The organism is Bacillus cereus group sp. BfR-BA-01381 (assembly GCF_022663555.1).
Lineage (GTDB): Bacteria > Bacillota > Bacilli > Bacillales > Bacillaceae_G > Bacillus_A > Bacillus_A pacificus.
Genome location: NZ_JAKUFR010000028.1, coordinates 1 through 56,125 on the forward strand (window position 1 = coordinate 1; position 56,125 = coordinate 56,125).

Here is a 56,125-nt window from a genome sequence, read left to right on the forward strand (position 1 = left end):
GATCACGTCTACAACGACTGTCATCACAATCTCTGTGTCTGCATCTGCCGAACATTAAATCATCCCAAAATCTATCACAATCTCGAAAATTATTATTCCATCCCATAAATATGATTACCTCCTCTATAAATAGAATTCATTATATTCTATGAATAAAAGGGGAAATAGCTTGTTTACTAGCCTATGTTTTGTGTTTTAAACTAATAATATTCCTATTTATTCTTCAAATTGCTAGTCTACCTCCTTATCTTTCCTTAACAACAAACAAGACGCCCACCAGATCACAAGCAACGCCTACGATAATTGATATTGTTTTAATCATTATCATCATTCCTATCTCCTAAATGAAACTAAATCAATGGTTGTTATATTTATTCTTTTTCTTTATTGATTAACTGAGTAATTTCATATACACCGTTTATCAAATATTCCATATGTCTTCACCCCTTGAATAATTTTTAAATAAAAATACATACTATTTTCAAGCCGCCGTATCCACGGCTAATACTTCTTTCTTTTGTTACAGCAGAAGTAGATAGGTTCTTCACTTATCTGCTTTCTGTGTATATTTTTTTAAATATCGAAAATAATACCAACAAGCTGTTTGAACTAGCAGCTTCACTCTTCTCGCAATGGGAATGCAATTTATCACAATTAGCTAACTCATTCGACTCACTGGCAGACAACCAAAATCGTTGTCTGCTTTTTGTATGAGATTTTTTCGTTTTACATATACTACTTTTGAACCTGTAGACCAATACGAGCCATTTTGGTGCTTGGGATTTCCCTTCCTGGGGATAAGTATTTTTACTTATCCCTTTTTTGTATAGACACGTACATTTAGGGTAAAACTAATTACAAGCAGATTTTCTGTTTATTCGTAGTTTTAACCAAGAATACTTTTCTCCTACTAAAGGACGGCAGGTACGACTGCTAGTCCTCTTTTTCTTATATCGCATACTCTCCCTTCTGGTAGCTTCGAACCACGTTCCCCTCATCATTGTAGTAAGCAATTTCCCAATAAGGATGGCAATTATGCTTCTCAATTTCCCCATCGAATAAAACGAATAGATTAGTTTTCCAGTTTCCAACGATCGTACCCCACATGCCAGCTACGTTCACTCGCATACCCATGTATGCAAAATGTAGGTTGCGATAATTCTGCATTTTCTTAAACGCTTGTTCTGCGCTATACATTCGCTTGCTATCAAAAATCCTTCGTTCTCGCACGTTACAAACTTCATGAATTCAGCCATCGGCATTATTAGAAACTTTGTTCTGAATTTTTGCCAATACAGGAATCTTGCCTTTCCTTCATTTTCCGCTACCACATATTCTTCATTCGGCCATTGTTCGAAAATGGTAGTGAGTTTGAATTTATAAAGGACCACTAGCCTTTCACCTCCCCCTTAATGAGCAATCAAATTACGGAACAGTTTTTCATTTCTTGTGTCTAGTGCGTAATCGATGAGTTAGTATTTTATTGACTTGTCAATTTCATCGTGATCTTCCCCATCAATATACGTTTCAAGTGAACACTCATCATCTTCATTTGAGCTGTATAAAATCGGCAAATCATGACGATACCGCTAATCAATGATTTGATAGTAATAGGAGGATATTGATTTTGAAGGAAGAACTTTATCTATTAATCGTTCCCTCTCTCATATCACAAAAAAACTTCATAAACCTAAAACATCTATAGGAAATAGATTGCTGGGTTTGCCTGACATTACTTTAATGGCATTAAATGACCATCTGCAAAAAATTTCTGAGGAAAAAGAGCGATATGGTTGAAGGCTATAACAACTACGGTTTGGTTTGTCCGCCATATAACGGTAACCCATGTAATTTCAGAAGTTTGACATAGCTCATGAAAAAGCTTATAAAGAAAAGTGAGGTTCCTAATATTCGTTACTAGGATTTAAGGTGTACATCCAAAATCACAAATGAATGATCAGGACATAGAAGCAGTCGAAGATATTGCATAAAAATACTAGCATATCCGATTGACATTGAGAGGAGTCAAAAACATGAAAGAAATCAAATCAGAACAGGAATTCAAAGACATCATCGCAAGCGAGGAGCCAGTAGTTGTTAAGTTCTTTACTACATGGTGTCCAGATTGTGTACGTATGGACAACTTTATTGGAGATGTGATGGAAGAGTTCAATAAGTTTGAATGGTATTCTATTAATAAAGATGAGTTCCCAAGTATCGCTGAAGAGTATCAAGTAATGGGTATTCCAAGTTTACTTGTATATCAAAATGGCGAGAAGCTAGGCCACTTACATAGTGCTAATGCAAAAACTGAAGAGCAAGTTACTGAGTTTTTAGAAGCATACTAAGATGAAAACCCTCTGAAAAATATTTTCTAGAGGGTTTTTATTTTTTAAAAATCAGCTGTCAGAATTGAACATATTTGAACTCCCTTCTCCTCCCTTAAAAAATCGCGTTCATATCCTAACTTTGCACTTTACAACATATTTTTCCTTCACGAAACTTTGTTATCCCCTTCTTAAAAAGCTAAAAAAAGTCAACAATGTTTGTATAGACCCACACGACTTTCATTTGATACTCTAATTATAGAAAGAAATTCCTTGTAGAAAGGTGAGTGATTAAAATGGATACTCTTTCTCATAAAGAAGCTGATAAAGGTGCAATTGTCAGCATTATGGCCTACATATTTTTATCCTCTATGAAAATCATCATCAGTTATATTACCCTCTCTAGCGCATTACGTGCTGACGGTTTAAATAACTTAACGGATATCGGTGCTTCTTTAGCTATATTAATTGGTCTAAAAATCTCTCGGAAACCTCGTGATCCAGATCATCCTTATGGGCATTCGCGTGCAGAACAAATTGCATCACTTGTTGCTTCTTTTATTATGGCAACGGTCGGATTAGAAGTTGTTATTAGTGCCATTCAATCTTTTTTAAATCCGAAACAAGCTGCACCTAATGTACTTGCTGCATGGGTAGCTTTATTTTCTGCTGTCGTTATGTACTGTGTGTATTTATATACGAAAAAGATTGCAGCACGAACAAGAAGTAAATCATTAGAAGCAGCTGCAAAGGATAATTTATCAGATGCCCTCGTAAGTATTGGTACAGTAGTAGGTATTGTCGGTTCGCAGTTCCAAATGCCTATTTTAGATCCTATTGCTGCTTTAATTGTCGGTCTTATTATTTGTAAAACTGCATGGGAGATTTTCGTAGAAGCTTCTCATATGTTAACGGATGGAATCGATCCAGATAAGATGGAAGAATACGCTGATGCGATTGAACATATTGGTGGCGTAGAAAACATCGTAGATATTCGCGCTCGTATGTACGGGAATCAAACGTACGTTGATATTACAATCGAGGTAGATGCTCGTATGGATGTTGGAGAAAGTCACTGTATTACTGACAACATCGAGGCAATGCTTCGGAAAAAATTTGGCATTTATCATGCGCACATTCATGTTGAACCAATGGAAAAAGAACCTATTATGACATAGGTTCTTTTTTAATGAACGTTTTATGAAATATAACACATAAAACGAGCCAGCTACCGCCAGCTGCCCATCCTGCTAATATGTCAGATGGATAGTGAACGCCAAGATATATTCGGCTAACTGAAATAGATAATACAACAAAGCTCGCTATAAAAATAATCAACAATTTTTTATGCAACGTAATACGTTCTTCTGTAATCGTGACGTATGCAATAAATCCTAAAAAAGCAGTAGCATTCATCGTATGACCGCTCGGAAAACTATATCCAGTTGCAGTAACAAGCTGTGTTACATCAGGTCTTGCTCGCTCGTACCATAGTTTAAGCATACTGTTTAAATAACGAGATCCATAATAATTAATTGTTAGAAGTAATGCACTAAGCAACTTTTTTCTAACGAGAAAATACATTACAAGAATAATGAGTAACGGAAAATATATTCTTTTGGAACCGATAAACGACACCCAAGTAAAGTAGGCTGTCAAATAATCGTTTCGAAAACTTTGAATAAAATGTGCGACTATATTGTCAAATTTCTCAATACAAGCGGTATGATACGAAAGTGATAATACGACAAAACAAATGAGTAGCGTAAAACTTAACAAGTATAAATGTCGATATCGTTTCACATACATAACCTCACTATGCAAAAAAATGGAGCGGTTGTTTTAGTTTTCCTCTCCATTTCTTTTTTATGCATAGTTTATTAAAAAATATAATTGTTAATTATTTCTTTCATCGTTGGAATGTCTTCATTCGTTACTGTAAAGCGAATCACTTTCTCATCAAGATCAAGTGCTTCTGCAAATAAACCTGCTAATCCGCGAGATTTTCTGTCTACTTCCATAATAATCTCTAGGCGATCGTAAGCACTTGGTAAAATTAATAATTCTAGTTCATCTAATTTCCCATAATACTCTCCGGAAACAGGAACAAACTCAAATTCTTGTGCAAATGGAACTTGCTTACGTAATCGATACGGTAATTCTTCACATTCTATATGACGCGCTTTAAAACCTAATTGATTCACACTCTCTAACAGACTATTTAATAGCGCATTTGGCAACACTTGAATGTAATCACGATCACTTGGATCTATACTACGTTTAATATCAAGGCCTGTGTGAACCCACACTGTTTTCATTCCAAGAGTAAGCGGTGTTTCAAGCGGCATTTTAAATGAAAATGGAATTTCTCTTTTTTCATTCGGCTCAACAGAAAAAGGTTCTGTTAAACGAACTCGCTCTAAATCATATGTTGTTGTTACTTTTTTATCATCTACTTCTCGTACATACGATGTTGATAGCGTTAAGTAAATGCTTTCAATTTGTTGGCTAACGGAACCTCCAGTTATATGAACCTTTCCGTATATCTCTTCACCAACAATATACTCATCTTTTTCAAGAACTGTATCTACTTTTGCATTACCGATACCAACGCTTGCTAAAAACTTTTGAAACATGGATCCTCCATCCTTTCTAAAGCAAAAGCTACATCTTTTTTTAAATCTTGTACATTCTCATAGTACGGCGTTTTTATTTGTAACATACGCATCAACATTTCACGGTTGTAATTTTCCAATGTTAATTCGTCATACCATGGCTTTTCATGTTTTTCATTAGATTCATAGCCTGCATATAATAAAAATAATGAGAAATGACCAAGCGCATAAAAATCGCTACGAAAGTGAACTTCTCGCATCAAAGCTTGTTCACCCTCATAAGTTGTAGCTCGTTCATCCCCCTCACCTTTCAATTTCGCCAATCCAAAATCAATAATACTAATTTCGTTTTCTTTCATTAATATGTTTGGAATGCGTAAATCTCGGTGAATAATACCTTTACTATGAAAAACTGATACAATTTCTAATATTTCATATAAAATTTTAAAAACTTCACGTTCTGTATATACATGCCCATCCGAGAAAATATAATCCTCGAAATTTTTACCAGGCATATATTCCATCACAAAAAAGCTTTTTTTCTCCCATACGAAATGATCATATAAACTAGGAATTGCATGATGGTTTAATGTTTGTAAAATCATTTTCTCATGCTCAAATGATTTTCTACCAGACTCATATCTTTGTTTACTTTGTCTTAATTGTTTTAAGACTTTATATCTATTTATTTGTAAATCATTAACGACATATGTAACCCCATAACTTCCCATTCCAATTACTGATTCAATTTTATAACGTTCTGCGACAATTGTGTTTTTTCGTAGTGGTCTATCTAATAAAGCTAGTATACGACGCCATTTCATTAGCTACTTGAAAAGAAGCTACGGCTTTTACGTTTTCTTTTATAATGATGATGCCCATAACCAGATGAACGTCGTTTATAATCGCTACTTGAATAAGAGCGACCTCTATGGCGATAATCACTACTAGAATACGAACGATATTTTTTCTTTCCTAATAAAGAATCAATAATTTTTTTGAACATCCCTTCACCTCTTGAGTAAAATTTTCTTTTAATTATACCAACTATTGCTGGCTACATTTGTGACAAGTTTGTAAAGAGTAAAAAACGACGAGTTAGGCCCGTCGTTACTTTCACTCATCCTCTTCATCAAAAACTTCATCAATCATACATTTCTCTAATAAGTACTCGAATGTAATATCTGCAAGATCTTCAATTTCTTCTCGTTTTGGGACGTATCCTCTTTCAATTAGTTGCTCATAAAAAAACTCCGCAATCTCTTCCGTATCAATTACGACTTCAATTTCCTTCATGAGCATCACTCCTTTATTTCTGTTTTATGAAAAAATCTCAAAATTATGTATATGAGATTAGAAAAATAGTTTTTCTTTTTTTATAGGTCATATCCTTTGGACGAGGTGCATACGATGGTAGTACAAGCTATTAAAAGGGGGAAATAATTATGGAATATCAATACGAGGTAACGCAAGAAGTAGGGCAAACAAAAGAAGAGTTCATGCATGAAGATCAATGGGCAGACTCTCTTATTAAATGGCTTTTTATTTTTTTAATAGTTGTAGGCATACCTTATACTGCATATGTTGTTGTTCAATTCATTCTCTCTTTCTAGTTAACTATTTTTTCTCTGTCAATTTAACTAAATAATTATGAACAACATCCATAACAATTTTGTATTCTTCATCTTTAAATGTATCAAATAACAATTGGTAATCGTTATAAATATCAAGTAATCCATCAATGATTTCTTGACGATTTGTCTTAACACTCACTTTTTTTGAGTTGTTAATTGACTTTAATTTTCCTAAATCTAATTTATTCATACCTGCTTTATCTTGTTTCATTTTCTTCAAAATTGCATTTGCCGTTTGAGCATTAGCAAGTAACGTTAAATCTGACTCATCCGCTTCTAACCATTCACCATCCGTAATTCGTGATAGTTCATATATTGTATCTTCCCATGCGTCATTTTTATATCTCCATACTTCTGTACGAAAACCAACAATTCGAAACACATCTTTATCGTATCCTGTTACTTGCACGAGATCACCAAATGTGAAATTATAGTTTAATTCAATCCACTCAGTTTCACCTTTTTTCATATCTTGCTCTGTAACGTGCTGCAATGTTTGCTCTACGTAAAACCCATCGTGATTATTGACTTCGTATACGTAAACTCCATCTAAAACCTTCATATTTGTGATTTTACCAACGGTTCCATATAGCGTAATCACGACTATGTCCCCTACGTTATATTTAGGTTGCTTTTTCCTTGCCATCTATATCTCTCCTTTTTTTGACGTCGTGATTTTGATAACAGTATATGCAACCTACATCAAAACGCTTATCACAGAAGCGTATATTCATAAATTTTTTCAATAAAAAATATCACCATATGAAAATTTATTTACAACGTAAAAAAAGCTAGCAAATAGACTAGCTTCTCGTCAAAAAAAAGTTCTTATAGTTTTATCTATCTTGTATGTATAAATCCCACGCTTCATCAAATATAGACATACTTGCTAGCATTCCACTTAATTCTAAGTATGAACTAATTTCATCGTAATCTTCAGATTGCTTTGGAAAGCTTAAATCATCATACATTGCCTCTGCTAAATTCGATATTTCATTACTAAATAAAGCTGCACGATGCTTCATCATATAGTGGTAAAATGTCTTTTTCAAAAATATTCCCTACCTTTCTAACTTGGGTACATTATACAAGGCAAAAAAGAAAAAAACCAGCATAAAAGCTGGTTAAAAGTCGAAATAATTTCTTTTTAATAAGCGTGGTCTTCCCATTAATTCTTCATATGTTAGTTGTTTTGGTAAATCTTTCGTATAAATTAAAAACAATTGATCTTCTATTTCTTTCACTGTTTGATCTGATTGATAGTCCATACCACATGAGGAACAAGAAATACATGGTGTCTCTTGGATTTCAATGGCTTTCGTACCATCTGGTAATTCCCAAAATACAGTATTTAAGCTTTCTTTTGCTTCTGTACTGTCACACCACATACAATTCATACTGCATCACCCTCAGTTTTTTTGTCGTTTTCTTCTAATTTAGCCATTTGTGCTTGATATTTTTTATCTTTCAATTGGTCGCGCTTATCACGTTTATCTTTTAATGATGCATGCGTTTCATTATCTTCATAGTCTTTACGACGGTTCATACGCTGTAAATCGTCTGGAACAAGGTTAAATTTCTTATCGCTCATAAGACCCGCGATACCAACATCTGAACGTTTTTCTTCGTAGTTTGGATAGATTTCTTTAAAGTATCCTTCTGCTCTTCCTGGAATGTAGCTTTCTGGCTCTGGATACGTTGTAATAACACCTTCAAAGTTACGAAGTACAACTTTATCTGCACTTTGCGAGATTAAATAGTTTGGCTGAAGCGCAATTTTACCGCCTCCTCCTGGTGCATCAACAACGAATGTTGGTACTGCATAACCAGACGTATGTCCGCGTAAACCTTCGATAATTTCAAGACCTTTAGAAACTGGTGCACGGAAATGACCAATGCCTTCAGATAAGTCACATTGATAAATGTAGTATGGACGTACACGGATTTTCACTAAGTCATGCATAAGTTTTTTCATAATTGGAACGCTGTCGTTAATACCAGCTAAAATTACTGCTTGGTTTCCGACTGGAACACCAGCATTTGCTAACATTTCACATGCTTTTTTCGATTCTTCAGTAATTTCAATAGATGTATTGAAATGTGTATTTAACCATACTGGATGATATTTTTTAATAATGTTACATAAGTTTTCTGTAATACGTTGTGGGAATACTACCGGTGCTCTCGTTCCGATTCGAATAATCTCAACATGCGGAATCTCTCGTAAATTTTTTAATACATATTCTAAAATTTTATCGTTAATAAGAAGACCATCACCACCAGAGATTAATACATCTCGTACTTGTGGTGTTTCACGAATGTAAGCAATTGCATCATCTAATTGTTTCTTCGGCACACCCATTCCAATTTGTCCACTAAAACGACGACGTGTACAGTAACGACAATACATAGAACATTGATTCGTTACTAAGAATAATACACGGTCAGGATAACGATGTGTTAACCCTGGAACTGGTGAGTCTTCATCTTCATGAAGCGGATCTTCTAAATCATATTTTGTTTTATATAACTCTTCCGAAATCGGTACAGATTGCATCCGAATCGGACAGCGTGGGTCATCAGGATTCATTAACCAAGCATAGTACGGTGTAATATTTAACGGGATCGTTTTCGTTGAAATTTTAACGCCCTCTTCTTCATCAGGTGTTAAGTTAATCACTTTCTTTAAGTCATCTAACGTTTTGATCGTATTCGTTAATTGCCAAACCCAATCATTCCATTGCTCTTCAGTAACATCTTTCCATAATTCGATATCCTTCCAGTGACGATTTGGTTTGTATACATCATGTAACATTGCTATTCCCCCTTTTTATACGCTCACCCTTTATATAAGCAATAGTTATGCCAACTTTACTTCATTGATAAGTAAATGTACGGAGAACCCTATTATATAAGCGCAAAAAATATTTTTAAGCACTGTATGAAATTCATACATACTATCATATTCATTACTTTTTATATATGTAAACGCTCTTTTATTGGTGCAAACACACAAAAACCGCCAATTATTCGGCGGTTTTGTCGTACTTACTCAGTTTATATTGAAGCGTCTGACGAGGGATACCTAACATTTTTGCAGCTTGTAATATATTCCCTTCCGTTTCAATTAACGCTTGATCTATTAATTCTTTTTCCGTTTGATGAAGTGCTTCTCTAAGAGGCAATATGCCCTTCTTCTTTGGAAAACTCTCTTTCCGAAATGTACGCGGTAAACAATTAGCTGTTAATGTATTCCCTTCTGTAATAATGACAGCATGTTCAATCGTATGTTTTAACTCCCGAACATTTCCAGGCCATTGGTAAGCTTGTAGTCTTTCCTTCGCTTCCTTATCCATTTGAAGTACACCTTTTTTATAACTTTTATTATATTCTTTCAAAAAATAAGACGCTAACAATAATACATCCTCCGTTCTTTCACGGAGCGGCGGAATATATAATGAAAAGACATTTAATCGATAGTATAAATCAGTGCGAATTTTATTCTCTTTTAAACATATTTCTGGTGGCTGATTCATTGCGGTAATAACGCGAACATCTACTTTTCTCGTCTTATTATCACCAATACGACGAATAACACCATCTTCTAATACACGTAGCATTTTCGCTTGTAAATCGAGTGGCATTGAATTCAGTTCATCTAAAAACAATGTCCCTCCATCTACAAGTTCAAATAATCCTGCTCGTTCAGTTGCCCCCGTATAACTACCTTTCGTCGTTCCAAACAATAAACTTTCTAATAGAGACTCTGGCAAAGCAGCACAGTTTTGTGCAATAAACGGCTTGTTCTTCCGCTTAGAAGCTTCATGAATCGCTTGTACAAATAACTCTTTCCCTGTTCCTGTTTCCCCATATATTAAAACATTCGCATCAGTTGGTGCTACTTTTTGTGCTAATTCTTTCGTCTGTTTAAACCGAGCATCATTCGTCACTATCGTCTCAAATGCAACATCCTTTTTAATCGCTTTTTTTCTAGATGACCGCTTTATTTTCGACTGCAAATCGACTATTGTATCCGTAAGCTTTTGTACTGTCGAATAATCCTTTGCAATTTCAACAGCTCCAGCAATATTTCCATCTATGAAAATAGGTAGCGTCGTATTTACTGTACAAATGTCTTCTCCATTTAAATTTTGATAATGCTGCACTTGATGAACGATTGGTTTTTTTGTATCTAATACTTTCATCAACGTACTTGTTTCCCTAGATAAAGAAGGGAACGCTTCTAACAAATGTTTACCTAACACTTTTTCAATTTTTGATCCATCGTGTTTTGCAGCTACAGTATTATAGAAAATTGTAATACCATTTTCATCTACTGCGTGTATAGCCTCATCAATACTGCCCAAAATCGCTTCAATGACTTCTTGTGTCGAAACTGCTAGCAATGTCATCCCCCCTCTTGCCGAAAATCCAGCAAATACTATGCCGAATTTCCGGCATACCTATGTGCGATTATAAGCATGACGATTCCGTTCTATTTTTATAACGTACTATTTAGACAAATCTTTTACCCATATATTCATATCTTCCAGCTTATCAAAAATGTAGCAATTGTTCGCCAATCTTCCTGTATACGTATAGCCTAACTGATGAAAGGCTGCATTCATTCCGAAAGAAAGCGATCGAGCAATTGTATAAGAACAGAAAATCGATTTTTCTTGAAGTTCTTCTTCTAACTTAATTAATAAACTTTTCATAAACCCATGTTTACGATATTCGGGTAAGGTCGCACAATTCGTTAATTCTGCATTTCCTTCTTTTATATTCATTTCTGCAGACGCTGTACTAATTATTTTCCCCTCGAATTCATACACATAGTAAATTGTATCGTCTTCTTTCATCGTTTGTTTTACATAACTCGCTTCGTTTAAAGGAGTCGGATACACTTCAAATACTTTTCCAAAGACAGCTGCTAATTCTTCGGCGTCCTCTTCTGTCGCTTTTCTTAATAGAAATTTTTCCGGAACTATTTTTTCCTTTACTTCTTTTGCTTTTACACCGCTTAAAATGGTATCTTCCTCAGCCCAATGAATACTATTTCGTCTTTCATCATTATTAAATTTCACGAAGAAGTATGCATCGTGACCTTGAAAATAATGTGGTAATGTTGCTTCTAATAAAAAACCGAAAGAGAGCCATGTTGAAACATGCTCTCCCTTTCCTTTAACAATACATTTAGTGAAAGAATGTTTCTCTGCTAATTCGTCAATTGTTTGGATGATTCTCTCAATATTTCCTGTGTAGTGGTCTACTCGAATACGTTTATTAAAATAGTCCAAAACGCCTTCTACTGTATAGCCATTCGTCTGTTTTCTAAAAGATTCATAGTATTTCATTTTTTCACCTCACACCAATCTAGTAATGTACATGCAATAATTTTTGCGGCAGCTATCATTTTATCAACTTCTATATATTCGTTTGGATAATGCGCTACTTTCGTTTCTCCTGGGCCAAATACTATCGTTGGTACACCTGCGATTTGTGTAAATAAACCTCCATCAGTCCCCCACGGTGATGCTTCAATAATCGGTTTGTTCCCTTCAATTTCAACAAAGTTATGTTCAAGCTTTGTAATTAACTCATGATTTTCTTCTAGTTCACCAGGAACCCATCTTGCTCCAAACCATTCGACTTCTACAGGATTTTCAACAAACCAATTGTCCACATCATTTAATTCAGCGATCCAATTCTCGAACTCTTCTTTTGCTGCCTCTATAGTCTCATTCGGCGCAATACCGCATCTTCCTTCTAAAATTAACGAATCAGGAACAGAACTTGGCCAGCTACCGCCTTCAATTTTCCCAATATTAATTGGAATTGGAATCGGGATTCCTTTAAATAATGGATCTGTAATTCGCTCATTTCTCTTCTCTTCCAGCTTTCTCAAATGCTCTACAACAAACATACTTTTTTCAATTGCACTTACTCCTTCATAACGCGTCCCACCGTGTGCTGCTTTCCCTTTCACATGTAGACGAAACCACATGGATCCTTGTTGTTTCGGGAAAAACTTCATATTTGTTGGCTCTGGAATAATGACACCATCCGCTTTATATCCTCGTAATATAGTTGCTAATGTTCCTGCTCCGCCGCTTTCTTCTTCTATTACACTTTGAAAATAAATATCTCCTTTTAATTCAATACGAGATTCAATAATTGCTTCCATCGCAAGCATTAATGCGACATTGCCGCCCTTCATATCTGTTGTTCCACGACCATATATACGATTTCCTATTTTCTCACCACTATAAGGATGATGGTCCCACTGATTCACATCTCCTTCTGGTACGACATCAATATGCCCATTTAATATCATAGATTTCCCGTCACCACTTCCTTTAAGGGTTGCCACAATGTTCGGGCTATCTGAAAAACTTGTACGCGGTGATACAAAATAAGGATGATCTTTCATTTTAGAAAATGATGGCTCCCATATATCAAGATCTAAACCTAGCTCACGTAATTTTTCAATCACAATTGCCTGCGCACCACTTTCATCACCAGATACGCTCTTTTCTTGAATTAATCGTTTTAAAAATTTTACGCTTTCTTCTTCATGACTCTCAATATAATCACAAACTTGTTTTTTTAATTGCTCCATATATTACATCTCCCCTCATTCAATTACTAGTAAGTTAGAGCCAATTTTAAAATCCGCTTCTGTATGTTGTTTTATATCTTCCACTGTGTATGGGCTCATCAATTCTTGTAAAATAAGTCCATCCTGCGTTACTTCCATTACTGCCATATCCGTAATAATTAAATCCACACATTTTTTTGAAGTTAATGGTAATGTACACTCCGAAACAATTTTTGCATTTCCGTATTTATCGACATGATTCATCACAACAACGACCCGCTTCGCTTTTTGAGCTAAATCCATTGCTCCTCCAATACCTGGAACGCGTTTCCCTGGAACAATCCAGTTTGCTAAATCACCATTCTCACTTACTTGTAATGAACCAAGAATCGTTATATCTAGTAAACCTTTTCGAATCATCCCAAACGCTGTGCAACTATCAAAATAACTTGCTCCTGTAATAAGAGAAGTTGGCAAACCTGCTGCGTTACATAAATTTTCGTCCTCATTTCCTTTACTTGGCGTAGGTCCCATACCTACAATTCCATTTTCTGCATGAAACATAACGTTTATATCGTCAGGCAAATGATTCGGTACAAGTGATGGTATACCAATTCCCAAATTTACAATCATACCATTTTGTATTTCTTTCGCTGCACGTCTAGCAATCTTATCTCTCACTTCTACGCCCATACCCATTTCCAATTCACTCCTTCCGACGGTACGATATAATTTACAAATACTCCTGGGACAACAATTTCTTCTGGATCTAAACTTCCAAGTGGAACAATTTCTTCTGCTTCTACAATCGTTATATCCCCGGCCATAGCTACGTGAGGGTTCATGTTACGAGCGCTCTTATCAAACACAAGGTTACCGAACGGATCCGCCTTTTTCGCGTATACAATCGCAACCTCAGCAGTTAATGCTGTTTCAACTAAATATGTTTTACCATTCATTTCAACAGTACGTTTTCCCTCTTCTACAACCGTATCAACACCTACATCAACTAATACGCCACCAAGTCCTACACCACCAGCGCGAATACGCTCTGCTAATGTTCCTTGAGGAGAAAACTCAATTTGTAACCTTCCTTCGTTTAGTTGTCTTCCTGCATTTGGATTTGATCCAATATGAGAAGTAATTAATGATTTTACTCTTTCATTCGTAACGAGACGACCGATTCCTACATCAGGAAATCCTGTATCATTTCCAATTAAATTTAAATTTGTAACTCCTTGTTCTAAAATCGCCTGTATTAAAGATGGAGGGGATCCAATCCCCCCAAATCCCCCAAACATTAATGTCATATCATCGTGGAATAAAGAAATTACTTCCTCTATCTCTTTTAATTTACTGAATGTATTCGTAATAGTTGTCATGCGATACTATGCCCTCCTTTTTGCATCATTTCTTCAACACTTTTTGCAAAAATTGAAAGTAATTCATCTAACTCGGAATATGTAGTTGTCATTGGCGGTGCTACAAGCAGTGCACTATCTTCTTTTCCTGCTTGCCCTGAAACAGCTTGGTATAAAAGAAGACCATTTTTAGCTGCAACCGAAATAAGTTCCGACGCTTTTGTAAACGGTTGCAATTCTACACCAATCAGCAACCCTTTTCCGCGCACATCAGCAATGATTGTCGATTGTTGCTGAACTTTCTGTAATCCTTTTATTAAATACTCTCCCTTTTCCGCTGTTTTTTCAGGTAGATTATGTTTCTCCATATATTCAATAACAGCTAGAGCTGTTGCTGCAGATAATGGATTTGCACTTAACGTATGCCCACTCATAACAGAACGCGACCCTCGTAAAATCGGCTCCATAACACGGTCACTTACAACCGTGGCTGCCATCGGTGTGTATCCAGCTCCTAAACCTTTACCAAGGGTCATAATATCTGGTTCTACACCCCAATGCTCCATCGCGAACCATGCGCCAGTACGACCAAGCCCAGTCATTACTTCATCAGCAATAAATAAAATATCGTAATGACTACAAATGTCTTTAATAACTTTATAATATTCTTTCGGCGGAACGACTGCACCTCCAGCTGCTCCAATAATCGGTTCAGCAATAAAAGCTGCAATATGTTCTGCTCCAATTCTTTCAATTGATCTTTCTAGTTCAGTCGCACAAGCAAGCTGACAAGTTGGATATACCTTTTGCACTGGACATCTAAAACAATATGGAGCTGGAATAGTTGGATAATCTTCTAAAATTGACACGAAACGTTGTCTACGCAGTGGATGCCCAGACATTGATAAGGCGCCCATCGTAATACCGTGATAACTCATCCATCGTGACAAAATTTTATGTTTCCCTTGAATACCTCGCTCTTGAAAATGTTGAATTGCAATTTTCATAGCTGTTTCATTTGCTTCCGTACCACTATTTACAAAAAAGCTCCAGTTCAAATCTCCTACACTTAAATCGCTTAATTTCTTAGCTAATTTTTCAGCTGGTTCACTCGTAAACTGTGATCTATAAACGAAAGCAATCTCCTCTGCTTGCTTTTTGATTACATCCGCAATCTCCTTTACGCCATGCCCAATACCTGCCGTAATTGCTCCTGACGAGCCATCAAAATATTTATTTCCGTTTTGATCATACAAATACACACCTTTTCCATGTGAAATCATTGGATACGGCTGACCAACAAGTGGTTTAATTAAGTAATCGCGCATAGCGCTCCCCCATTTCTCCAATTTGTATATATATATGAAGAAAATTGACGTTTCTTTCATAAAAAAGAACCCTCTGCGAAAGCAGTGAATTTATCAAAAAACTATTATAAAATATACAAATGAGTGCTAAATATCAATTTAAAAACAGAAAATTCAGAACTTAAATTAAAGACCAACCCTTATCTATACGCTCAAATAACCCTCCCTTATATAAAATTAACGCTTCACTAAATATTTTTCCAACATAATGTCAGCTTCTCTCAAATGCCGACATTGTGTAAACTTCGACGAAACTCCCTTTAAACTCCTTCCTGTTCTCCTACTTTATATTGCATATTTTTAAACAAATCTCGACAATTAATCCTACTAAATGCATAGCAATTATTTTTGTAGAACCCAATATTTCACATGCATTCTCCTCCATTTATACAATAAAGTGAAACTTTAATCAGTGGGGGTTTTCTTCATCCCCCACTGATTATCAGCCCTCACCAATCGGACTTTTATGGGCAGTTGCCCCCCCACCTAACTTCTTTGTTTTCGCTGAATCTTGAGATGGGGGTCTTACTGCCCATTAAAGTCGGATAAAAAAAGAACCGATTAACCACATTAATCAGTTCGGCACGACGCTCTTTTATCAGTTAATACCGTCACTTGCTAACGTAAATAGAAACAATAGTATTACAAAATCACAATTCATCCTACAGTATAAAGCACAAAACCGCCCATAACTCCATTCACAATTCCTTGCGGGATATCCCCATCCCAAGGTTTCATTCCTTTCCTTAATTTCAAACTACCTTTCCTTTATAATTTATGTAGGACAATTATTACTTTGTATGTGTATTTGCCCATAATTAAAAAAATCCCTAGTTTCCTAAGGGTTTCAGGACATGGTTTCGACATGTCACGTGTTATGCCCTCAAATTTTTCATTTCGAAATATACACTTCATCACCCAATATGGATGATATATCTTTGTATCCTCTAGAAAATTATAACTCTCGTTCACCTAAACTTAACTTATCCTTAAAAAATACTTATTATTAATTTCAACCTTTCTCCTTTAAAAAACAATTTTTTCGCATAACCTCATTCTTGCTAAGCATATAGTTTTAATGATGACAAAGGAGGAATGTTCATGTCTCAATCTGAAATCGAAAAATATGGACAAGAAGCTGCACGTTACGAACAGCTCGCTCGTTACTATCAATTTCATAATCCAAAAAAATATGTAGAACTATATATGAAATATTATGATGCGCTTACGAATCTTGTACAGGCATACGAAAAAAGAGATTCACAAGAAGCTGCTTTACCATCGCACATAAGATTTTTTCATTCAGCTTCAAATACACCTGCCGTTGACATTTTAGTAAATGGGCAAAAGGTAATTAAAAATATTTCATTTAAACAATTTAGTCCCTATTTAACATTAGTACAAGGTAAGTACCGAATAGATATTGTTCCTGTCGGAAATGAAACGCCCATCTTTTCAGCTTTAGTACCAATAATGGGAAATCACACTTATACTTTTGCTGCAATAAATAGTGATAATCATCTACAATTACAACCTATGCTTGATAATACTCATTTACCAGCAGGCCAGGCAAAAATACGCTTTGCGCACTTTTCTCCCGATACCTCTGTTGTAAATGTAAGTTTAAAAGGTGGCGATCATTTATTTGAAAATGTACTCTTTAAACAAATAACAGATTTTTTAGAAGTTAGCCCTGGTACAGCGGATATAGAAGTTTCACTCGCAGATAATCAAAGTGTCTTGCTAACTATACCGGATTTCAAAGTCGAACCGAACATTATTTATACAATTTCAATTTTAGGTTATTCAACGAAAGATCCTAAATTAGAAGCCGTTATACTTACGAATTAAAACAGTCTACACCATTGATTTGGTGTAGACTGTTTATTTTTGAAATGCAATTTGAAATTCTGTCCAATCATTATCTGAACGACACATGATGGACCCATTATGTTTTTCTACAATTTGTTTACATACAAATAACCCAATACCAGTTCCTAACTTTTTAGTAGTTACAAATGGTTCAAAAATCGTTTCTACATTTTCAGCTGGAATCATTGGCCCGTTATTTTTTATTACAATTCGAATCGATTGATCTTCTTCAAATACATCAATGATAATTTTTCGTTCTTCTTTCATTGATTCAAGAGCGTCAATTGAGTTCATTAATATATTTAAAAATACTTGTCTCACTTCACTCCGATAACCAGTAAGCGGAATTGGATATGGCAAATTCTTTTCAATAGAAACATTTGCATTGACCAAACTTGGATATAAGAACTGTATAATGTCTTGAAACAAATCATTTAGCCAAAACCGTTCAGATTCAGTCCACATTTCTTTTTTCGATACGAGTAAAAATTGCGAAATGCGAAAATTTAATTGGTCTAATTCATGAGAAATAATATCTAAATACGATAAACTAGGATGGTCTGCCTTTAATAATTTGACAAACCCCATAATGGAAGTAAGCGGATTACGAAATTCATGTACAAAACTAGCTGACATTTGCCCTAAAATCGTCAGCCTTTCTTTATGTGTTTCGTTAATATATTGCTGTTTCTCCTCTAAATTTCTTGATATAATTTCCGAGTATTTTAAAACAGTGTAATAAATTAATTTGTCAAAACAAGTATGTATTTGGGCCATAATTGGTTTCAATTCACGTGCACTAACATCTAATTCACACATCGCTTCGAAAAGCTCATTTCTTCCCACATTTGCATTATAAACAAAATCACCTATATTCGCATCTGCTCCTGCACGTTCAATAGCAATTTTCTCGCATAATGGCTGAAGATAATTTATATCTTTTTCTTCCATAGTAAGTTCAATAATAAACTCTAATAAATCCTCTCCATTTTGAACTGCTTCTAGTCTAAATGGATCTTTATCGGAAATTATCATTTTGTTTTTCCAGTTCTCAACGAATTGGTGCCTGTTGTTTTTCAAGTGCGAACAAAATACTTCTTTAATATCCTTATCGATTGGAAAAACCTCCATTCCTCCATTTCCATGCGACGAACACCCTTTATATTTTGAATATTAACACAAAAAACATGATTCGTTAATAGATTATTGTCACATTTTGTTAATATGTGTTGATAAAATTTTTATAACTTTATTAATTGTTTAGATTGTTACATTCCATTTTCCTTCCTTTCATTCAAATTTTTTATATTCGATGCGACTTTTTTTGCATCCTGCTTCATTCTTTCGTACAATAGAAAAGGAAAGGTGTGAAAAATATGGTAAATAAAAATGTGGAAGATTATCTCCAAGAAGGCATTTACGGCCAAAAGCAGAACAAACCAGAAGAACGTAATATGTATTTAACTACATTACGTGAGCGTGTAGAAATCGCTTTAACTATCGGTCAAGTAATGCAAAGTAATGTATATTCTGAAGTAGCTAGTAGTATGCGCTCTTCTCAATCATTACAAATATTCCTAAATGGTGGCATTGCTTACCCACATTTATCAAAATACATTAAATTAGCGAATGAAAAAAATGTTCCTTTTACAATTGTTCAAAATAAAGGTATAGAAACACCAATCGGTTTAGTATTATCTCATAGCACTGCTGTCGACAAAGAACAAATTTATGTAGAAGATGCTATTTTCAAACAAGAAATGAAGTAAAAGGTACACTTGATTAAATGAAATCATTCTAAGAAACGTCAAATAAACAAAAAAACGAGTATGGAATCGTAAACATTTCCTGCTCGTTTTTTTGCGATGTTTAAGTTCTAGTTACTTTATTTTTTAATACACACTAATTTCATTTCTGTCATTTCTTCGATTGCATATTTAATTCCTTCACGCCCCGTACCACTTTCTTTCACACCACCGTAAGGCATATGGTCTACTCTGAACGTTGGAATATCATTTATCATGACACCACCAACTTCTAATTCATCAATTGCACGCATTGCTTTAAACAAATTATTTGTAAATACGCCTGCTTGTAGACCATAACGTGAATGATTTACTTGCTCTATGGCCTCATCAAATTCTTTAAATGTATTTACTGTCATAAGTGGACCGAATACTTCTTGGCACTGTACAGATACATGCTCTGGAACATTCGTTAATACGGTTGGTTCAAAAATCCTTTCATCACGTTTGTTACCACCATACAAAACGCTCGCTCCTTCTTGAACTGCTTCTTGCACCCAGTTATCGATACGCTCGACATCTTTTTTCGAAATTAAAGCTGATACATCCGTTTCCTCAAGCAACGGATCACCAACAACAACTGTTTCCATCGCTTTCTGTAACTTAGATAAAAATTCATCCATTCTCTCTTCATGTACAAAAACACGTTGTACCGAAATACAAACTTGTCCATTATTAACAAATGCTCCCCATTTTACTCGTTCAATTAATTCATCTGTTAATTCAACATCTTCATCAATAATAACAGCAGCATTCGATCCTAGTTCTAACGTAACTCGCTTTAACCCAGCCTTTGCCTTAATTCCAAGTCCAACTTTCGGACTTCCCGTAAAAGTAATGGAAGCAACATCATCATTTGTAACTATTGCTTCTCCTACAGTTGAACCAGGACCAGAAATAATATTTAAAGCCCCTTTTGGCAATCCTGCTTCTTCAAATAGTTCAACTAATGCATAAGATGATAGAGGCGTTTGATCAGCTGGTTTTAATACAACTGTATTTCCAGCAGCAATTGCAGGGCCCACTTTATGTGCCACTAAATTTAATGGAAAATTAAATGGTGTAATAGCTCCTATAACCCCAATCGGTTTTCGTATTGTGTATGCAATGCGCCCATCTGCACCAGGTGCTGCATCAAGTGGCAGTGTCTCACCGTATATACGCTTCGCTTCTTCAGCTGCAAATTTGTATGTCTGAACGGTACGATCTACTTCTCCCCTTGCAGCACGTATTGGTTTTGCAGCCTCTTTTGCAATAATCTCTGCAAATTCTTCTCTTCTTTCATTCATTTTTTGTGCGACTTTCTCTAAAATAGTCGCACGATCATATGCAGATAATCTATTCATTTCTTTCATTGCATTCTTTGCAGCAATAACAGCCTCTTTTACATCTTCTTCCGTTCCTTGCGCGATTTCCGCTAATGTTTCTTCAGAGTATGGTGCATATAATGGTTTATACGTATTTACAGACTTCCAATCTCCATTTATGTATAAATGCTTTTTCATAATTCTTCCCCTTTCAAATATATGTATACAACAATACTTCACCTAGTGAAAGGTATGACTTATGTCATTGTAACATAGCCCTTATTCTGCAAAAAACATTATGCTCAAAAAAACTCTGCCATCTAGCAGAGTCTACGAACTAATTTGTTCTTGTAATGAAATTTGTTGTTCATCTTCTAAAATAACAATTGATTCTACAGTTTTTGTAACTTCTAGTCTCTTTATATAGTGTCCATCTAATTCTTTCACGCAAAACTTATAATTTTCGATTTCAATGAAATCCTCTTCAGCAATTTCTATATTCTTCGTTAAAATCCATCCACCTATTGTGTCAACACCATTATCATCAATCGTTAAACCTAATAACGTATTTACTTCACTAACAAGTACTTTTCCCTCTAGTATTGTTTTCGTTTCACTAACTTGTTGAATTTCTGGCTGTTCATCTGTATCAAACTCATCTTGAATATCTCCAACTATTTCTTCTAAAATGTCTTCAACAGTAACAAGTCCAGACGTACCACCATATTCATCTATCAATATAGCAATATGTGTTCTTTCTTTTTGCATTTTTAAAAATAAGTCGTGTATTGGGATGGAGTCGATAACTAAAATAATCGGCCTAATATATTGCTCTACTTTCTTATTACTAACCGCATTATGCTGCACAAAATCTGTGAAAATATCTTTAAAATTCACAAAGCCTATTACGTGATCTTTGTCGCCATCAACAACTGGATATCTCGTATATTTTTCCCGAGACATTTTTTGCAACGCTTCTTCAGCAGGCATTTCTTTACTTATAATATGCATCTCAGTTCGGGGTACCATTATCTCTTTTGCTATACGATCATCAAATTCAAAGATTTTATTTACATATTTATATTCAGACTGATTAATCTCTCCGTTTTTGTAACTTTCTGAAACTAATAACCGTAATTCTTCTTCTGAATGAACTTCATCGTGCCCTTTCGGTGGTTTCAGCCCTAGCAATTTCGTAATTATTCGGGCTGATCCATTTAATAGCCAAATAAATGGAAACGCCATACGATAAAAGAAAGTTAACGGTTTAGCAACAAATAAACTCACCTGTTCAGCCTTTTGAATGGCAAATATTTTTGGAGCCAATTCCCCTATTACAACATGTAAAAATGTAATAAACAAAAACACTAAAATTACAGCAAAGATATCTGCTAGTTGAGTAGAAATGTTCAAATTCACAAAAAGTGTGTCAAACATTTGCTTTAACGCAGGTTTACCGAACCACCCAATTCCCAGTGCTGTAACTGTTATTCCTAGCTGACAAGCAGATAAATATTCGTCTAAGTTTGTAATGACTGTTTTGACAGATGTTGCGCGATTATTTCCTTCTGCAATTAAATAGTCAATTCGTGAACTTCGCACTTTAACAATTGCAAATTCTGCTGCAACGAAAAATGCCGTTAAGGCAATTAAAACAATCACTATACTTATACTATATATGTCCAAATACTTTTCCTTACTTACATTGTAAGCAAGGAAGCCACCTCCTACTTAATTTTATTCAAGTGAAGTAAGCATTCTAATACTCTAACAAAATTCTACATTAGCAACCACCTTTTTATATATTATATGCATACATAAAAAAGATATTTATCATTATGATAATCTAATTCATTTCCCTCAGTCAAATGATTCTAAATTTTAAGATAAAAACTTTTATATTCACGATATATTCTTCCTAGCTTCATTTCGTGAAAAAACACTTTCTTTGCCGATTCCACACTTCTTTTGTCACACTGGAAGGGAACTTACTTCATAGATCGAAATCATTCAACAGGATATATATAGGAGGGATTATTTTGGAATATAAAACACCATTTATCGCAAAAAAATTAGGTGTTAGCCCAAAGGCTGTTGTCCGGATTGCACAACAATTAAATCTTACTATAGAAAAAAATAAATATGGTCACTTTATTTTTACACAAGATGATTTAGACCAAATGTTAGAATACCATCTTTCACAAATAGAGAAGTCCCAAAACACTCACCCTACTCAAAAAACATCATCAAATAATGTTGAAGAATTGAAAACTCAAGTAAATACAATTGTTCAAAACATATCATCACATGATTTTGAGCAATTAACCGCTCAATTAAACACAATTACAAGAAGACTAGATCGAATGGAAGAACAAATGCAAGATAAGGCAAATGATGTTGTTACGTACCAACTTTTACAACATCGCCGTGAAATGGAGGAAATGTTAGAGCGAATTCAAAAACTAGAAGCTACCCTCAAGAAAGAAGAACCAATATATATTACTCCCGATACAAAACCAATATATGAACGTGAAAAGAAACCGAAGCGCCGTAAAATGATTTTTAGTATATTTGGATTATAATTTTTAGACCCTTATTAAAATAATAAGGGTCTTTTTCATGAAGAATGATTTCATTTTAAAATCGCATTCTCTTTATTATACATATTCGTTTCGTGTTATTTGGTTAACATAATATTCTTACTGTATTCTGCGATTAATGCCTGTGCATGAGCATTTCCTTGAATTACATCTCGAAATTCTTTTAAAGAATACAAATGCGTAGCCCCTTTTCGGGCATGAATTCGTACTGGTACACCTTGTAAAGTATCATGAAATTGAAATGGCTTATCTATCGGTTCAATTGGGAAACCGAGTGTTAATAAATACATATACATTCTTTTTGTAACCGCTGCGATATACCATTCTGCTTTCGTTTCTAATGCATGCATAAATAAAATAGCTGTTAGTCTTTTGAAGTGTCCTCTCCCACGAGACGTTTTCGCGATACTTAACTTGCCTATTTCATATACATTTTGCAAACCTTTCACTAAATCATTTTTAGAAAACGGATAGAAAAACTCAGAATTTGATTGTTCTGGTACCGTATACTTAATACATTCTACTGTACCGATATGATGTTCATCTTCTATTAATAAAAATCGTGATGGATTTAAATTACGTTCTACGAACATTAAGTTTCTTTCTTCACAAAAATCTCCCCATAGTTGCTCGAACCAAAAATGTTCTTCCTTTGTTTGAACACGCTGGAACATATTTCCCCGCCTTTCCCATCGCCGCTTTGTTTTTGATAACGCTTTCACTATCTATCATATAAGAACAAATCTTCGTATGCAACTAAAAACATTTACGCCTTATTATATTCTGCAAAATAAATTAAATTCCATCATAATCGCCTTTTATCCCTCATGTATCGTTCTTCTCAAAATATATTTCTATCACTTGCAAATTCATATCATATGAAGCTGTCTCCCATACTGCATATAATTCTTCTTAATCTAAAAAAATCCTTTATAAAAAAGGATTTCTTTTACTTCTTCATGCTTTTTAACCACTTCTCAAAAATTTGTACCATTCCATGTTTTCCCGCTAATTTCTCTTCTCCTTGTTTCGTTTTATATGGGTATAATTGCAAGAAAACACCGCATCCAGACTCAATTTTTTTACTATGCATATGACTTCCTGGGTATACACAAATGACTTCATAAATGGCCCTTCGATGATAGATTCGCTTTCCCTCCTGTTCTTCTACAAATTTTATAGACCAGTACTTATACATTTGCTCAGTTGCTTTCGTATTCCCAACGTGCTGAAAAATATTGTACATTGGGCTATACTTCACTTCAATAATAATAGAAGATTGATATACGTATTTCTCTTTCTCCTTTACATAACAGTCTAATCGAATATCTGGCTTCTTCGTGTCTTCTCCATTATAAAAATTACTCCCTTTACTTAACGCAATAAGAGGATGTGTTTCAATTAAATCATTAAATGCCACATGGACTTTCATATCATCTCGATGTAAAACTACTGTCGTTCCATCTTGTAATCCATCTACATAAAAATGCTCTTGTATTTGTTCACGAATGGAATTTCTAGCTTCAAAACCAATTTGCTCTAACATGGAAATAACGATAAAAAAAGCGTAATATTCATACACTAAAAAAGTTGGTTTATAAACAAATAATAAAGATGGAGATTGATCTGTATATTGTGGAAGTAAATCTAAATGCTGTAGTAATTGTTGATGTGGTATCGGTAAATTATGTGAGTTCATCTTACCCGTTTCAGAAACTTCTCTCCAAAATGGAGAATGCATTAAAGTATGAAAGTATTGTACACTATTATGTACAAAATGAGCTAAAATTTTATATTCTTGTATCTTCATAGAACTTTTTCGTAAATCTGCCTCTTTTAGTAAATGTATATTTTTATATTTTTGTTTCTCTCTATCGGTCACTGATCCATTACGCTCAATTGTTTGTATAATCGTTTTTACAGCTTGAAATTCTTCTGATTTCTTCTTTTTTGCTTGTTCTAATATATCAATTGTTTGACGCAAAAAACTTTCAGCTTCAAGTAAATAAAGATGAAATTGCATCGCTTTAAATTTAAGAAATGCATTTTCCATACTATTTTTTTGTTCGATAAACTTACGATTATAATATTTTGCATACGGTTTTCTTTCCGCCACTACCGCTCCTTTCCTCGTTGCTTTCCGCTCCTTTTCTTCCCATTTATATTCATGTATAAATTTTGAACGCGATTCTATTTTCTTAAAAATTTGCTTTATCTTTTTCATTTTTTGTGGCAACTTTCTAAGTAACACTAAATAAGAAGAATCTTCAATATCACTAAGAGCAGAGAAAGTCTTTTTATAATAACCTCTATCTAAAATCAACTCATTTAAAATTGACTTCACATAGTTTTGAATCATTTCAAATTGATCATCAAAAAAGTTTTTTGGGACGACTTGGAAAGCACCATAGTACGTTCGATCTTCTATATTCACCTCAAAATGATATAAACCACAACGCCATGGATAAAAGAATTCCGTTTTCCCATGTTCATATATTAATACCTTTTGTTTTTTTTCATTTATTTCATATTTTGTCTCTTTTACATTTTTCTGTCCTTCATATACTTTATTCCATATAAAAGTAATATTCATTGGATTTTCATAATGGTATTGCAATCTAATTGGTTTTAATTCTTGCACTTTATAAATACATTGAACTAATGCTGTTGCAGATGTACAAAGACGATTTAATAAAATATATTCTCCTTTTGACTCCGTTCCAATAATTAACTTTAATACAAAAGGAAGCGTTTCCTTCGTATCAACGATTTCTGTTTCGTATCGCCCATCATTTTGCATAGCCATACAACTCCAGTTCTCTACGCTTTTCTCTTATATATGCTATAGAGTGTTCAAATGTAGATACTCTGTTTGCAAGTGGAGATTGCAAAAGAGGTACTAATGTTGCACCCCTTTTTACTTCCTCTGAAAGTAAAGACCCAACCATCATTTCAGTCCCTCTTATTTTCGTCAATACACGTTGCTTTATTTGTAAATCAAATCCTTCTTCTCTACTAATCATATAAGAATGACTATTTTGGAACGGTATATTTTGCAAATAAGTAGCAATTGCATTTGCACATCGAAAAGAAATTCCCTTTGACGTATCGTGTGATGACAATACACCATGTAACTTATCTAATAGCTCTAACTCTTCTTCAGAAAACACCTCAATCATCGTTTTATTCCTGACCCAATTTATGCGAAATTCTCCTGCAGTTACTTTCAGAGGTGGTTGTAATACAACTTTCTCTTGCTCCATGCACATCTCACAAAACGGAATCTTTCGTAAAGTTATTACATTCGTCCGATCTAATAATCGATCTGAGAGCTCCTTCGTCGTTTCATCAAAATTCACAGTACCAACAAATATAATATTTTCTCCAATTTCAATTGTTGGCGGAATTGGATTTTCTTTTTCTTGCACACCTTCATATAAATTTAAAATACGATTTTGCTTTTCAAGTTGAAGAACAGATAGAAATGGAGTAAACCAATGCTCAATATGTGACATATTCATTTCATCAAAAACGATTATATACAGCTGATTTTGATTTTCTTTTGCCTTCATTAACGCCCTAACTAATTTTGTTTCACTTTCAATAAAAGTACCATTTGGGTGAAGGTAACCAAGTAAATCATGTGGTTCTTGATATGATGGTGAAATCGGTATCCAAACCAATTCTTCCCCGTATTGTAATCCAAGTGCTTCTGCATAAGCTTGCACAAAACGGGATTTTCCAGCACCTGGTATACCACCCAGAATCGTCAACATATTTGTTTTTGTACTTATATGAAAGTTATAAATATCTGTTTCATCCAAATATAGCCCTTTATTACGTACAAAACTTTTCACATACTGTAAAAAGACGGATTCACGCTCATCCCATTCCCATTCATCCTTTTGCACTTTTATTTCCTCTACCTCTACAAGCTTACCTTCTTCAGTTATTCGTTTTTTTAATTGCTCATACACATGATTGCTTACAAAATATAATTGATCTTCTACCGCTATTTCTACATACTTCATCCAGTCATTAAGTTCTATATACTTACATTCCCGCTGCTGTTCAAAATATGCGATTGAACTAATTGACGATGACTTTAAAGATATATTTCCATATAACCTTCCCTCATGCCACAATAATTCAGGAGGCTCAAAGTCTTTCGGATATTTTGGCATTAGAAATGACAAATAACCATTACTAAGTTTTCTTTCTAAAGACTCTCCCTTTTTATAATCGGAAACTTTAGGTACTGGAATCATTTTATAACCGTTTGCTATTTCTCGCGCTTCTTCTGTACAAATTAACTCCACGTATATATGTCCTCTTTCATAATAGAGACGAAACATAATCAATTGCTTTTCTAGTTTTCTTTTCTTTAATTCCGAAAAGACTTTTTCATTCTTTTTATTGCTACATAAACCTTCAAATACATATGGTTCATTTTTCAATTGCTCTTGCAATGTGAATGGTATTGGCGATAGGCATTGTACAAAGAAATTCTCTCCACTCTTCTCACTCTCTGCTTTTGTAAACTTCCCAATAAACCTCATATAGTACATTCGTTTTATAAAACTTGGCTGAAGAGCTTTATGTAATTTCACCTTCGTCACCTTCTTTTTTTCATACTATTCTTAGTGTATGAAAGAAACGCAAAACTAGAAACAAAAAACCTGACGTTATCCGCCAGGTTCAAAATGAAATCGTATATTAATGAGATGGAAATGCGTTTTTCTCTTGTAAGATGGCATTATGAGCAATTTTCATTTTAGCAAGTACATATCGTAAACGATCTTCAGCGTTTTCATCTTTATGTTGCTGTAATTCCGCCAAATTCTCTACCGCACTCGCTAAATTTTCAATCACTCCTCGCAGTTCAGGATGATGATTAAAAAAAGATTCTTGCACTAATACTTTTCTTACTTCACTCGCTAAATCAACAATTCTGTTCAACTGTTCTTTTTCTTCCATTTTCATCCCTCCTGAATATCTTATGTATTAAATATTCTATAGACAAAGAAAAAAGCCCTTTAAATGAAAAGGACTTTTACATTTTTATGTTTCCAGTCAATAACATATAAAGAGATGTAACAGCTGCTACGACAATTGCACACATTACATATCTCTCTATACCAGTAAAACAACGATTTCCTTTTTCTTTTCTTGCATACACATAAACAATGATTCCAATCCCGTATACGATTGAAACGAGCAATAAATTCTTCAAACCAGCTGCATAAATAAGCCATATAGAGTAAAGTGAAGCAATTAAAGCTAGCGAACCATTTTTCACTTTTGCATCTTTTAGTTCATTTGTAATTACTAATTTGAATTGGAATAACGCTGATAATAAATATGGTACTAAAATTGATGTTGACGCTATGAAATACATAATTTGATATGTTGACTCTGAAAACAGAACGATTATAAATATAACTTGGGCAACGCCATTTGAGATCCATAATGCCATATGCGGCGTTTGTTTTTTATTTGTTTTCGTAAAGACTTTCGGAAACACGCCATCTTTTCCTGCTACATGGGAAATTTCAGAAACAAGTAAAAACCAACCTATTAATGTACCTACAAGTGAAGCAACTAACCCGATGTTAATCGCTACCGCGCCCCACGTCCCAACAACATGTTCTAATACATGTCCCATTGACGGCGTTTCTAAAACAGAAAGCTCTCCTCTTGTCATCGCTCCCATTGACAAGACAGAAATTAAAATATAAATAGACATTACTAAAATAAGTCCTAATACTGTCGCTTTACCGACATCTCGACTATTTTTCGCTCTTCCAGATAATACTACCGCTCCTTCAACCCCGATGAAAACCCAAAGAGTTACAAGCATTGTATTCTTCACTTGACCGAGTATAGAGGAAACTGAAATAGTTCCTTCTCCCCAAAAATCATGTGTAAATGTATCCCAGCGAAACGCTGTTACCATTACAACAATAAATAATACGATTGGTACCAATTTCCCTATTGTTGCAATAACATTCATAATAGATGCTTCACGAATACCAAATAAAATTAGAAAATGAAGTGTCCATAATAAAAGTGATGCTCCTACGATAGACGCAACACTATTTCCACCTTTAAAAATTGGGAAGAAATAGCCTAATGTACTAAACAGTAACATGATTGTTGCAACGTTTCCTAAAATTCCTGCTAGCCAGTATCCCCAAGCACTGTTAAATCCAATATATTCACCGAAACCAGCACGTGCATAACTATAAATTCCGCCCTCAAGCTCTGGTTTTTTTCTTGCTAACGTTTGATATACGAGCGCGAGTGGAATCATTCCCATCGCTGTAATACACCAGCCAATTATTATAGAGCCACTATTTGCTCCTACTGCTAAATCATGCGGTAAACTAAAAACACCGCCACCAACCATTGTTCCAACTACTAATGCAATTAATGGAAAAAAACCTAACTTCTTTTCTATTTGTACCACCCCATCTGTCATTCTAGGTGTTATGTTCGTTCAACTATTAAAGTCACCTTTTTCTCTAATAGACGCTTCTCTTATATTTTTTCAGGAAAACATTACTTATTCTAAAAGAAAATGAAGAAAAATGGAATACTTTTTTGAAAAAATGTATAAGTATGCACAAAAAAACCGTTCATTTTGTAATGAACGGTCATTTCATACGTATAAATTTGTATATTTCTTGTAAATTTAACGAAGTAAGTTCTCTTTTTGTAAAAATTGTTTCGCTACTTCTTCACTACTTTTACCATTTACATTCACTTCATAATTCATTTTTCGCATTTCGTCATCTGTAATCTTTCCAGATAATTTATTTAATACTTTTTCAAGTTCAGGATATTTTTGTAACGTCTCTTTTCTTAATAAAGGTGCACCTTGGTATGGTGGAAATAACCCTTTATCATCTTTTAGCACTTTAAGTCCGTATTGTTCCAATTCACTATCTGTTGAGTATGCATCAATTACATTCACATCCCCTGATTGAATTGCACTGTAACGTAATTTTGGTTCCATCGTTTTCACATTTGAAAACTTATAGTTATATAATTTTTGCATTCCTTTATAACCGTCTTCACGATCAGCAAATTCTAATGTGAATCCTACTTTCGCATTCTGTGCAATTTTTCCTAAATCAGAAATTGTACTTATATTATTTTGATCTGCTATTTTTTTCGGCATAGCTAGTGCATATGTATTGTTATACTCCATCGGCTTCAACATAACCATATTATATTTCTGTTCCATTCCAACGCGAGCCTGTTCATATACTTCATCCCGATTTGTACTTTTTGGCTCTTCTTTCACAAAAGTAGATAAAGCTGTTCCCGAAAACTCAGGGTATATATCTACTTCTCCTGATTTCAACGCTTCAAATACAAATGCTGTTTTTCCAAGACCTGGTTTTAATTGTACGTGTAAATCAGTATCTTGTTCGATAAGTTGCTTATACATTTGAATTAAAATTTCAGGTTCTGATCCAAGTTTGCCCGCAATAACAATATCTTTCTTTTCTGTATTCCAAAGAAATGGAGAAGCAACCATTATACAAACAATACATATCGTCAATATAACACGCTTAGACGAGCGTTTTGGCCTCTCAAGCACTCGAAGTACTACATCAAAGAATAAAGCGAGTAACGCGGCTGGTACGGCCCCTAAAATGATAAGCGCATGATCATTCCGATCGATACCGAGTAATATGAGTTTACCGAGCCCACCAGCACCTATAAGCGCTGCTAATGTAGCCGTTCCAACAATTAATACCATTGCCGTACGAATACCGGCCATAATAATTGGTAAAGCAAGAGGAAGCTCTACCTTCCACAGTCTTCTCCAGCTATTCATCCCCATAGCTTTCGCTGCTTCGATTAAAGATTCATCTAACTCCCGTATTCCTGTATATGTATTGCGTAAAATGGGTAATAGTGCATACACAACTAATGCAATAATGGCTGGCAGTTTTCCGATTCCTACTAACGGAATTAATAATCCGAGTAATGCAAGTGATGGCACCGTCTGCATAACTGCAGAAGTTCCTATAATAAACTCAGCCATTCGTTCTTTTCTCGTTAATAAAATGCCAAGCGGTACCGCAATAATTACTGCAAAAAATAATGAAATAAGCGATATTTGTAAATGCTCACTTAATGCAGTTAGTAATTCTATTTTTCGTTCTTGAAACGTTTGTATAAAATCAGTCACTGTTTAGCCTCTTTCCTTCATTTGTTCAACAATATAATTGACAATATGACGACTTGTTAAAGCTCCAACATATCGACCATTTTCTTCAACTGGAACGACTTCATCAGCTCGCAGGCGAACTAATGCTTCTTGTAAAGAAGAATGTAATGATAGTGCTTCCCCTTCTATCCGCATACTTTCATCAAGTGGCAATACATCTTCTATACTTTTCCCCTCATACCAAGGTCGCCCACGATTTCCAATGAACTCTTCTACAAATTCATTTTCTGGGTTATGTATAATTTCTTCTGGCTTATCTAATTGAACAATTTTTCCTTCTTTCATAATACAAATGCGATCTCCAAGTGATAATGCTTCTTGCATATCATGTGTTACGAACACGATTGTTTTTTGAATTTTCTTTTGCAATTGTACAATATCCTTCTGAAGCTGCTCCCTACTTAACGGATCTAACGCACTAAACGGTTCATCCATAAGAACGATTTTCGGATTTGCTGCTAATGCCCGTACGACACCAATACGCTGCTTTTGCCCTCCTGACAATTCATCAGGCATACGATTACGATATACGTCTGGATCTAATCCGACCATCTGTAGCAACTCATCGACACGAGCTTTTATTTTTTCTTTGCTCCACTTTCTCATTTCAGGAACAACTGCAATATTTTCAGCAATTGTCATATGCGGAAACAAAGCGATTTGCTGCAACACGTACCCTATATCCCAGCGTAATTCATTAATATTGTATTCTTGAATATCTTTTCCATCGATTAAAATTGAGCCTTCTGTCGTTTCAATTAAACGATTAATCATTTTCATTGTCGTTGTTTTCCCGCAACCACTCGGACCAATGAGAACAAAAAATTCCCCTTTTTTAATTTCTAAATGCAATGAATCCACTGCTTTTGTGCCATCTTCATATGATTTTGACACTTGATTAAACTGAATCACAAATACAACTCCTTTATCGTTGTTTCCTTTATTTTGCTGGAATATGGAATTCATTTCAAATGATACGCATTATTCTACAAAAAAAGAGCTCACATTTGAGCTCTTAACGGTCTAACAATATTGTTTTCATTATAGCGGCATATTCACGCACATACATTTTTCTCTTAGAACGCATTGGCGTTTCAGCAGCTAGTGCCTCCATCTTCATACCTAAACGCTTCGCAATTATTTTCGTTCTATATAAATGATACGTATTGCTTACAACTACCGCATGTTTCACATCATATAAATCTATACTAAACTTTACATTCTCATACGTATTTGTAGATTGGTCTTCTATTAAAATACGACTCTCATCTACACCATGTACCATTAAATAGTTTCTCATACTGTGAGCTTCTGGTATATCTTCATCTTCCCCTTGGCCGCCTGACACAATTACTTTTACCTCAGGATGAGAATATAAATATTCCAGCGCTACATCTAAACGATTTTGAAGAGATAAAGACGGTCTATCTCCAAATAACTTTGCACCCAGTATAAGAAGGTACGGAGAGTGATGGCTCAACTTTTCACGGGCAACCTTCTTCATTCGAAAGGTCATATAAAGAATGTATAGTGGTGGTAATAATAAGATTATAAGTAATATCCATTTGTTCATATATACGTTTACACTCCCTTTCTTTTTATTATACAGAAATAGATAGGAAGGCAGAAGTACTTTTTATCCCGCTTTAATAGGCAGTAAGACCCCCACCTCAAAATTCAGCGAAAGCAAAAAAGTTAAGTGGGGATGAAGAAAACCCCTACTGATTATTAGTTTCACTTTATATGATTGATTTATTAGAAACGTTCGTCCCTACTTTACGTTGTGAATATACATAATAAAGGGCAATTCCTAATGATAGAATCAATATACAGCTAAGTACGTAAAACGGGAGCATTACCCCAGCTTTAGATACACCAGCTGTAAACAGCATTAATAATACAATTCTTATTCCTGTACCAATTAATCGAAATAAGCTGTCTACACGTCCCATTACTTCGTTTGGGATTTCCTCCATCATCAATACATTTCTCGCCACTCTTGTCCCCGCATTTCCAATCGCATGAAAAATCGCTAGTCCATATAACAACATTACGGAAGGTTCAATAATCATTGCGGTAATTGAAATTACATAAATGCACATCGTCATAACGATTGAAACTTCTGTTTTGACATATTTCATTATGAGTGGAATACAGATCCCTGCAACAACCGCTCCGACACCGTACATCATGCCCTCTATTGCGTATACAGAGGCATTAGCTTTGAGTATATCCGAAATATAAACCGGTATTAAATAATTTGCCATCATGACACCTATAAATGGCATATAAGTAGCAAGTAAGAACCAAAAGAGCTTAGGACGTTTTTTCATAAAGTGAATTCCTTCGAACAATTGCTTCTTAAATGTTACTTTCCTTTTTACTTCCTTTTTCTTTACGTATGGTATACACAAGAAAAGGGCGAAGGCTCCTGCAAAAGTTAACATATCTACTAACAAGATCCATTTTAAAGAAATGATTTCAATAAGGAAGCTAGCAGCGGCTCCTGAAATAACTTGAGTTAACTGTCCTTGTATCTCCATTGTTCCGCTTAAATTTTTATAATGTTCTGCTTGAAATATCTCTTGGTTGAACGCAAATATTGTAGGATAAAATAATAAATAGTAAAATGACCCTGCTATATATATTAGAATATAATGAATAGAATGATAAGGTTGCCCAGCAAATCCCCATATAACCATTATTCCGATTACGGCTATCCCAATACCTTCATTACATAATAATAAAGATTTTCTTGAAAAACGATCAATACTTTGCCCGATAAACGGAGTTAACAAAAACATAATCAGTGTTGAGATGATGGAAACATAACCAAACGTTGTCTCTCCTCCACTCTCTTTAATTAACAACCACGGAATCGTTATCATTACAATACCGGAACCAATAGCTGATAGACTATTGGCCCCTAGAATGAAATACAAGCGTGAATCTTTATAAAGAGATGACATATCACTCAACCCCTAGTTGCTTTTTCACCTCTTTATATACGCCCATATATGCTTTTAATTCTTTAACTAAATCATGAATTAATGGTTTTGCATCTTCACCCAGTTCACCGTCTTGTACATGAAGTCCATCAAGCACAACTTGTTTTGGGATGGCATTGGCGTATACCCCTCTAGCAACAGTACGCATACTGTTTAATGCGTTAATTCCACCTTTACCGCCTCCTGCAACTGCAAGTAATGCGACAGGTTTATGAACAAATTCACTACTACTTAAGTAATCTAGCGAATTTTTCAACGCCCCACTCATTGCATTATGATATTCAGGTGTACATAGCACTACGCCGTCTGCGTTTTTCACTAACGCCTTTAATTTTTTTACTGCTTCTAATTCACGTTGTGATTCTTCCCCATTATATAAGGGTAGTTCTTCTACTGCTAAATCGAATAACTCCCCTTCAAATTGGTCAGCAATATATTTTGCTACCACACGAGTTCTACCGAATTTTCTTGGTGTACCGTTAATAACAACTAGTTTCATCATTATTTCTCCCCTTTGTTTTCAAGTTACACTTATATATTATCAGAAATTTCTATACAAAACACAATATAAAGAGGGAACTAGCTTAATAAAATAGTATAATAGACGAAAAAAGAACTCATACGAAAGTATGAGTTTTTCACATTTACTTTTCTTTCTCTTTATTGCTCAGTATGCCATTACTTCTTTTAGCTTCAAAATGGTTATACGCTTTTTCTGCTAATTTGATACGTTCTTCTGGCAATGCTATATATTTCATAATATTTTCTATTATTTTTTCATACGGAGTAAATACAATTCCCGGCCAATCTATTTCGTCCTCTGGGTTGCTATTTTCCGAAATAATAAATTTCTTATTTGCCACTGCATAAGAAACTCGAGGAGTTTCAAGAATACCAGATAAGTAAAAGTGGATATTTAATATAATTTTAGATCTGGCAATTAACTCATTTCTAACAATTCCCCACGCATTATTTTTAAAAACAATATTTAAATTCGGGGCAACGACTTTTAATTGATCCAATATAGCTTGCCGTCTTGGGTTAAGAGCACCTATAAACAGTATATCAATGTCTTCAGTTAATTCTTCATCAAATGCATCTTTTTTTATTTCTAAAGTTGGTGCATAGTTCATGCCTACATGTTTTATTTCTTTTCCTACTCCTCTTTGTTTTAACCATTCTATATTTTGTTTACTATAATCCCAAATTTCCTTATCTTTTAATAACATTAAATAAAGAGGATGCGCATAAGGGCTTCCTTCATATAGCTGTTCTAAATTATAAATAATTGCATTTTTCGGAAGGAGATGTGGGCTATGTGCATATGTATGCGCTCCAAAAACAATTGTATTCCCCACATTTTCGAGTATTGTTTCTGATATGATTGCTGTATTTCCCTCTTGCTCCAATCGCCATTTCAAAGCTCGCGCAACATCTATAAAACTACCATACGTCTTTGGGCATATAAACAAACAATAATCATATTCTTTATTCAAATAAGCTTCCATTAGCCTTAAATTATTCTTATATAAATCCACATCCGGATATTTCAGTAAAAGATCCTTTGCATGTTTTTTTGCTACTTTATATATTCCAGCATAATAAGCAGCAATGCACCTTCTTAATTCGATTCTTTGCTGATGTTCATCTGATACGTCCATGTTTAACAGAAGATTTGCGATACAATACGCTTTTAAATGATCACGATCATAATAATAATCTAGTAGTGGCAACAATTCTTCATACGTATTTCCATGCACAGATTCTCCTAGCTCTAGCGCCCATCGTATTAATTCCATTATTACTCCACTACTCCTTTAACCGAAATTGTATTTAATAAAATTTCGCATTACTTTCTACCATATTTGCTATATGCAACGGTAGCTCTTCTTTTTTCGATTCCAAAAATTTTTGTGATACTGCACCTAAATGTTTTTTATGTGGTATATAAAATGCACTTATAGAAATTTCATAGTCAAATAAGTAATCATACACATGATAATCTACAAATAGAAGATCATTATTCGGAAAAGGAATTTCCTTCCCTTGCAGGGCATACATCAAAGCAATATTATTTTGAGATTTTAATCGATACATTCTTGCAAGTTGGTATAATGGCTCAGCTCGAGTTGGTCTATATTCCCACGCTTTTTGAAAATAAAAAATAGCTAGCGCTGAATATTGCTCTTCTTGCGTCTTAGCATTTTCCATTTCATCTGCTTCTGTTACTTCATGTTGTTTATTTGCTGCACGGTTTGCTAATTGTTCATAACAAAACCCTATTCGCAACAACGAATAGAACACCTCTTCAACCCATCCTCCTGCTTCCACTCGTTTTTTATACCATTTAATCGAATCTTCAAATTGACTTAAATGAAAATAAGTTTGGGCTAAATAAAATAAATATCTTATATGCAAATCTGGCGTTGTTTCTGGATCACTCAACCCTTGTAACAACAGCCTCTCATCTCTTTCAAATTTATCCGCTTTACTTCCACCATCACCAGGGTCATTAACGACAAGCGTCTCCAGTCTAGCTACTCTCGTATTGTAATTCTCTCCAACTTTGGAACGATCTATATCCCAATACTCATGAGTAACACCGACAGATTTCCATGGTAAAGAAGCTTTTAACAGACGTGTAAGCCAATATTTAATATGAACATCATATTGCAATGTTAGATAATGATCTTCCGTTAAGCTCGTTTTATCGAAATTCGGATCAACCTCTAAAATCATATCCGCATCTAATATTAATAAATAATCTGCTTCTGGGTATGTTTTTTGCGCTAACGAAACAGCTAAGCTTCTGTTATAACCAAAGTTTTGAAACGGCTCATGATGAACCGTCCCAGGTATCTCATTTTCCTTACACCAATTTTCAATAATTTCAGGTGTATTATCCGTCGATCCAGTATCACAAATAGAAACAAAATCTACAATTGATTTCGTAGCATTTAAACATCTTTCCATAATCCTAGACTCGTTTTTAACAATCATACAAAGACATAACTTTTTTTCTTCCTTTACAGACTTCACTTGCTCATTTCCCATTTAACCACCTCATATTTTATTAACACGCTCTTTTCATATGTAACATCATTTCTTAGCTACACTGATGACATAACCATCCTTTTACTATTTATGAAAACTTCATTTTATTTATTCTTATTTTTATGTTGGGACATATTTCATGCAGCGCTTTATACTTGATACAATCAATACAAAAAAACATAATGCGGGAATCCGTACATTTCAAAGTCTAAGAGGAGGTTTTATTTTGTTGGATTACATTTGGCTAGATGACAAATCACCCATTTTAGTACAACTACCAAGCAACTTTAAGTCTGCTGCTATATTACTTCATCCTTTTGTCCAAATGCCTTTAGGGTGGGAAAACTCAGTAAGAAAAAGACCTTACGAGCACATATATCCAAGTGCTGAAGAAATCATTCAAAATGGGAAATCCGTTTCTTGGAAGGAAATAATGTCTTATAGTGGACTAAATTCATACACAGAACTAGCAATAGCCATGTTAACTTCCAGTAATGCCTTTTCAGAAGAATATAAAAGAGATGACTTAGCTAAAAAGCTACATTCAAACTTTAAACAAGACCTTTATTATCCAACGGAAGATTATACATCTATATTTTTATTACAGAATTTACTAAAACTCCTTGGTTCGAAAGGTGCAAAAAATCTATATTTCTCTGAACCAATCTTTGCTACAAACAAATCATTACAGATAAATGATACAACCCCTTTAAATATTTGGGACCTTTTCTGTAGTGAGTTCATTATTACTGATGAAAACATGGATTATGCATTCATGAGTATGTTTGATTCCTTTACAACTTTTTTATTAGCGAAAGACGAAAATATAGAACACATTGTTCAATCAATACATATTGAATCCATCATATGTGATAAAAAAACAATGATTGATTGGTATTTATAAATTAGAGATTTCTTACACTATAAAAAAAAGAAACTTGCGCTTATACACAAGTTTCTTTTCAAAATCATTTCCTATTTTTTCACAACTTCATGTCCACCGAACTGATTACGAAGAGCTGAAACTACTTTTCCGTGGAATGTATCATCTTCTTGAGAACGGTAGCGCATAAATAATGACATTGCGATTACTGGTGCTGCCGCTTGAAGTTCAAGTGCGGTTTCCACAGTCCATTTCCCTTCTCCTGAAGAGTTCATTACACCTTTAATACCATTAAGTTTTGGATCATCTGCAAATGCTTTTTCAGTTAAGTCCATTAACCAACCGCGGATAACCGATCCGTTTGCCCATACTTTTGCAACATCTTCATAATTGAAATCAAAATCACTTTTATCTAACACTTCAAATCCTTCGGCGATTGCTTGCATCATTCCGTATTCAATACCGTTATGAACCATTTTTAAGAAATGACCACTTCCGACGCGGCCTGCATAAGAATATCCATTCTCTACTGCTAAATCTTTAAATAATGGTTCTAATTGATCGTAAATTTCTTTTTCTCCACCAACCATTAAACAAGCACCGTATCTTGCTCCTTCTACACCGCCTGATGTACCGATATCTACGTAATGTAAACCAAAGCTTTTCGCTTCTTCGGCACGGCGTAACGTATCTTTATAGAATGAATTTCCGCCTTCAATAACGATATCGCCTTCCTCTAATAATGGATAAACTTCTTTTAATACTGACTCAACTACTTCCCCTGCAGGTACCATTACCCAAATTGTGCGAGGAGCTTCTAGTTCAGCGATCATTTCTTTTAATGTATGCCGAGCAGTAATCCCTAAAGCCCCAGCCTTTTCAACAAGCTCTTTATTTACGTCATATACAACAACTTCATGTTTGTCTTCATATAAGTGTTCCGCTAATGGGAATCCCATTTTTCCTAACCCGATTAAACCTAGTTTCATATTAATCAATCTCCCATTCTATACAAATATATTTAATAACGAAATGAGTCCAAGTGCTACTACAGATAGTATAGTCTCCATTGCAGTCCATGTTAATAACGTTTCTTTCACAGTCATTCCGAAATACTCTTTAATCATCCAAAATCCTGAATCATTCACGTGTGATAAAATTAATGATCCTGCACCAGTTGCAAGTGCTAACAATTCAACATTTACACCTGGTGTACTTGCTGCAATCGGTGCAACAATACCAGCTGCTGTCATCATAGAAACAGTTGCCGATCCAGTTGCGATTCGAATTAGTGCCGCAATTCCCCACCCTAATAATATTGGTGAAATATGCGATTCTTTCGCCATATCTGCAATTGTCGTTCCAATTCCAGAATCTAATAATACTTTATTAAATGCGCCGCCTGCACCAATCACTAACAATATGTTTGCAATTGGCCCAAGGCAATCATTTGTAAATTGTAATACTTTATCTTTTGAGAAACCTTTTGCATATCCAAGACTAAAGAAAGAGTAAATGGTTGCAATTAATAAAGCGACAATCGGATCTCCAATAAAGTGTAATACTTGTGCTAGTTGACTCGTTTTATTTAATGCAACTTCCGCTATTGATGCACCAAGCATAAGAAATACTGGAAGTAAAATTGTAAACAATGTATTTCCAAAGCTAGGAAGCTCTTTTTTATTATCTTTTTCAACAAATTGCTCCGCTATATCTAATGGTACTTCCTTATGTATACGAGCACCAATCCATTTTCCATAAAGTGGACCTGAAATAATTGCAGTTGGAAGTCCGACAATTAACGCATATAAAATTGTCTTCCCTACATCTGCTTTAAAAATACCTACCGCTGCCATCGCTGCTGGATGCGGTGGCACTAGTCCGTGTACAACGGATAATCCTGCTACTAGTGGAATACCGATTGTAATAAGTGATACCCCTGTTTCTAATGCAATTGTAAATACCAATGGAATTAGTAGTACAAATCCAACTTGGAAAAATACCGGAATCCCTACTAAAAATGCAACAAACATCATTGCCCAGTGAACACGTTTCTTCCCAAAACGATCAATTAATGTGTTAGCAATTCGTTCAGCACCGCCAGATTCGGCCATCATTTTTCCAAGCATCGTTCCTAATGCTAAAACTATCGCTAAAAACCCTAACGTATTACCAAGCCCTAGTTTAATAGAATCAATAATCCCTGGATCTTTTGGTGAAGTTCCAATCAATGGCATTCCCATTGCTAGCCCTACACCAATTGCTGTTAAAATTAACGCGACAAACGGATGCCATTTTACTACCGTAATAAGTAAAAGTAGTATGACAACTGCCGCTAGTACGATTCCAACTACCATTTCTCCCAATCCCCCTATTGTTTACGTTGGAAAGCAGCTATACAATCAAATTCTTCTTTCAAGCGATTATAAAGTCGTTCATACATATAAAACATTTCTAAATATATAGCCGTATTTTCTTTATTCGGTACATGGTGATGAACAATATCAATCCAATCCTTAACCTCTTCAAGAGAATCAATTTTTCCTACAGCATATAAAGCAACTGCCGCTGCCCCAAGCGCAGATGCTTCATGACTTTCAGGAACAAGCAATTCTTTTCCCATCATATCGGATAACATTTGTCTCCAAAATGCAGATTTCGCAAATCCTCCTGAAACGCGTATTTCAGTAAGTGGCCCTGTACAATCCCTGATTGCGAGTGCAACAGAATATACGCTCATACAAACCCCTTCCATGACTGCACGAATAAAATGTTCTCGTTTATGCTGAAGATTAATTCCGAAGAATGTACCACGAGCATTTGCATTCCAGTAAGGTGCACGTTCTCCAGATAAGAAAGGTAAAAATAGCAATCCACCTGCTCCAGCTGGTACACTTTCCGCATATTTAATTAATAAATCATACGGATCAATGCCAAGTTTTCTTGCAACTTCTTGTTCTGGGCTACCAAATTCATCACGTAACCATCTCAGTAATATGCCACCGTTATTCGTTGGTCCGCCAATCACCCAGTGCTCGTCTGTTAATGCATAACAAAACGTTCTTCCTTTTTCATCTGTATTAACATTAGATGAAATTGTTCGAACTGCACCACTTGTTCCAATCGTAATTGCAGCTGATCCAGGCGATATGGCCCCAACGCCTACATTCGCAAGAACACCATCACTTGCACCAATAACAACTGGAGTATCTTCACGAATACCCATCTTTTGTGCTAATTCCGGTTTCATACCCGATAAAATATATGTAGTTGGTACTGGGGTTGATAATTGTTCTGAAGAAATATTTAACATTTCCAGCACATCAACATCCCAATTTAACGTTTCTAAATTGAATAACCCTGTAGCAGAAGCAATAGAATAATCAACTACGTAGCGTGAAAACAATTGGTAAATAACATACTCTTTAATAGAAATAAATTTATAAGCACTTTTATATAATTTTGGTTCCTCTTCTTTCATCCATAGTAATTTAGATAGTGGCGACATTGGATGAATTGGTGTACCTGTACGTCTATAAATTTCATGTCCATTCATATGTTGTAATAATTTTTCCGCTTGTTTCGTACTACGATTATCTGCCCAAATGATAGAGCGCGTTAACGGCACACCCTTTTCATCTACTGCAATTAATGCGTGCATTGCTGTACTAATACCAATTGAAGAAATATCTTCTGGTAAGACGTCACTTTTTTCTATGGCAACGCTTACAGTTTTATAAACAGCAGCACATATTACATCGGGATCTTGCTCAGCCCATCCGACGTTCGGTTGAATAATTGGATAATCTACTGCATGTGATGCAACGACTTTTCCTTTTTCTGTGAACACAACCGTTTTTGTACTTGTGGTACCGATATCAATCCCGATTACTCTCCCCCTTGTTTCCATGCGAATCTTCCCTTCGTTTCTAGCAAAATATGATCTAGTAAACCGTTTACATGAATTAGTATATAAAATATTTTTTCTTTAATCAAGTTTTAAAAAGAAAATTTTTTTCATAATAAAATATAATTCCCCTCATGACATTTCACTTACATACTAAATTTAAATTCCCCCCGGCGGTAAAGTTACGTTATATTCGTTACGCAACACACTATTTTTCTTTCATTAACAACACATTCATACATAGTCCTTCCAAACTTTACTTTTTACTCATTTGCATGAAAAAGGTGTTGAAAAACAATATAAGAAAAATGATTAGAGACCCTTATTTTTTATACAAGTCCGAAAAATAAGGGCTATTTTCAAAAAAACATTAAGGAAGTAATAGTTAATTGATTAGGCATGCATTTTTCTCTTTTTAGTGTTTTAGTTTCACTCTTCTTTTTATCTTAATGGACATAGAGCTCAAATCTACTATCATTTTATTAACTTGTAAATATATGTTCCATAAAATAAAATCTAATAATATTTTTATTTTTCAGAAAAATAAAACAATATTTTGAACTTTATTGTATAATGTTGTAAAAAGATGTCGGAGGGATTTAATGTTACATAAAATATCTCAATTCACAATTAAGCTTTCATCCATTTTTTTATCACTGTTACTATTATTAAATTTACCTTATTTATTTATCACTCAAAACGGATTTACCTTTCAACCAATTCTTTTTTTTAATCAGATTGTTACTATGTTAAAGGATGTTTTCTCCCCTGAATCATTAGTGGTTATAGGATCAGACCCGAAATTTGGTAGTTTCAAAAAAACACCCTTATTCCCAACCGTTTTAGAACCTTACCTATATTCATTTACTGTATTATTTTTAGCCTTTTTACTTGCGCTCTTTCTATCAGCTAGCATGGCATTTTTTTATTTTTTAGCAAAAGATTATATAAAAAAATGGATAAATAGAATTGTGTTCATATTAGAAGCTGTCCCTGATATGATGATGATGATTTGTTTACAAATATTTTTCATATGGGTACTTAAGAAATTCGGGGAATCTCCTGTCACCATTATTTCTTTCAATGAAAATCGAGCTTATTTACTCCCTATTTTATCTTTAGCGGTCTTACCTACATTACAAATGTTTCGGATGATGGTGTTATACATAAAAGAAGAACATGGAAAAGATTATGTAGAAGTTGCCTATGGAAAAGGCCTTTCATCAAGTTATATACTACGCATTCATTTATTCAAAAATATATCTATCCACTTCTTCTACCATTTAAAAACGATTTTTGTTTTCTTACTTTCTAATTTATTCATTTTAGAATTTGTTTTTAATATGGATGGCATTATTCAATTTTTATTTAATAAGGCGTTTATTTCACCTCCCGCTGCATTTATCATACTGGTCATGATTATTTTACCGTTTTATACTATTTTTCAAATAATCTCATTCATGATGAATAGATGGCACAAGCACTTGAAAGGAGTAGCATTATGAAATCTATTTGGAAATCAAAACGCTTTTTAATCGGTTTCACTTATTTATTCATACTTATTTCAGCTAGTTTTATTTATAGTTGGTTCTTTAAAGATAACATCCCAAAACCTCCTCAGTTACTTTACAATGACAATAACGAATTACTTGGAAAGGCCCCCTTTCCGCCATCGTTAATTCCGCCTTTTGGATCTGATCGTTTTGGCGAGTCTGTTTTCTTACAAATTATAGAAGGAGCAAAATTCACTATTTTATTAGCCGTGGCAATTAGCTTCTTTCGAATTTTATGCGGAACATGTATAGGAATCCTCTTAAGTTTATTTGCTCCAAAACTCAAGAGATTTTTCCAGGCATGCTCAGAAGTTTTTTATTATATTCCAACTCTATTTATCGCATTCATACTCATCACCCCCGTTAATATTGTAATCACATCAAATGCTGATGGGTTAAATCCAAATATTTCATTTACGTTTTATCAAGTACTCGTACTTATTTTCGTCGCTCTGCCTACACTTTCTTTATATATATCCTCAGAGGTTGATGAATTTATGAAACGAGATTACATTTTAAGTTCACAATTATTGGGTGCTAGCCGTTTTCATATTATAAAAAAACACTTACGAGTCTTATTACTTGACCGCTTATTTGTATTATTTATGGAACATATCGTCCAAACACTCATACTCGTTATCCATTTAGCGTTGCTTAACATTGTAATTGGCGGGATTCAAATGCGTGAACTCTATGACGGAGTACTCAAACCTGTTTCTCTATCTAATGATTGGGCAGGACTTATTGGATTAAATCGTAATGAAATGAATCTTTCATGGTGGATTATTTTTTATACCCTCGCTTCATTCTTTATTACGATTCTATTTATTAAGCTTATGACAATCGGGATTCAAGATGCACTGAAAGCAAGAGATACGCAAGTTGTAGCAATTCAAAGCGTTCCAGATCATAAAAAATTTGTTAAAGGTAAAAATTCTTTTTCGTTTGCAGATAAAGTGAACCTTTAATCCTTTCCCATTACTCGATATTGATAGTAGTGGAATGCAAAGAAGATGATCCCTGCATTTAACAGGGATCATCTTCTTTCTGTCGTCTAACTTTTTTACATGTCTTTAGCTAGACTCATACTTTTTATATTTAAAGTGAATTATTTGCAATCACAATTATGCTGTTTAAAATCGATTACCATACGTCCTTGAATTCGACCTTGTTCCATTTCCTCGAATACATGTTGTACTTTATCTAAAGAACAAGTTTGAACGACCGGCACTACTTTCCCTTCTGCACCGAACATAAATGCCTCTTCTAGATCCTTACGAGTACCGACTAGAGAGCCAACTACTTCAATTCCATCTAGTACAAGTCGCGGAATGTTTAAATCCATAGTTTCTACTGGTAAACCTACTGCAACGACTTTACCACAAGCACGTACTGCATCAACCGCTGAGTTGAATGCTACTTTTGAAACAGCTGTTACTACAGCAGCATAAGCACCACCAAACTCATCTTGAACAATCTTATCAGCAGGACCTTGAGAAATTGGATTGATAGTCATATCAGCGCCAACCTCTTTTGCTAAGGCTAATTTATCCTCATTAATATCTACTGCAATTACCTTTGCACCAAATACGTTTTTAGCATATTGAATAGCTAGGTTACCTAATCCACCACAACCATAGATGACGATAGGTTGGCCAGGTTTAATATTCGATACTTTTATAGCTTTATATGTAGTTACACCCGCGCATGTGATTGATGATGCTTGAGCAGGATCTAATCCTTCTGGTACTTTCACCGCATAATCAGCTGTCACAATACATTGTTCAGCCATACCACCATCTACTGAATAACCAGCATTCTTAACTTCCCGGCAAAATGTTTCTCTACCAGTTACGCAATATTCACAACGCCCACAAGATTGGAACATCCATGCAATACTTACACGGTCCCCCACCTTTAGTGAAGTAACATCATCAGCAATTTTCGTCACAATACCTATACCCTCATGACCAAGAATACGGCCATCTGTGTTTCCAAAATCATGATTTGCAACGTGTAAATCAGTATGACAAACCCCACAATACTCTACATCTACTAGCGCTTCACCTGAGTGTAACGGACGTAATTCCTTTTCAATAATTTCAATATTTGCTTTACTATTTTTATTAACTACTACTGCTTTCATATGTGATCTCCCCTTTAGTGTTTTAGAATTTTTCATGAGTTCATCTCACAACTTCTGTCTTCACTAGTTTGGCTAATCATTGTGCCAAGTTTAAGTGTTCAATCATCATTACATGTTCATCATAACATGACAATTCAAAAACAAATTGTGAAATTATGAACAATGTTTGAATTGTTGTATAAATCGGTTTTTATTTTTTAAAATGAGAGTCATCACTGGCTATAAGTAGGTCACATATTTCTACAAGAAAATAAATAAACAAACTATTCACTAATAAAAAAGGGGCTGTCTCATAAGTCTCTTTCGAAGTAAGATCACATAAAATTGAAAAGGCAGAAACATTATAAAATCAACATTTCTGCCTTTCACTTTTTATTCGATTTTGGCTAAAAAGCACCTTTTGGGACAGCCTCTTTTTTATATTCGTTTCATCGAAATTGTTTCACGGATACTTTGTAAATTTTGCAACGTTTCTTCTTGGCGTTGTAACGATAACCCAACGTACAAAGTATCTAATAAACTTAACTGCGCTAATCTTGATGAACTTGCTTCTGTGCGGAATTCCGTTTCACGTGTTGAAGTGTATAATGTAATATCAGCTAGTTGACTTAATGCCGATTTCTGATAGCTCGTAATCGCAATAATTTTAGCTCCTCTTGCTTTCGCTACTTCTAACGCTTCAAGTAACCCTTTATTGCTACCAGAATGAGAAATGCCGATAACAACTGAATTTTTCGAGAGTAAACCTGCTCCCATAATTTGAAAATGCGAATCAGTATGAGCGATACATGAAATACCCGTTCTCATAAATTTATGATATGCATCCATCGCAATAATACCAGAGCCACCATTTCCGTAAAACTCGATTCGATTTGCTTCTTTCAAAACTTTTACAGCTTGCTCTAATGCCGTATCATTTAACAAATGCAATGTATCTTGTAGTCCTGTAATATGTGAATGAAAAACTTTTTTGGCAACAGTTACCATACTATCTTCTGCTGATACTTCTTCATGAATATTTTGCATCGGTGTATGGACAATTTCACGAGCTAATGTAATCTTTAAATCTTGGAATCCTTGCAAACCAAGGTGTTTACATAAGCGAAATATCGTAGCCTCAGAACTATTCGTAACTTCTGCTAATTCAGTAATAGATTTATGTACAACATCTTGTGGATGTTTTAAAATATGTTCAGCAATACTTCGCAACTTCGGTGATAAACCGTTTAACGAAGCTTGAATCTTTCCAATCCCACTTCTTGTACCAGGCATAGCATATCTTCTCCCTCCATCGTAGCTTTATCCCGTAAAAACACAATTGGTATGCGCTTATAATCAGTGGGGAATAGCCCCTCCACTGATTAAAGTTTCACTTTATTGTACCTAATTATTGAAAGAAGAAAAACCTTTATTCAGCTTCACTATATATTTTATTAGCTTTTATGCATTTTTTCGTAACATCTTCAAAAGATAATGATCCTGTTTTTGTATTTATTTTTATTTTTTCATCAACGTATTTCGTTCGAAACATTGCAACTTCCTCTTGAAAAGAACAAAGATACAGCTCAAGTTTATACAACACACCATAACGTTTCGGCACTATAACATAGAGTTTATTTTGTTTTTCTATAACTTGAATTACTTCATTGTTTTCTGTTATATATTTCCCCACACATTTTAATTTATCGAAAAAATTCACCTCATACACCTTTATAGGTCTCGGCATCTGAATCTCTTCCCCATTTATAATCTTAGCTATGTTATTTGCAATCTCTATGACCGGTGTAATATTTATATTACTTAGTACAATAATACAAACATTATCTTTTTCATATCGAATCAAATAATTCACAAAACCATTTATATCACCAAAATGACTAGTAGAAATATATTCTTCTTGTTCAATAGCCCAACCATATCCATAATGATCCGAATATGCAGTAAACATTTTTTGAAGTGAACTTTCTGAAATCACCTCTCTACTACGCAATGCTTTATGCCATTTAAACAAATCTTTAACTGTCGAATACATTCCATATGCCCCTAGTGGAAATGACATATCAATATGTTCAGTTTGTTTTATATCTCCAAATATCGTATATCCTGTTGATAAAAATTCTACTATTTCTCTACCCTCATCCTCACATCCAGTATTATGCATTTGAAGTGGTTGACATATATATTTATGTATATATTCTTTATATGATAACCCAGTAATCTTTTCGATTATAATTGTTAATAAAATATAACCAGAATTTGTATAACTATATCTCTCACCTGGTTTAAACTCTAACGGGTACGTCTTTAATACATGCACAATGTCTTCTTTAGATACAGATTTTCTCATTATATCCGACCAATAATTAGGCCAACTTGTAAAATTTGAAATACCCGATGTGTGAGTTAATAGGTGGTGAATTGTAACATCTTCTCCATAAGAGAATCCCTCTATATATTTTGAAATTGAGTCTTCTACCGAGAGCAATCCACGTTCTTCTAATTGTAAAATTGCTGTACTGGTAAACCCTTTCGTTAATGAACCAATTCGAAATTTTGTATCAATAGTATGAGGAATGTTAAATGTGAAATTCGCTGTTCCAAATGCTTCACTTAACAATATTTCATCATTTTTTGCAATCAGTACCGTACCATTAAAATAACTAGCCTCAGACAAACTTGACATGTACCGCTGTAATGTAGCCCTTACTTTCATACACTCCTCCTAAATAACCCCATATTTCACCGCATATAATGCAGCTTGCGTACGATCATCTACTTCCAATTTAGCTAAAACATTTGAAACATGTGTTTTTACAGTTTGTTCTGTAATATGAAGCACTGCTGCAATTTCTTTATTACTTCGCCCTTGCGCAATTTCACGAAGTACTTCTTGTTCTCTTTTCGTTAACATAGAAAAAGGGTTTTCTTTCTTGACTACTGATCGTCCTAATAGTGCTGGTGTTACTTTCGGATGAAAATTCGTATTTCCTTCATGTACTGCAATAATAGAAGCTACAAGTTGCTCAGGTTGTACTTCTTTTAATTGATAACCATCTGCTCCGGCTTCGAGTGCTGGTAAAACATAATCTTGCTCTGAAAAACTGCTTAATATTAGTATCTTTATCGTTTCATCATATTGTTTTATTTGTTTTGTTGCTTCGATGCCATCCATCTTCGGCATTGATAGATCCATTAATACTACATCTGGCCTTTTTGTTTGGACGAATGTTAACGCATCTTCTCCATTTTCTGCTTCCCCAACAATTTCAAATTCTTCTCTCGTTTTCAAAAAGAATACAAGTCCTCTTCGAACGATATGATGATCCTCAACTAGTAGTAATTTAATTTTCAACCTTCTTCTCCCCTTCAAACTGGCAATTGAATTTCAATTTTCGTACCCTTTTTCAGCTCCGTTTTTATTTGAAATGATCCCCTCATTAACTGAATACGTTCCTTCATACTTTTTAAACCGAGTGCTGACTCTCGTACCTGATCTTGTATAAATCCTATTCCGTTATCCTCTATGTAAAAATATAACTGGTTATCTTCTATTTTTAAAAGAACATTTACCTTTTCACACGAAGCATGTTTTTTACAATTATGTATCGCTTCTTGACTAATACGCCATAAAACTTCTTCTATTTCATCACCAATTGAAACCATTCCATCAATTCGAACTTCCACGTGAATCCCTAACAACTTTCCATAATTTTTAATTGCTTCAGCTAATCCTTTCTCTAATCCTTCCGGTCTTAATTGCCAAATCAAGAGTGTCATCTCTTGTAATGCTTCCTGTGATAATTCTCCAATATAGCTCAACATCTCTTGCAAGTCTCTATCTTGCGTCATATTTAGAGTACCTTTTGCGGTTAACATGATAGAAAATAACAATTGTTTTACTGAATCATGTAAATCACGTGCAAGTCGATTTCGTTCTGCTACAACTACATATTTACGTTCTTTCTCTACTAATTGAATACGTTGTATAGTTGTTCCTATTTGAAATGCAATTGATTCTAATAATGCTAATTCTTCCTCTGAAAAATGTGTTTTTTGAGGAGAGGCGACATTTAATAGACCAAACTTCTCCGATCCAGACCTAAGGGGAATTGTCGCATGGTGCGTAACATTTTCGGTATCTCCCCAATTACATTCAATCGCATCCTCTATTCGCTTACATTCAATAATATTTGTCGCTTTTTCCAATCTGCCATTCACAAAACGCTCTACACACCAGCAATCTCCTTCACACATCGGCTTCTTCTCTTGCCACGTAAGAGCTGGCGGTAAGTTTTGATCTACAAGCATACGGTACTTTCCACTTTCATCAATAAAAAAGATCCAGCCTGTTTGTAAATTCATAACTTGTAACAATGTATGTAACACTTTTTCCAACATGTCTTGTAAGTCTGTTGCTTCATTTAATAATTCAGCAATTGCTTTTAATGCCTCTAAACGATGCATCTCTTTTTCTTCAAAGTTCATTTTCATCACCATCTATCATTATAACATTAAGAAATTTCTAAATTCTACAAATTAAAAAGAACTGAATTTCTTCAGCTCTTTGTTTATATCGATCATTTTATTATTATTTTTCTATCCAATGTTGAAAGCAGCATTTCCGTTACCAAACTATTCTACTTTAGCTGTCCGATACAGATTGTCCGCTATGGGTATGCTGTAAACTTTCAGTAGTAACGACCATATTTGCTGCTGGCATTTGTACTCGATTCTTATGAAATATAGACATTAATTCAAATCTTACTTGTCTAGAAGTTTCAAAATAATCTTCTGGCTTTATTAAACCTGTAATACAAAATTCATATCCAACGTATTTCAGATTCGGATTTAAATCTGTAACACCTACATATTTAAAAGGTTCAACAGCTTCATTCTCTACTTTATAAAGACTTGGGGCCAATTTTTCATTACAATTCACACAAACTTCCTCTAACAATTCCTTAACTCTTGTCGGATCTTCCTGATAACTTACCGTAATTCGTTCAATTACGCGCATCCAGCCTTTATTAAAATTTTGTATCGTTCTAATCTCTCCGTGTGGTATAGTAAGGAGTTTTCCTGACCATTCACGAATTTGCATAAAACGAATACTAATTTCCTCAATCGTTCCTGAGTTTGTTCCGTTAAAAGTAACAAAATCGCCAACACGAAACTCTTTGTCCGCTAATCTCGCAAAGCCTAATATAACATCTTTCAGCATCTGTTGTGCAGCAAAACCGATAACAACCCCCGCTATCCCTGCGCCTGCAATGATACTTTTTATATCTACAAATTGGCTAATTAAATATATGATTAGACTAATGATAATGATATATCTAAAAATAGATCGAATCACACTTTGAATCGTTTGCTCTACCTCTTCATCAAAAAAGCTTGATTTCCTAAAAAACCAATCAATAATGCGGTTTATGACAAATGAAATAATGATTAGAACGAAAGCAAATAGTAAAAATCTTAAAAGTAAAAACTCTCTTACATAATTAAAAAATTCTTCAGTATACGTTAATAAACTCATCTAACCACTTCCTTACTAATTAAAAAATTCATAATCGTCTCAGTTTGTTCTAGGAAAATCTATTATCTACTCTAAAATGCTGCTACCCTTACTATGTATTTTGACTTTATTACTAATTCACTTTAAACAGTATGTCTAGCTGTTCTTTTCCTTTCCCTTTAAATATACCCTTTTTAATAACCTAAGGGGAGCTAATCGTGAAATTTTTTAAACGTTAAAAGGTTATTCTACTCATTACGATTTCAACTAATTTATTCATTAACTAGATAAAAAAAGAGCTGAATTTATCAGCTCTTTTATTCGATATTAATTGTTGTTTTACTGTTTTTTTCTTCTTTCAATTTTGGCAATTCAATTGTCAGTACGCCATCTTTATAATTTGCTTTAACATTTTCTTCCTCAACTTGTTGAAAATTAAAGCGTCGAGTTACAGAACCTATAGAACGTTCTTTACGAATATATATGCCATTCTCATTTTTTTCTTCTACTTCATTATGATTAGTTGCTTGAATCGTTAATACATCTTGTTCAAATTCAACTTGAATGTTTTCTTTTTGAAAACCAGGTAAATCTGCTTTTACTGTATATTTATCAGACTGTTCATGAACATCTACTTTAAAAGTATCCATATTCATCGGTTTAAAGAAAGCATCTGTCATCCCTTCTAATAAAGAAGGCCCAAAATCAAAAATACCATTTTGACGTTTTGTTATCTCTGGAAATAAATTACGCATATTTTTTCCTCCTTATTATTTATGAATGAAAGATTATCTCTTTCTGTCTTTATTATAACACTTGGTCAAAAAAGGTCAAAGATTTTGTTTGACCCTTTTTGATGTATATTTTACCAAATAAAACAAATAAGTTATATGACATCTCTCCCTCTTATAAAGAGGAAAATATTAACATAACAACGAATAGTATATTTGCTCTTATTTTTCTTACGGAGGTTACATACAATGGGGTATATTGAAGAACTTAGAAAAATTGTCGGATCCAGACCACTCAATCTAGCAGGAGTTGCTGTAGCTGTTTTCAATAAACAAGGACAAATATTACTTCAACAAAGGCAGAATGGTATTTGGGGTGTCCCTGGTGGATTCGTTGAACTTGGTGAATCAACAGAAGAAGCTGGGAGACGAGAAGTGTTCGAAGAAACAGGGATTGAAATAGGAACCTTACAGTTAATAAGCGTATTTTCTGGAAAAGAATTTTTTGTAAAATTACCAAACGGGGATGAGTTTTATCCTATAACAATCGCATATCTTTGCAAAGACATTAAAGGCGGCTTGCTAAAAGCTGATGGGATCGAATCATTAAGTGTACAATTTTTTGATTTTGATAAGCTACCAGAGAATATTAGCCCATTTATAAAAAAATTAATTGAGCAAAACCTCGTCTCAATTTAAACGTAAAAAGAGACCTTTTTTAAAGGCCTCTTTTTTTCACTTCACTTCTGCGTTTAAGCAAGATTTAAAATGTCCAAGTGCAAATTCATGCCCTTGCGCATTAAAAGATGCAACTGCCTTTTCATAAACTACAATTTTAAATCCTTTGTTATAAGCATCTACGGCTGTGTGAAGAACACAAATATCAGTACAAACCCCTACAAGATGCACTTCTTCTATTCCTCTTTCTCGTAACTTCATCTCTAGGTCTGTTCCTGCAAATGCACTATATCGCGTTTTATCCATGTAATATACATTCTCTGCATTTTTATATGTTTCGTACACATCTTGTAATTCACCAAACAAATCTCTTCCATTTGTACCCGTTATGTTATGAGGCGGGAATAATTTTGATTCAGGATGATATACATCATTTTCTTCATGTTTATCGATCGCAAAGACAACGTAATCTCCATTTTCAATATATTTCTTCGTTATATGTACAATTTCTTTCTCAATTTCTTGGCCTGGCTTACCGCAAGTTAAAGCACCTTTCTCTGCTACAAAATCATATGTATAATCAATATTTATAAGAGCTCGTTTCATTACTATCTCTCCTTCTCCTGTTTCACAGTAAACAATAGAAAATTTGTTATTACGACATCGTATGTACTATTCGACATTTCAAATGAAATATCTACATTTTTCTTCTGAAACTTACCTTATTCCGAGTTTATCATATAATTGCTAAACAAGGGTAAAACAAATAGCCACTATTAATAAGTCATGAATTTGATAATGGAGCGTAACTTGCATAACCTCCTATATCATAAACCAAATTACTGACATCATCATATTAATCAAGATGATACAAATACACCGGTTCACCTCTTCAACCTCTTTCTCTGTCATAGTAGTAACAAGTGATTTCTTCCTAATTTAATCATATTAGAAAACGAAACAAGTGATTCACTATTACATCCTCTAGTATAAACAAAAAAGTACACTACTTTTTGAGTAATGTACTTTTTATTCTTCTTATGACGCTGGTTTTGTTTCGAATGTTGCTTGATTAAAACTAATAACCTTTCCTTTCGGGTCATTGTTTTCATACTGAACTGCCGTAATCGTATGACTACCTGTTTCAAGCGTCTTTTCTTTTAATTGTACTGTTGTCTGTGTTGTACTAGTTACTTGATATTTATCTGCAAACACTCGATCTACAAATACGAATGTTTCTTTATCATTTTGAAAATTAGAGAGCTCTAATTCAACGTGTTGAATTAAAGTATCCTTTTTAATGAATACAGCTGGTATATTACCATTCTCAGAAGTACCGTCTGGTGTAATAACTTTTACTTTTCCTTCTCCGACTGGCACTGCTCCTTCAGGAAATACTACTATATTCTCATTACTTGCGTTTACAACTCTTTCTTCCTGCTTTGATTGCGCACCCTCTTTTTCTTGTGGAGCGCCGCAACCGGCTAATAACAATACAGACAATCCAGTGATTATGAATTTTTTCAAAATTCATCCCCCCTGTCATTTCATTATAATTTATTATACAAAAATAACTTTTAAATTTTAAAACTATTTTCAACACTTTCATGAACAAATAGAATATTGCTCACGATTAATGTATCATACTTTCCTTAATAGAACATTAATTTTTTTTATGAAATAAATTGGGATAAATAATAATTCCCTCTTATCTATCATTTTAGCCTAACAGATTAATTGCATACCTATCCAAAATAAAAAGACATTGTTTATTCAATGTCTTTTTATTTTGAGCTTTAAAAAACAAATGTTGTAATCTCATCTACTTCTTTTCTTGGAAGTTTCTTCGGCTTATCTTTCGGAAAACCGAGCGATATAACCATATTTATTTGTTTTTCAGGCTCAATTTGTAAATATTGTCGTAGTTCATCTTGAGCTAACAATACCGGTCCTGTCATTGGGCATGTACCAAGCCCCTTCGCATGTGCAGCCAACATTAAGTTTTGTGCCGCTAAACAGCTGCTCTTAATTCCTTCTTCTTCCCAAACTGAATCTGGAACAAAAGCAATCGGATCAAATATCTTTTCACGAAACTTTGATGCATATGGCGTTGCCAAACATACGATTAATACTGGTGCCTCCGAGAAAGCTGTTGCATATGGTCCGAAAGAACGTGTAAGTAATTTCCCCGCTTTCTCTTCTCCGGTTTCTGCCGCTTTTGCCGCAAGTTTATGTAATGCATCCCATGTCATTTGTTCAATTTCTTTAATTTTCTCTCGGTTCATAATGACCAAGAACTCCCAAGTTTGTGAGTTTGTATCACTCGGTGCATAACGAGCACAATCAATAATCTCTTTTATATCACTAGTGGCTACTTCTTGTTCCGTGAACTTTCTAACACTTCGTCTACCGTGAATTACTTCTTTAAAATCTTCATAATTCATACATTAAATCCCCTTTTTACAGCGTTTTCAAATCTTGTCCTATGCTTGAATTATATCATGAAAAAAAGCTGGAGTAATACCAGCTTTTTTCTTCAATATTAGTTCGTAACTTTAAACAAACGAATACTTTCTTCATATGCAACTTGGAGTTTCTTTGTAATCAGTCCTCTTTCGCCGTTCCCGAACTGCTCGTCACCAATTTGAACGACTGGGAATATTTCAAGTGGCGTCGCTGTGAAGAAGCACTCATCGGCCTCATACACTTCTTGAAGTGAAAATTCTCTTTCTTCTACTTCAATATGTAACTCTTTCGCTAATGTAATAACGTAGTGACGTGTAATGCCGTGTAGAATAAAATTGTCAGCCGGATGTGTAATCAATTTATTATTTTTCACCATAAAGAAATTTGAATGACACCCTTCCGTTACAATTCCATCTCGTACTAATATCGCTTCTTGATAGCCTTGTTCGT

General features: G+C 34.4%; 55 protein-coding genes and 2 pseudogenes. 11 read left to right on the forward strand and 46 right to left on the reverse strand.

Annotation, left to right across the window (positions count from 1 at the left end; all coding sequences use genetic code 11):
* Nucleotides 1–948 precede the first annotated feature (948 nt).
* Both MR079_RS12010 and MR079_RS29225 read right to left on the reverse strand, forming a co-directional pair.
* Nucleotides 949–1,230 (reverse strand): hypothetical protein, encoded by a 282-nt coding sequence (locus MR079_RS12010; RefSeq protein WP_240795799.1) that lies wholly within the window; start codon nucleotides 1,228–1,230, stop codon nucleotides 949–951.
* 179 nt (nucleotides 1,231–1,409) lie between these two features.
* A pseudogene (locus MR079_RS29225) lies at nucleotides 1,410–1,613 on the reverse strand (YpiB family protein); the annotation flags it as partial.
* 55 nt (nucleotides 1,614–1,668) lie between these two features.
* On the opposite strand from MR079_RS29225, the pseudogene MR079_RS29450 reads away from it, so the two are divergent.
* The 3 genes and pseudogenes from MR079_RS29450 to MR079_RS12020 form a co-directional block, all read left to right on the forward strand.
* A pseudogene (locus tag MR079_RS29450) lies at nucleotides 1,669–1,867 on the forward strand (site-specific integrase); the annotation flags it as partial.
* A 166-nt stretch (nucleotides 1,868–2,033) separates the two neighbouring features.
* On the forward strand, nucleotides 2,034–2,348 hold the full coding sequence (locus tag MR079_RS12015; protein ID WP_000658777.1) for a thioredoxin family protein: 315 nt from the start codon (nucleotides 2,034–2,036) through the stop codon (nucleotides 2,346–2,348).
* 275 nt (nucleotides 2,349–2,623) lie between these two features.
* Nucleotides 2,624–3,505 carry a cation diffusion facilitator family transporter gene (locus tag MR079_RS12020; RefSeq protein ID WP_000380386.1) on the forward strand — a complete coding sequence of 294 codons (882 nt, stop codon included), beginning with the start codon at nucleotides 2,624–2,626 and terminating at the stop codon, nucleotides 3,503–3,505.
* Here MR079_RS12020 and MR079_RS12025 read toward each other — a convergent pair.
* The 5 genes from MR079_RS12025 to MR079_RS12045 all read right to left on the reverse strand — a co-directional run bounded on the left by MR079_RS12025 (nucleotide 3,495) and on the right by MR079_RS12045 (nucleotide 6,238).
* A complete protein-coding gene (locus MR079_RS12025) occupies nucleotides 3,495–4,130 on the reverse strand; it encodes a phosphatase PAP2 family protein (protein ID WP_000833365.1) in 636 nt (211 codons plus the stop codon). The genes MR079_RS12020 and MR079_RS12025 overlap by 11 nt on opposite strands.
* Before the next feature lie 77 nt (nucleotides 4,131–4,207).
* Nucleotides 4,208–4,963, reverse strand: coding sequence for a sporulation protein (locus MR079_RS12030; RefSeq protein WP_139867277.1), 756 nt, complete (start codon nucleotides 4,961–4,963; stop codon nucleotides 4,208–4,210).
* Entirely contained in the window at nucleotides 4,945–5,766 is an 822-nt protein-coding gene (locus tag MR079_RS12035) for a serine/threonine protein kinase (RefSeq protein ID WP_000872048.1), read from the reverse strand. Before MR079_RS12035 ends, MR079_RS12030 begins: the two co-directional genes overlap by 19 nt.
* Nucleotides 5,766–5,948, reverse strand: a complete 183-nt coding sequence (locus MR079_RS12040) for a hypothetical protein (protein ID WP_000473370.1) — start codon at nucleotides 5,946–5,948, stop codon at nucleotides 5,766–5,768. Before MR079_RS12040 ends, MR079_RS12035 begins: the two co-directional genes overlap by 1 nt.
* A 110-nt stretch (nucleotides 5,949–6,058) precedes the next feature.
* The gene (locus MR079_RS12045; RefSeq protein WP_000658451.1) at nucleotides 6,059–6,238 is read right to left on the reverse strand and encodes a YozD family protein; all 180 of its coding nucleotides are present in this window, start codon (nucleotides 6,236–6,238) and stop codon (nucleotides 6,059–6,061) included.
* A 149-nt stretch (nucleotides 6,239–6,387) separates the two neighbouring features.
* Between MR079_RS12045 and MR079_RS12050 the strand changes: the two genes are divergently transcribed.
* Entirely contained in the window at nucleotides 6,388–6,555 is a 168-nt protein-coding gene (locus MR079_RS12050; RefSeq protein ID WP_011040294.1) for a DUF3930 family protein, read from the forward strand.
* Between the two features lie 4 nt (nucleotides 6,556–6,559).
* Here MR079_RS12050 and MR079_RS12055 read toward each other — a convergent pair whose 3' ends face one another.
* The 10 genes from MR079_RS12055 to MR079_RS12100 all read right to left on the reverse strand — a co-directional run bounded on the left by MR079_RS12055 (nucleotide 6,560) and on the right by MR079_RS12100 (nucleotide 15,866).
* Nucleotides 6,560–7,222: a hypothetical protein gene (locus MR079_RS12055; protein WP_000101501.1), complete on the reverse strand. Its 663-nt coding sequence runs from the start codon at nucleotides 7,220–7,222 to the stop codon at nucleotides 6,560–6,562.
* A 190-nt stretch (nucleotides 7,223–7,412) separates the two neighbouring features.
* Nucleotides 7,413–7,628: a YozE family protein gene (locus MR079_RS12060; protein WP_001972299.1), complete on the reverse strand. Its 216-nt coding sequence runs from the start codon at nucleotides 7,626–7,628 to the stop codon at nucleotides 7,413–7,415.
* Nucleotides 7,629–7,700: 72 nt separating this feature from the next.
* Nucleotides 7,701–7,973 (reverse strand): YokU family protein, encoded by a 273-nt coding sequence (locus MR079_RS12065; protein ID WP_001972298.1) that lies wholly within the window; start codon nucleotides 7,971–7,973, stop codon nucleotides 7,701–7,703.
* Complete coding sequence (gene kamA, locus MR079_RS12070; protein WP_001972296.1) at nucleotides 7,970–9,391, reverse strand: lysine 2,3-aminomutase; 1,422 nt, start codon at nucleotides 9,389–9,391, stop codon at nucleotides 7,970–7,972. Before kamA ends, MR079_RS12065 begins: the two co-directional genes overlap by 4 nt.
* 211 nt (nucleotides 9,392–9,602) lie before the next feature.
* On the reverse strand, nucleotides 9,603–10,988 hold the full coding sequence (gene rocR / locus MR079_RS12075) for an arginine utilization transcriptional regulator RocR (protein WP_139867279.1): 1,386 nt from the start codon (nucleotides 10,986–10,988) through the stop codon (nucleotides 9,603–9,605).
* A gap of 99 nt (nucleotides 10,989–11,087) precedes the next feature.
* Nucleotides 11,088–11,933, reverse strand: a complete 846-nt coding sequence (gene ablB / locus MR079_RS12080; protein WP_139867281.1) for a putative beta-lysine N-acetyltransferase — start codon at nucleotides 11,931–11,933, stop codon at nucleotides 11,088–11,090.
* Complete coding sequence (locus MR079_RS12085) at nucleotides 11,930–13,198, reverse strand: peptidase (RefSeq protein ID WP_139867283.1); 1,269 nt, start codon at nucleotides 13,196–13,198, stop codon at nucleotides 11,930–11,932. Before MR079_RS12085 ends, ablB begins: the two co-directional genes overlap by 4 nt.
* A gap of 15 nt (nucleotides 13,199–13,213) precedes the next feature.
* Nucleotides 13,214–13,876: a CoA transferase subunit B gene (locus MR079_RS12090; RefSeq protein ID WP_000525280.1), complete on the reverse strand. Its 663-nt coding sequence runs from the start codon at nucleotides 13,874–13,876 to the stop codon at nucleotides 13,214–13,216.
* Entirely contained in the window at nucleotides 13,861–14,559 is a 699-nt protein-coding gene (gene atoD / locus MR079_RS12095) for an acetate CoA-transferase subunit alpha (RefSeq protein ID WP_139867285.1), read from the reverse strand. Before atoD ends, MR079_RS12090 begins: the two co-directional genes overlap by 16 nt.
* On the reverse strand, nucleotides 14,556–15,866 hold the full coding sequence (locus tag MR079_RS12100) for an aspartate aminotransferase family protein (RefSeq protein WP_001205894.1): 1,311 nt from the start codon (nucleotides 15,864–15,866) through the stop codon (nucleotides 14,556–14,558). Before MR079_RS12100 ends, atoD begins: the two co-directional genes overlap by 4 nt.
* A 1,140-nt stretch (nucleotides 15,867–17,006) precedes the next feature.
* Here MR079_RS12100 and MR079_RS12105 point away from each other — a divergent pair.
* The gene (locus MR079_RS12105) at nucleotides 17,007–17,756 is read left to right on the forward strand and encodes a DUF4397 domain-containing protein (RefSeq protein ID WP_139867287.1); all 750 of its coding nucleotides are present in this window, start codon (nucleotides 17,007–17,009) and stop codon (nucleotides 17,754–17,756) included.
* Between the two features lie 33 nt (nucleotides 17,757–17,789).
* On the opposite strand, the gene MR079_RS12110 is transcribed toward MR079_RS12105, so the two are convergent.
* Entirely contained in the window at nucleotides 17,790–18,908 is a 1,119-nt protein-coding gene (locus tag MR079_RS12110; RefSeq protein WP_000451748.1) for a BA2291 family sporulation histidine kinase, read from the reverse strand.
* Between the two features lie 245 nt (nucleotides 18,909–19,153).
* Between MR079_RS12110 and MR079_RS12115 the strand changes: the two genes are divergently transcribed.
* On the forward strand, nucleotides 19,154–19,546 hold the full coding sequence (locus tag MR079_RS12115) for a YueI family protein (protein ID WP_000247570.1): 393 nt from the start codon (nucleotides 19,154–19,156) through the stop codon (nucleotides 19,544–19,546).
* Between the two features lie 116 nt (nucleotides 19,547–19,662).
* Here MR079_RS12115 and MR079_RS12120 read toward each other — a convergent pair whose 3' ends face one another.
* A complete protein-coding gene (locus tag MR079_RS12120) occupies nucleotides 19,663–21,087 on the reverse strand; it encodes an aldehyde dehydrogenase family protein (RefSeq protein WP_242294018.1) in 1,425 nt (474 codons plus the stop codon).
* Between the two features lie 132 nt (nucleotides 21,088–21,219).
* Nucleotides 21,220–22,575: a hemolysin family protein gene (locus tag MR079_RS12125; RefSeq protein WP_242294019.1), complete on the reverse strand. Its 1,356-nt coding sequence runs from the start codon at nucleotides 22,573–22,575 to the stop codon at nucleotides 21,220–21,222.
* A 353-nt stretch (nucleotides 22,576–22,928) separates the two neighbouring features.
* Here MR079_RS12125 and racA point away from each other — a divergent pair, with 353 nt between their 5' ends.
* The gene (gene racA / locus MR079_RS12130) at nucleotides 22,929–23,471 is read left to right on the forward strand and encodes a chromosome-anchoring protein RacA (RefSeq protein ID WP_242294020.1); all 543 of its coding nucleotides are present in this window, start codon (nucleotides 22,929–22,931) and stop codon (nucleotides 23,469–23,471) included.
* A 95-nt stretch (nucleotides 23,472–23,566) separates the two neighbouring features.
* Here racA and MR079_RS12135 read toward each other — a convergent pair whose 3' ends face one another.
* The 12 genes from MR079_RS12135 to MR079_RS12190 form a co-directional block, all read right to left on the reverse strand.
* Entirely contained in the window at nucleotides 23,567–24,163 is a 597-nt protein-coding gene (locus MR079_RS12135; protein WP_242294021.1) for a hypothetical protein, read from the reverse strand.
* Between the two features lie 275 nt (nucleotides 24,164–24,438).
* The gene (locus tag MR079_RS12140; RefSeq protein ID WP_242294022.1) at nucleotides 24,439–26,289 is read right to left on the reverse strand and encodes a hypothetical protein; all 1,851 of its coding nucleotides are present in this window, start codon (nucleotides 26,287–26,289) and stop codon (nucleotides 24,439–24,441) included.
* A complete protein-coding gene (locus tag MR079_RS12145; RefSeq protein ID WP_139867298.1) occupies nucleotides 26,279–28,099 on the reverse strand; it encodes an AAA family ATPase in 1,821 nt (606 codons plus the stop codon). Before MR079_RS12145 ends, MR079_RS12140 begins: the two co-directional genes overlap by 11 nt.
* Nucleotides 28,100–28,205: 106 nt before the next feature.
* A complete protein-coding gene (locus MR079_RS12150; RefSeq protein ID WP_000391444.1) occupies nucleotides 28,206–28,466 on the reverse strand; it encodes a hypothetical protein in 261 nt (86 codons plus the stop codon).
* A gap of 76 nt (nucleotides 28,467–28,542) precedes the next feature.
* On the reverse strand, nucleotides 28,543–29,970 hold the full coding sequence (arcD, locus tag MR079_RS12155) for an arginine-ornithine antiporter (RefSeq protein ID WP_139867300.1): 1,428 nt from the start codon (nucleotides 29,968–29,970) through the stop codon (nucleotides 28,543–28,545).
* A 213-nt stretch (nucleotides 29,971–30,183) separates the two neighbouring features.
* Entirely contained in the window at nucleotides 30,184–31,695 is a 1,512-nt protein-coding gene (locus MR079_RS12160; RefSeq protein ID WP_139867302.1) for an ABC transporter permease/substrate-binding protein, read from the reverse strand.
* Nucleotides 31,696–31,698: 3 nt separating this feature from the next.
* Entirely contained in the window at nucleotides 31,699–32,646 is a 948-nt protein-coding gene (locus MR079_RS12165) for an ABC transporter ATP-binding protein (protein WP_139867304.1), read from the reverse strand.
* A gap of 103 nt (nucleotides 32,647–32,749) precedes the next feature.
* Nucleotides 32,750–33,307 (reverse strand): YdcF family protein, encoded by a 558-nt coding sequence (locus tag MR079_RS12170; protein ID WP_139867306.1) that lies wholly within the window; start codon nucleotides 33,305–33,307, stop codon nucleotides 32,750–32,752.
* A gap of 166 nt (nucleotides 33,308–33,473) precedes the next feature.
* Nucleotides 33,474–34,703: an MFS transporter gene (locus MR079_RS12175; protein ID WP_242294023.1), complete on the reverse strand. Its 1,230-nt coding sequence runs from the start codon at nucleotides 34,701–34,703 to the stop codon at nucleotides 33,474–33,476.
* A gap of 1 nt (nucleotide 34,704) precedes the next feature.
* Complete coding sequence (locus MR079_RS12180; protein WP_014893779.1) at nucleotides 34,705–35,241, reverse strand: NADPH-dependent FMN reductase; 537 nt, start codon at nucleotides 35,239–35,241, stop codon at nucleotides 34,705–34,707.
* A 145-nt stretch (nucleotides 35,242–35,386) separates the two neighbouring features.
* Nucleotides 35,387–36,541: a CgeB family protein gene (locus MR079_RS12185; RefSeq protein WP_242294024.1), complete on the reverse strand. Its 1,155-nt coding sequence runs from the start codon at nucleotides 36,539–36,541 to the stop codon at nucleotides 35,387–35,389.
* 34 nt (nucleotides 36,542–36,575) lie between these two features.
* Nucleotides 36,576–37,796 carry a tetratricopeptide repeat-containing glycosyltransferase gene (locus MR079_RS12190; RefSeq protein WP_139867310.1) on the reverse strand — a complete coding sequence of 407 codons (1,221 nt, stop codon included), beginning with the start codon at nucleotides 37,794–37,796 and terminating at the stop codon, nucleotides 36,576–36,578.
* 139 nt (nucleotides 37,797–37,935) lie between these two features.
* Here MR079_RS12190 and MR079_RS12195 point away from each other — a divergent pair, with 139 nt between their 5' ends.
* Nucleotides 37,936–38,700, forward strand: coding sequence for a DUF2711 family protein (locus tag MR079_RS12195; protein WP_242294025.1), 765 nt, complete (start codon nucleotides 37,936–37,938; stop codon nucleotides 38,698–38,700).
* Nucleotides 38,701–38,771: 71 nt separating this feature from the next.
* Here MR079_RS12195 and gnd read toward each other — a convergent pair whose 3' ends face one another.
* Genes gnd through gntK form a run of 3 tightly spaced genes read right to left on the reverse strand, consistent with a single transcriptional unit; the run spans nucleotide 38,772 to nucleotide 42,589 of the window.
* A complete protein-coding gene (gene gnd / locus MR079_RS12200; RefSeq protein ID WP_242294026.1) occupies nucleotides 38,772–39,668 on the reverse strand; it encodes a phosphogluconate dehydrogenase (NAD(+)-dependent, decarboxylating) in 897 nt (298 codons plus the stop codon).
* A gap of 18 nt (nucleotides 39,669–39,686) precedes the next feature.
* A complete protein-coding gene (locus MR079_RS12205) occupies nucleotides 39,687–41,036 on the reverse strand; it encodes a GntP family permease (protein WP_000260196.1) in 1,350 nt (449 codons plus the stop codon).
* 14 nt (nucleotides 41,037–41,050) lie between these two features.
* Nucleotides 41,051–42,589, reverse strand: a complete 1,539-nt coding sequence (gene gntK, locus MR079_RS12210) for a gluconokinase (RefSeq protein ID WP_000450017.1) — start codon at nucleotides 42,587–42,589, stop codon at nucleotides 41,051–41,053.
* A gap of 599 nt (nucleotides 42,590–43,188) precedes the next feature.
* On the opposite strand from gntK, the gene MR079_RS12215 reads away from it, so the two are divergent.
* Both MR079_RS12215 and MR079_RS12220 read left to right on the forward strand, forming a co-directional pair.
* Nucleotides 43,189–44,091 carry an ABC transporter permease subunit gene (locus MR079_RS12215; RefSeq protein WP_242294027.1) on the forward strand — a complete coding sequence of 301 codons (903 nt, stop codon included), beginning with the start codon at nucleotides 43,189–43,191 and terminating at the stop codon, nucleotides 44,089–44,091.
* Nucleotides 44,088–45,107: an ABC transporter permease gene (locus MR079_RS12220; protein WP_242294028.1), complete on the forward strand. Its 1,020-nt coding sequence runs from the start codon at nucleotides 44,088–44,090 to the stop codon at nucleotides 45,105–45,107. The genes MR079_RS12215 and MR079_RS12220 overlap by 4 nt, the downstream gene beginning before the upstream one ends.
* Before the next feature lie 140 nt (nucleotides 45,108–45,247).
* Here the strand turns inward: MR079_RS12220 and adhP are convergent, their stop codons facing one another.
* From adhP to MR079_RS12255, 7 genes are all read right to left on the reverse strand, one after another.
* Complete coding sequence (gene adhP / locus MR079_RS12225) at nucleotides 45,248–46,285, reverse strand: alcohol dehydrogenase AdhP (protein WP_139867319.1); 1,038 nt, start codon at nucleotides 46,283–46,285, stop codon at nucleotides 45,248–45,250.
* A 417-nt stretch (nucleotides 46,286–46,702) separates the two neighbouring features.
* A complete protein-coding gene (locus tag MR079_RS12230) occupies nucleotides 46,703–47,557 on the reverse strand; it encodes a MurR/RpiR family transcriptional regulator (RefSeq protein WP_139867321.1) in 855 nt (284 codons plus the stop codon).
* A gap of 136 nt (nucleotides 47,558–47,693) precedes the next feature.
* Nucleotides 47,694–48,998: a serine hydrolase domain-containing protein gene (locus MR079_RS12235; protein WP_139867323.1), complete on the reverse strand. Its 1,305-nt coding sequence runs from the start codon at nucleotides 48,996–48,998 to the stop codon at nucleotides 47,694–47,696.
* A gap of 9 nt (nucleotides 48,999–49,007) precedes the next feature.
* On the reverse strand, nucleotides 49,008–49,637 hold the full coding sequence (locus MR079_RS12240; RefSeq protein ID WP_139867325.1) for a response regulator: 630 nt from the start codon (nucleotides 49,635–49,637) through the stop codon (nucleotides 49,008–49,010).
* A gap of 14 nt (nucleotides 49,638–49,651) precedes the next feature.
* Nucleotides 49,652–50,770: a GAF domain-containing sensor histidine kinase gene (locus MR079_RS12245; RefSeq protein WP_472927142.1), complete on the reverse strand. Its 1,119-nt coding sequence runs from the start codon at nucleotides 50,768–50,770 to the stop codon at nucleotides 49,652–49,654.
* Nucleotides 50,771–50,927: 157 nt separating this feature from the next.
* Nucleotides 50,928–51,821, reverse strand: a complete 894-nt coding sequence (locus MR079_RS12250) for a mechanosensitive ion channel family protein (RefSeq protein ID WP_242294029.1) — start codon at nucleotides 51,819–51,821, stop codon at nucleotides 50,928–50,930.
* A 296-nt stretch (nucleotides 51,822–52,117) separates the two neighbouring features.
* The gene (locus MR079_RS12255) at nucleotides 52,118–52,555 is read right to left on the reverse strand and encodes an Hsp20/alpha crystallin family protein (protein ID WP_001245060.1); all 438 of its coding nucleotides are present in this window, start codon (nucleotides 52,553–52,555) and stop codon (nucleotides 52,118–52,120) included.
* Between the two features lie 225 nt (nucleotides 52,556–52,780).
* On the opposite strand from MR079_RS12255, the gene MR079_RS12260 reads away from it, so the two are divergent.
* On the forward strand, nucleotides 52,781–53,230 hold the full coding sequence (locus tag MR079_RS12260) for an NUDIX hydrolase (protein ID WP_000540510.1): 450 nt from the start codon (nucleotides 52,781–52,783) through the stop codon (nucleotides 53,228–53,230).
* A gap of 36 nt (nucleotides 53,231–53,266) precedes the next feature.
* On the opposite strand, the gene MR079_RS12265 is transcribed toward MR079_RS12260, so the two are convergent.
* The 4 genes from MR079_RS12265 to MR079_RS12280 form a co-directional block, all read right to left on the reverse strand.
* A complete protein-coding gene (locus MR079_RS12265) occupies nucleotides 53,267–53,815 on the reverse strand; it encodes a cysteine hydrolase family protein (RefSeq protein WP_139867327.1) in 549 nt (182 codons plus the stop codon).
* Between the two features lie 432 nt (nucleotides 53,816–54,247).
* Nucleotides 54,248–54,736, reverse strand: a complete 489-nt coding sequence (locus MR079_RS12270; RefSeq protein WP_000713485.1) for a putative periplasmic lipoprotein — start codon at nucleotides 54,734–54,736, stop codon at nucleotides 54,248–54,250.
* Between the two features lie 269 nt (nucleotides 54,737–55,005).
* On the reverse strand, nucleotides 55,006–55,653 hold the full coding sequence (locus MR079_RS12275) for a nitroreductase family protein (RefSeq protein WP_139867329.1): 648 nt from the start codon (nucleotides 55,651–55,653) through the stop codon (nucleotides 55,006–55,008).
* A gap of 98 nt (nucleotides 55,654–55,751) precedes the next feature.
* Nucleotides 55,752–56,125 (reverse strand): aminotransferase class IV (locus tag MR079_RS12280; RefSeq protein WP_242294030.1); only part of this gene is annotated, 374 nt, incomplete at its 5' end.

Bases quoted from the DNA above. Each gene is read 5' to 3' on its own strand.
- MR079_RS12015 (WP_000658777.1), top strand. From the start codon at position 2,034: ATGAAAGAAATCAAATCAGAACAGGAATTCAAAGACATCATCGCAAGC.
- MR079_RS12020 (WP_000380386.1), top strand. From the start codon at position 2,624: ATGGATACTCTTTCTCATAAAGAAGCTGATAAAGGTGCAATTGTCAGC.
- MR079_RS12030 (WP_139867277.1), bottom strand. From the start codon at position 4,963: ATGTTTCAAAAGTTTTTAGCAAGCGTTGGTATCGGTAATGCAAAAGTA.
- MR079_RS12035 (WP_000872048.1), bottom strand. From the start codon at position 5,766: ATGAAATGGCGTCGTATACTAGCTTTATTAGATAGACCACTACGAAAA.
- MR079_RS12040 (WP_000473370.1), bottom strand. From the start codon at position 5,948: ATGTTCAAAAAAATTATTGATTCTTTATTAGGAAAGAAAAAATATCGT.
- MR079_RS12045 (WP_000658451.1), bottom strand. From the start codon at position 6,238: ATGAAGGAAATTGAAGTCGTAATTGATACGGAAGAGATTGCGGAGTTT.
- MR079_RS12050 (WP_011040294.1), top strand. From the start codon at position 6,388: ATGGAATATCAATACGAGGTAACGCAAGAAGTAGGGCAAACAAAAGAA.
- MR079_RS12055 (WP_000101501.1), bottom strand. From the start codon at position 7,222: ATGGCAAGGAAAAAGCAACCTAAATATAACGTAGGGGACATAGTCGTG.
- MR079_RS12065 (WP_001972298.1), bottom strand. From the start codon at position 7,973: ATGAATTGTATGTGGTGTGACAGTACAGAAGCAAAAGAAAGCTTAAAT.
- kamA (WP_001972296.1), bottom strand. From the start codon at position 9,391: ATGTTACATGATGTATACAAACCAAATCGTCACTGGAAGGATATCGAA.
- rocR (WP_139867279.1), bottom strand. From the start codon at position 10,988: ATGACATTGCTAGCAGTTTCGACACAAGAAGTCATTGAAGCGATTTTG.
- ablB (WP_139867281.1), bottom strand. From the start codon at position 11,933: ATGAAATACTATGAATCTTTTAGAAAACAGACGAATGGCTATACAGTA.
- MR079_RS12085 (WP_139867283.1), bottom strand. From the start codon at position 13,198: ATGGAGCAATTAAAAAAACAAGTTTGTGATTATATTGAGAGTCATGAA.
- MR079_RS12090 (WP_000525280.1), bottom strand. From the start codon at position 13,876: ATGGGTATGGGCGTAGAAGTGAGAGATAAGATTGCTAGACGTGCAGCG.
- atoD (WP_139867285.1), bottom strand. From the start codon at position 14,559: ATGACAACTATTACGAATACATTCAGTAAATTAAAAGAGATAGAGGAA.
- MR079_RS12100 (WP_001205894.1), bottom strand. From the start codon at position 15,866: ATGCGCGATTACTTAATTAAACCACTTGTTGGTCAGCCGTATCCAATG.
- MR079_RS12105 (WP_139867287.1), top strand. From the start codon at position 17,007: ATGTCTCAATCTGAAATCGAAAAATATGGACAAGAAGCTGCACGTTAC.
- MR079_RS12110 (WP_000451748.1), bottom strand. From the start codon at position 18,908: ATGGAGGTTTTTCCAATCGATAAGGATATTAAAGAAGTATTTTGTTCG.
- MR079_RS12115 (WP_000247570.1), top strand. From the start codon at position 19,154: ATGGTAAATAAAAATGTGGAAGATTATCTCCAAGAAGGCATTTACGGC.
- MR079_RS12120 (WP_242294018.1), bottom strand. From the start codon at position 21,087: ATGAAAAAGCATTTATACATAAATGGAGATTGGAAGTCTGTAAATACG.
- MR079_RS12135 (WP_242294021.1), bottom strand. From the start codon at position 24,163: ATGTTCCAGCGTGTTCAAACAAAGGAAGAACATTTTTGGTTCGAGCAA.
- MR079_RS12140 (WP_242294022.1), bottom strand. From the start codon at position 26,289: ATGCAAAATGATGGGCGATACGAAACAGAAATCGTTGATACGAAGGAA.
- MR079_RS12150 (WP_000391444.1), bottom strand. From the start codon at position 28,466: ATGGAAGAAAAAGAACAGTTGAACAGAATTGTTGATTTAGCGAGTGAA.
- arcD (WP_139867300.1), bottom strand. From the start codon at position 29,970: ATGACAGATGGGGTGGTACAAATAGAAAAGAAGTTAGGTTTTTTTCCA.
- MR079_RS12170 (WP_139867306.1), bottom strand. From the start codon at position 33,307: ATGAACAAATGGATATTACTTATAATCTTATTATTACCACCACTATAC.
- MR079_RS12175 (WP_242294023.1), bottom strand. From the start codon at position 34,703: ATGTCATCTCTTTATAAAGATTCACGCTTGTATTTCATTCTAGGGGCC.
- MR079_RS12180 (WP_014893779.1), bottom strand. From the start codon at position 35,241: ATGAAACTAGTTGTTATTAACGGTACACCAAGAAAATTCGGTAGAACT.
- MR079_RS12185 (WP_242294024.1), bottom strand. From the start codon at position 36,541: ATGGAATTAATACGATGGGCGCTAGAGCTAGGAGAATCTGTGCATGGA.
- MR079_RS12190 (WP_139867310.1), bottom strand. From the start codon at position 37,796: ATGGGAAATGAGCAAGTGAAGTCTGTAAAGGAAGAAAAAAAGTTATGT.
- MR079_RS12195 (WP_242294025.1), top strand. From the start codon at position 37,936: ATGCAGCGCTTTATACTTGATACAATCAATACAAAAAAACATAATGCG.
- gnd (WP_242294026.1), bottom strand. From the start codon at position 39,668: ATGAAACTAGGTTTAATCGGGTTAGGAAAAATGGGATTCCCATTAGCG.
- MR079_RS12205 (WP_000260196.1), bottom strand. From the start codon at position 41,036: ATGGTAGTTGGAATCGTACTAGCGGCAGTTGTCATACTACTTTTACTT.
- gntK (WP_000450017.1), bottom strand. From the start codon at position 42,589: ATGGAAACAAGGGGGAGAGTAATCGGGATTGATATCGGTACCACAAGT.
- MR079_RS12215 (WP_242294027.1), top strand. From the start codon at position 43,189: ATGTTACATAAAATATCTCAATTCACAATTAAGCTTTCATCCATTTTT.
- MR079_RS12220 (WP_242294028.1), top strand. From the start codon at position 44,088: ATGAAATCTATTTGGAAATCAAAACGCTTTTTAATCGGTTTCACTTAT.
- adhP (WP_139867319.1), bottom strand. From the start codon at position 46,285: ATGAAAGCAGTAGTAGTTAATAAAAATAGTAAAGCAAATATTGAAATT.
- MR079_RS12230 (WP_139867321.1), bottom strand. From the start codon at position 47,557: ATGCCTGGTACAAGAAGTGGGATTGGAAAGATTCAAGCTTCGTTAAAC.
- MR079_RS12235 (WP_139867323.1), bottom strand. From the start codon at position 48,998: ATGAAAGTAAGGGCTACATTACAGCGGTACATGTCAAGTTTGTCTGAG.
- MR079_RS12245 (WP_472927142.1), bottom strand. From the start codon at position 50,770: ATGAACTTTGAAGAAAAAGAGATGCATCGTTTAGAGGCATTAAAAGCA.
- MR079_RS12250 (WP_242294029.1), bottom strand. From the start codon at position 51,821: ATGAGTTTATTAACGTATACTGAAGAATTTTTTAATTATGTAAGAGAG.
- MR079_RS12255 (WP_001245060.1), bottom strand. From the start codon at position 52,555: ATGCGTAATTTATTTCCAGAGATAACAAAACGTCAAAATGGTATTTTT.
- MR079_RS12260 (WP_000540510.1), top strand. From the start codon at position 52,781: ATGGGGTATATTGAAGAACTTAGAAAAATTGTCGGATCCAGACCACTC.
- MR079_RS12265 (WP_139867327.1), bottom strand. From the start codon at position 53,815: ATGAAACGAGCTCTTATAAATATTGATTATACATATGATTTTGTAGCA.
- MR079_RS12275 (WP_139867329.1), bottom strand. From the start codon at position 55,653: ATGAATTATGAAGATTTTAAAGAAGTAATTCACGGTAGACGAAGTGTT.